The sequence below is a fragment of the Mesobacillus maritimus genome, assembly GCF_019749255.1.
In the GTDB taxonomy this organism is placed as follows: domain Bacteria; phylum Bacillota; class Bacilli; order Bacillales; family Cytobacillaceae; genus Mesobacillus_B; species Mesobacillus_B maritimus_A.
The window spans coordinates 57,672-115,342 of record NZ_JACWFH010000006.1; the positions used below are offsets into that span (position 1 = coordinate 57,672).

Annotated in this window: 58 protein-coding genes; 20 read left to right on the top strand and 38 right to left on the bottom strand. The window is 40.2% G+C overall.

What is annotated here, in order from left to right; translation table 11 throughout:
- Positions 1-122: 122 nt before the first annotated feature.
- Both H0185_RS02600 and H0185_RS02605 read right to left on the bottom strand, forming a co-directional pair.
- Positions 123-1,952 carry a sigma 54-interacting transcriptional regulator gene (locus tag H0185_RS02600; protein ID WP_425515806.1) on the bottom strand — a complete coding sequence of 610 codons (1,830 nt, stop codon included), beginning with the start codon at positions 1,950-1,952 and terminating at the stop codon, positions 123-125.
- A 271-nt stretch (positions 1,953-2,223) separates the two neighbouring features.
- The gene (locus tag H0185_RS02605; protein WP_221871149.1) at positions 2,224-2,586 is read right to left on the bottom strand and encodes a putative zinc-binding protein; all 363 of its coding nucleotides are present in this window, start codon (positions 2,584-2,586) and stop codon (positions 2,224-2,226) included.
- A gap of 267 nt (positions 2,587-2,853) precedes the next feature.
- Here H0185_RS02605 and H0185_RS02610 point away from each other — a divergent pair, with 267 nt between their 5' ends.
- Positions 2,854-3,276: a VOC family protein gene (locus H0185_RS02610; protein ID WP_221870932.1), complete on the top strand. Its 423-nt coding sequence runs from the start codon at positions 2,854-2,856 to the stop codon at positions 3,274-3,276.
- A gap of 136 nt (positions 3,277-3,412) precedes the next feature.
- Here H0185_RS02610 and H0185_RS02615 read toward each other — a convergent pair whose 3' ends face one another.
- The 4 genes from H0185_RS02615 to H0185_RS23895 all read right to left on the bottom strand — a co-directional run bounded on the left by H0185_RS02615 (position 3,413) and on the right by H0185_RS23895 (position 5,987).
- A complete protein-coding gene (locus tag H0185_RS02615; RefSeq protein ID WP_221870934.1) occupies positions 3,413-3,919 on the bottom strand; it encodes a phosphoribosylanthranilate isomerase in 507 nt (168 codons plus the stop codon).
- Positions 3,920-3,948: 29 nt separating this feature from the next.
- The gene (locus H0185_RS02620; RefSeq protein WP_221870936.1) at positions 3,949-4,509 is read right to left on the bottom strand and encodes a dihydrofolate reductase family protein; all 561 of its coding nucleotides are present in this window, start codon (positions 4,507-4,509) and stop codon (positions 3,949-3,951) included.
- Between the two features lie 135 nt (positions 4,510-4,644).
- A complete protein-coding gene (locus H0185_RS02625; protein ID WP_221870938.1) occupies positions 4,645-5,610 on the bottom strand; it encodes a quinone oxidoreductase family protein in 966 nt (321 codons plus the stop codon).
- A 143-nt stretch (positions 5,611-5,753) separates the two neighbouring features.
- Complete coding sequence (locus H0185_RS23895) at positions 5,754-5,987, bottom strand: hypothetical protein (RefSeq protein ID WP_246628972.1); 234 nt, start codon at positions 5,985-5,987, stop codon at positions 5,754-5,756.
- 156 nt (positions 5,988-6,143) lie between these two features.
- Between H0185_RS23895 and H0185_RS02635 the strand changes: the two genes are divergently transcribed.
- A complete protein-coding gene (locus H0185_RS02635; protein WP_221870940.1) occupies positions 6,144-6,539 on the top strand; it encodes a DUF3021 family protein in 396 nt (131 codons plus the stop codon).
- Positions 6,540-6,568: 29 nt separating this feature from the next.
- Positions 6,569-7,444 (top strand): alpha/beta fold hydrolase, encoded by an 876-nt coding sequence (locus tag H0185_RS02640; protein ID WP_221870942.1) that lies wholly within the window; start codon positions 6,569-6,571, stop codon positions 7,442-7,444.
- A 327-nt stretch (positions 7,445-7,771) separates the two neighbouring features.
- Here H0185_RS02640 and H0185_RS02645 read toward each other — a convergent pair whose 3' ends face one another.
- Positions 7,772-8,749, bottom strand: a complete 978-nt coding sequence (locus H0185_RS02645) for an NAD(P)-dependent alcohol dehydrogenase (RefSeq protein ID WP_221870944.1) — start codon at positions 8,747-8,749, stop codon at positions 7,772-7,774.
- 246 nt (positions 8,750-8,995) lie between these two features.
- Between H0185_RS02645 and H0185_RS02650 the strand changes: the two genes are divergently transcribed.
- From H0185_RS02650 to H0185_RS02665, 4 genes are all read left to right on the top strand, one after another.
- Entirely contained in the window at positions 8,996-9,679 is a 684-nt protein-coding gene (locus tag H0185_RS02650; RefSeq protein WP_221871152.1) for a response regulator transcription factor, read from the top strand.
- A gap of 1 nt (position 9,680) precedes the next feature.
- Positions 9,681-10,685, top strand: a complete 1,005-nt coding sequence (locus H0185_RS02655; protein WP_221870946.1) for a sensor histidine kinase — start codon at positions 9,681-9,683, stop codon at positions 10,683-10,685.
- Between the two features lie 139 nt (positions 10,686-10,824).
- Entirely contained in the window at positions 10,825-11,508 is a 684-nt protein-coding gene (locus tag H0185_RS02660) for an ABC transporter ATP-binding protein (RefSeq protein ID WP_221870949.1), read from the top strand.
- The gene (locus H0185_RS02665; protein WP_221870951.1) at positions 11,505-14,096 is read left to right on the top strand and encodes an ABC transporter permease; all 2,592 of its coding nucleotides are present in this window, start codon (positions 11,505-11,507) and stop codon (positions 14,094-14,096) included. Before H0185_RS02660 ends, H0185_RS02665 begins: the two co-directional genes overlap by 4 nt.
- Before the next feature lie 125 nt (positions 14,097-14,221).
- Here the strand turns inward: H0185_RS02665 and H0185_RS02670 are convergent, their stop codons facing one another.
- The gene (locus H0185_RS02670) at positions 14,222-14,779 is read right to left on the bottom strand and encodes a TetR/AcrR family transcriptional regulator (RefSeq protein WP_221870953.1); all 558 of its coding nucleotides are present in this window, start codon (positions 14,777-14,779) and stop codon (positions 14,222-14,224) included.
- Positions 14,780-14,923: 144 nt separating this feature from the next.
- On the opposite strand from H0185_RS02670, the gene H0185_RS02675 reads away from it, so the two are divergent.
- Positions 14,924-15,682: an SDR family oxidoreductase gene (locus H0185_RS02675; RefSeq protein ID WP_221870955.1), complete on the top strand. Its 759-nt coding sequence runs from the start codon at positions 14,924-14,926 to the stop codon at positions 15,680-15,682.
- A 79-nt stretch (positions 15,683-15,761) separates the two neighbouring features.
- Here H0185_RS02675 and H0185_RS02680 read toward each other — a convergent pair whose 3' ends face one another.
- The 3 genes from H0185_RS02680 to H0185_RS02690 form a co-directional block, all read right to left on the bottom strand.
- Positions 15,762-17,165, bottom strand: a complete 1,404-nt coding sequence (locus H0185_RS02680; protein ID WP_221870957.1) for an amidase — start codon at positions 17,163-17,165, stop codon at positions 15,762-15,764.
- Entirely contained in the window at positions 17,162-17,347 is a 186-nt protein-coding gene (locus H0185_RS02685) for a hypothetical protein (protein WP_221870959.1), read from the bottom strand. Before H0185_RS02685 ends, H0185_RS02680 begins: the two co-directional genes overlap by 4 nt.
- 182 nt (positions 17,348-17,529) lie before the next feature.
- Positions 17,530-18,696 carry an MFS transporter gene (locus H0185_RS02690; RefSeq protein WP_343223069.1) on the bottom strand — a complete coding sequence of 389 codons (1,167 nt, stop codon included), beginning with the start codon at positions 18,694-18,696 and terminating at the stop codon, positions 17,530-17,532.
- A 307-nt stretch (positions 18,697-19,003) separates the two neighbouring features.
- Between H0185_RS02690 and H0185_RS02695 the strand changes: the two genes are divergently transcribed.
- From H0185_RS02695 to H0185_RS02705, 3 genes are read left to right on the top strand one after another with little or no spacing between them, the layout of a single operon-like run.
- On the top strand, positions 19,004-20,089 hold the full coding sequence (locus H0185_RS02695; RefSeq protein ID WP_221870961.1) for an endospore germination permease: 1,086 nt from the start codon (positions 19,004-19,006) through the stop codon (positions 20,087-20,089).
- Positions 20,086-21,516: a spore germination protein gene (locus H0185_RS02700; protein ID WP_221870964.1), complete on the top strand. Its 1,431-nt coding sequence runs from the start codon at positions 20,086-20,088 to the stop codon at positions 21,514-21,516. Before H0185_RS02695 ends, H0185_RS02700 begins: the two co-directional genes overlap by 4 nt.
- Position 21,517: 1 nt before the next feature.
- Positions 21,518-22,684 (top strand): Ger(x)C family spore germination protein, encoded by a 1,167-nt coding sequence (locus tag H0185_RS02705; RefSeq protein WP_221870966.1) that lies wholly within the window; start codon positions 21,518-21,520, stop codon positions 22,682-22,684.
- Positions 22,685-22,801: 117 nt separating this feature from the next.
- Here the strand turns inward: H0185_RS02705 and H0185_RS02710 are convergent, their stop codons facing one another.
- The 11 genes from H0185_RS02710 to H0185_RS02760 all read right to left on the bottom strand — a co-directional run bounded on the left by H0185_RS02710 (position 22,802) and on the right by H0185_RS02760 (position 32,993).
- Complete coding sequence (locus tag H0185_RS02710) at positions 22,802-24,046, bottom strand: DUF418 domain-containing protein (RefSeq protein WP_221870968.1); 1,245 nt, start codon at positions 24,044-24,046, stop codon at positions 22,802-22,804.
- A gap of 106 nt (positions 24,047-24,152) precedes the next feature.
- Entirely contained in the window at positions 24,153-24,326 is a 174-nt protein-coding gene (locus H0185_RS02715) for a hypothetical protein (protein WP_221870970.1), read from the bottom strand.
- A 166-nt stretch (positions 24,327-24,492) separates the two neighbouring features.
- On the bottom strand, positions 24,493-25,530 hold the full coding sequence (locus tag H0185_RS02720; RefSeq protein WP_221870972.1) for a siderophore ABC transporter substrate-binding protein: 1,038 nt from the start codon (positions 25,528-25,530) through the stop codon (positions 24,493-24,495).
- Between the two features lie 216 nt (positions 25,531-25,746).
- Positions 25,747-26,526, bottom strand: coding sequence for an iron ABC transporter ATP-binding protein (locus H0185_RS02725; RefSeq protein WP_221870974.1), 780 nt, complete (start codon positions 26,524-26,526; stop codon positions 25,747-25,749).
- Complete coding sequence (locus H0185_RS02730) at positions 26,523-27,479, bottom strand: iron chelate uptake ABC transporter family permease subunit (protein WP_221870976.1); 957 nt, start codon at positions 27,477-27,479, stop codon at positions 26,523-26,525. Before H0185_RS02730 ends, H0185_RS02725 begins: the two co-directional genes overlap by 4 nt.
- Complete coding sequence (locus tag H0185_RS02735) at positions 27,469-28,422, bottom strand: ABC transporter permease (RefSeq protein ID WP_221870978.1); 954 nt, start codon at positions 28,420-28,422, stop codon at positions 27,469-27,471. Before H0185_RS02735 ends, H0185_RS02730 begins: the two co-directional genes overlap by 11 nt.
- 292 nt (positions 28,423-28,714) lie before the next feature.
- On the bottom strand, positions 28,715-29,143 hold the full coding sequence (locus H0185_RS02740; RefSeq protein WP_221870980.1) for an ester cyclase: 429 nt from the start codon (positions 29,141-29,143) through the stop codon (positions 28,715-28,717).
- 385 nt (positions 29,144-29,528) lie between these two features.
- Complete coding sequence (locus H0185_RS02745) at positions 29,529-29,738, bottom strand: hypothetical protein (RefSeq protein ID WP_221870982.1); 210 nt, start codon at positions 29,736-29,738, stop codon at positions 29,529-29,531.
- 33 nt (positions 29,739-29,771) lie between these two features.
- Entirely contained in the window at positions 29,772-30,599 is an 828-nt protein-coding gene (locus tag H0185_RS02750; RefSeq protein ID WP_221870984.1) for a TPM domain-containing protein, read from the bottom strand.
- Positions 30,593-31,678, bottom strand: coding sequence for a TFIIB-type zinc ribbon-containing protein (locus H0185_RS02755; RefSeq protein ID WP_246628973.1), 1,086 nt, complete (start codon positions 31,676-31,678; stop codon positions 30,593-30,595). Before H0185_RS02755 ends, H0185_RS02750 begins: the two co-directional genes overlap by 7 nt.
- A 16-nt stretch (positions 31,679-31,694) precedes the next feature.
- Positions 31,695-32,993, bottom strand: a complete 1,299-nt coding sequence (locus H0185_RS02760) for an SPFH domain-containing protein (protein ID WP_221870986.1) — start codon at positions 32,991-32,993, stop codon at positions 31,695-31,697.
- A 249-nt stretch (positions 32,994-33,242) separates the two neighbouring features.
- Here H0185_RS02760 and H0185_RS02765 point away from each other — a divergent pair, with 249 nt between their 5' ends.
- Together H0185_RS02765 and trmL are read left to right on the top strand one after the other, a co-directional pair.
- Positions 33,243-33,668: a hypothetical protein gene (locus H0185_RS02765; protein WP_221870987.1), complete on the top strand. Its 426-nt coding sequence runs from the start codon at positions 33,243-33,245 to the stop codon at positions 33,666-33,668.
- 102 nt (positions 33,669-33,770) lie between these two features.
- Positions 33,771-34,241: a tRNA (uridine(34)/cytosine(34)/5-carboxymethylaminomethyluridine(34)-2'-O)-methyltransferase TrmL gene (gene trmL, locus H0185_RS02770; protein ID WP_221870989.1), complete on the top strand. Its 471-nt coding sequence runs from the start codon at positions 33,771-33,773 to the stop codon at positions 34,239-34,241.
- 240 nt (positions 34,242-34,481) lie between these two features.
- Here trmL and H0185_RS02775 read toward each other — a convergent pair whose 3' ends face one another.
- The 3 genes from H0185_RS02775 to H0185_RS02785 form a co-directional block, all read right to left on the bottom strand.
- Positions 34,482-34,865: a VOC family protein gene (locus tag H0185_RS02775; RefSeq protein WP_221870991.1), complete on the bottom strand. Its 384-nt coding sequence runs from the start codon at positions 34,863-34,865 to the stop codon at positions 34,482-34,484.
- 164 nt (positions 34,866-35,029) lie between these two features.
- Entirely contained in the window at positions 35,030-35,518 is a 489-nt protein-coding gene (locus H0185_RS02780) for a DUF2306 domain-containing protein (RefSeq protein WP_221870993.1), read from the bottom strand.
- A gap of 258 nt (positions 35,519-35,776) precedes the next feature.
- Entirely contained in the window at positions 35,777-36,343 is a 567-nt protein-coding gene (locus H0185_RS02785; RefSeq protein ID WP_221870995.1) for a DUF7010 family protein, read from the bottom strand.
- A 179-nt stretch (positions 36,344-36,522) separates the two neighbouring features.
- Here H0185_RS02785 and H0185_RS02790 point away from each other — a divergent pair, with 179 nt between their 5' ends.
- Positions 36,523-37,980, top strand: a complete 1,458-nt coding sequence (locus H0185_RS02790) for an amidase (protein WP_221870997.1) — start codon at positions 36,523-36,525, stop codon at positions 37,978-37,980.
- A gap of 140 nt (positions 37,981-38,120) precedes the next feature.
- The gene (locus H0185_RS02795; RefSeq protein WP_221870999.1) at positions 38,121-38,492 is read left to right on the top strand and encodes a VOC family protein; all 372 of its coding nucleotides are present in this window, start codon (positions 38,121-38,123) and stop codon (positions 38,490-38,492) included.
- Between the two features lie 174 nt (positions 38,493-38,666).
- Here the strand turns inward: H0185_RS02795 and H0185_RS02800 are convergent, their stop codons facing one another.
- From H0185_RS02800 to allC, 13 genes are all read right to left on the bottom strand, one after another.
- On the bottom strand, positions 38,667-39,062 hold the full coding sequence (locus H0185_RS02800) for a VOC family protein (protein ID WP_221871001.1): 396 nt from the start codon (positions 39,060-39,062) through the stop codon (positions 38,667-38,669).
- Between the two features lie 160 nt (positions 39,063-39,222).
- On the bottom strand, positions 39,223-39,675 hold the full coding sequence (locus H0185_RS02805) for an SRPBCC family protein (RefSeq protein WP_221871004.1): 453 nt from the start codon (positions 39,673-39,675) through the stop codon (positions 39,223-39,225).
- Between the two features lie 133 nt (positions 39,676-39,808).
- On the bottom strand, positions 39,809-40,240 hold the full coding sequence (locus tag H0185_RS02810) for a flavoprotein (RefSeq protein ID WP_221871006.1): 432 nt from the start codon (positions 40,238-40,240) through the stop codon (positions 39,809-39,811).
- Between the two features lie 67 nt (positions 40,241-40,307).
- Positions 40,308-41,501 (bottom strand): DUF2812 domain-containing protein, encoded by a 1,194-nt coding sequence (locus H0185_RS02815; protein WP_221871008.1) that lies wholly within the window; start codon positions 41,499-41,501, stop codon positions 40,308-40,310.
- Positions 41,494-41,814 (bottom strand): PadR family transcriptional regulator, encoded by a 321-nt coding sequence (locus H0185_RS02820; protein WP_221871010.1) that lies wholly within the window; start codon positions 41,812-41,814, stop codon positions 41,494-41,496. Before H0185_RS02820 ends, H0185_RS02815 begins: the two co-directional genes overlap by 8 nt.
- Positions 41,815-41,965: 151 nt before the next feature.
- On the bottom strand, positions 41,966-42,463 hold the full coding sequence (locus tag H0185_RS02825) for a (2Fe-2S)-binding protein (protein ID WP_246628974.1): 498 nt from the start codon (positions 42,461-42,463) through the stop codon (positions 41,966-41,968).
- Positions 42,463-44,709: a xanthine dehydrogenase subunit D gene (gene pucD / locus H0185_RS02830; RefSeq protein ID WP_221871012.1), complete on the bottom strand. Its 2,247-nt coding sequence runs from the start codon at positions 44,707-44,709 to the stop codon at positions 42,463-42,465. Before pucD ends, H0185_RS02825 begins: the two co-directional genes overlap by 1 nt.
- Positions 44,702-45,559 (bottom strand): FAD binding domain-containing protein, encoded by an 858-nt coding sequence (locus H0185_RS02835; protein ID WP_221871014.1) that lies wholly within the window; start codon positions 45,557-45,559, stop codon positions 44,702-44,704. Before H0185_RS02835 ends, pucD begins: the two co-directional genes overlap by 8 nt.
- Positions 45,559-46,200: a nucleotidyltransferase family protein gene (locus tag H0185_RS02840; protein ID WP_221871016.1), complete on the bottom strand. Its 642-nt coding sequence runs from the start codon at positions 46,198-46,200 to the stop codon at positions 45,559-45,561. Before H0185_RS02840 ends, H0185_RS02835 begins: the two co-directional genes overlap by 1 nt.
- Complete coding sequence (locus tag H0185_RS02845) at positions 46,197-47,222, bottom strand: XdhC family protein (RefSeq protein WP_221871018.1); 1,026 nt, start codon at positions 47,220-47,222, stop codon at positions 46,197-46,199. The genes H0185_RS02840 and H0185_RS02845 overlap by 4 nt, the downstream gene beginning before the upstream one ends.
- Before the next feature lie 554 nt (positions 47,223-47,776).
- Entirely contained in the window at positions 47,777-49,156 is a 1,380-nt protein-coding gene (locus tag H0185_RS02850) for an allantoinase (RefSeq protein ID WP_221871020.1), read from the bottom strand.
- A 16-nt stretch (positions 49,157-49,172) separates the two neighbouring features.
- A complete protein-coding gene (locus H0185_RS02855) occupies positions 49,173-50,423 on the bottom strand; it encodes a pyridoxal-phosphate-dependent aminotransferase family protein (RefSeq protein ID WP_221871022.1) in 1,251 nt (416 codons plus the stop codon).
- 14 nt (positions 50,424-50,437) lie between these two features.
- A complete protein-coding gene (gene allC / locus H0185_RS02860; protein ID WP_221871024.1) occupies positions 50,438-51,685 on the bottom strand; it encodes an allantoate deiminase in 1,248 nt (415 codons plus the stop codon).
- Positions 51,686-51,871: 186 nt separating this feature from the next.
- Between allC and H0185_RS02865 the strand changes: the two genes are divergently transcribed.
- From H0185_RS02865 to uraH, 5 genes are all read left to right on the top strand, one after another.
- Positions 51,872-53,506 (top strand): PucR family transcriptional regulator, encoded by a 1,635-nt coding sequence (locus H0185_RS02865; protein ID WP_221871026.1) that lies wholly within the window; start codon positions 51,872-51,874, stop codon positions 53,504-53,506.
- 170 nt (positions 53,507-53,676) lie between these two features.
- Positions 53,677-55,002 (top strand): nucleobase:cation symporter-2 family protein, encoded by a 1,326-nt coding sequence (locus H0185_RS02870; protein ID WP_221871027.1) that lies wholly within the window; start codon positions 53,677-53,679, stop codon positions 55,000-55,002.
- 15 nt (positions 55,003-55,017) lie between these two features.
- Entirely contained in the window at positions 55,018-55,530 is a 513-nt protein-coding gene (gene uraD, locus H0185_RS02875; protein ID WP_221871029.1) for a 2-oxo-4-hydroxy-4-carboxy-5-ureidoimidazoline decarboxylase, read from the top strand.
- Positions 55,531-55,553: 23 nt separating this feature from the next.
- On the top strand, positions 55,554-57,014 hold the full coding sequence (locus H0185_RS02880; RefSeq protein ID WP_221871031.1) for a flavin-containing monooxygenase: 1,461 nt from the start codon (positions 55,554-55,556) through the stop codon (positions 57,012-57,014).
- 80 nt (positions 57,015-57,094) lie between these two features.
- A complete protein-coding gene (gene uraH / locus H0185_RS02885; RefSeq protein WP_221871032.1) occupies positions 57,095-57,454 on the top strand; it encodes a hydroxyisourate hydrolase in 360 nt (119 codons plus the stop codon).
- The last annotated feature ends 217 nt before the right edge of the window (positions 57,455-57,671 follow it).

The following is a 57,671-nucleotide window of genomic DNA, read 5'->3' on the forward strand; positions in this document are numbered from 1 at the left end:
CTTGAAAAAGGGATAAACTAGGCATTTTTTCAGTTTTGATGTGTAGTCACTACACTACAGTTGTAGGAATGTTGTAGTGTTATCACTACACAAATGGTAAAAATCTGCCTTTTTTGGAGAAATTATTGGATTCTATGTTTCTTAAGTTTCTGATAGAGCGTTGTTCGATGAATGCCCAGTATTTCTGCTGCCTTTGATTTGTTTCCACCGGCATTTTTTAACGCTTGAATAATCACTTCTTTTTCACGTTTATTGCCATTGTTACGCGCTTCTTCTAGTAAGGATTGAGATTGAACAACTGGCTCCTTTTCATTTGAAATCTGCTTCTCCCTCATCGAAGACGGCAAATGATGGATGTCAATCACGTCTCCGTCCACCAGTGTGACAAGTCTTTCAATGGAATTGACCATCTCGCGAATATTTCCTCGCCATGAATAATGACAAAACGCAGCTACTGCCTCAGACGTAAAGGTTTTTACTGGAACCTGATACTTTTCGCAAACCTCTTTCAAGTAATACGCGAGTAGGATTGGGATATCACTTTTTCGTTCGCGAAGTGGCGGGATATGGAGCTGGATAATATTTAATCGGTAAAATAAATCCTCCCGGAATTCACCTTGATTGACCATTTCTTTTAGATCGCGATTGGTCGCACAGACAATTCGAACATGAATCTGATACTTACTGATTCCTCCGACCCTCTCGACCTCTCGTTCCTGCAATACCCTAAGCAGCTTCGTTTGCATGACAAGTGGCATTTCCCCAATCTCATCAAGAAAAATGGTTCCGTTTTGGGCAAGCTCAAATTTTCCTGGCTTTCCGCCTTTTCTCGCACCTGTGAAGGCTCCTTCTTCATAACCAAACAGTTCTGACTCAAACAAGTGCTCAGGGATCGCGCCACAGTTGACACTGATAAACGGTCCGGTTGAGAACGGACTTAAATGATGGATGCTTTTGGCAAACATTTCTTTTCCGGTTCCGCTTTCTCCCGTAATCAACACGGTTGCTAGCGTTCGCGCCGATCTCCTTGCATCTCGTTTCACCTTTAAAATTTCTTCACTCTCCCCTATAATCTCGTCCATTGTAAGGCGGCTGTCCTTTTCTTTTTTTAAGGTTAGTAGCTCTTTCTTCGGCTCGTTTTTTCGATATTCTTCCTGTAGCCGTTCAAAGATTCGATAGACTTCCGTTACCCCTTCAAAGATTAGCATCCCTATGGCACCTGTTACTCGACCATTCCGCCATATAGGGATTCTGTGCACGACCATTTCTTGGCCCTGAATCTTTTGCACGACGCCTCGTTCAGGAATACCTGTTTTGACAGTTACATGAAGATTCGTATTGTCGATCACCTCCGTTACATGCCTTCCAATCGCATCTTCCCGTTTGACTCCTGTGAACCGGCTGTAGGCTTCATTAAATTCCAGCAAAACACCATTTTCATCAACAACGGCGATTCCTTCGTAAGCGCTTTCTAATATCACATGAAGAGCATCTGCAGTGTTTTGCCTTTGCTCCAATTTGTATATATATTTAAAGAACCCATCGAGTACATCTCGAATTGTAATCAAACCGACGAGTCTTCCCTGCTCATCCAAAACAGGCATCGTGTTTTCAGTGTGCGAAATAACATCCAACAAAGAATCATCTGGCTTTACAAAAGCCGGATTCGTCATCAATGCTCTTCCAACAGTTGCTTCTGGGCATTTGGTTTTCAAGAGTACCTTAATTAGTGCATTTAACGTCACCATTCCTAAAAACACATGATTCTCATCCACCACAGGTAGACCCCCAACATGAAGCTCTTCCATCTTCTCGGAAGCTTTTTGAACTGTATCATTCTCCCAAAGACAATAAGGGCTTGGCGTCATCCAATATTTCACCTGCAGAAGCTCTTGTTTTTGCTGAGCTTTTTCCAGTCTAAATCCTAGCTTATTCAAAGATCTTCCCCCCATTTGTCCGGGACAGAGGGACAGGCACCTTGTCCCACCGTTTGAAACCAATCGGACAGTGTACCTGTCCCTCTGTCTTCCTTGTCATAACTCTTTATTTAATAATTTTTATTTATTTTACCATATCCTTTTCCAGTAATGTGGTCTTAAACGTATAAGCATTAGACTGAAAAAGAATAAGGCGAACGTAGAGTTTACTAGTTCGCCAGATTTACACATACACGTTCATTTAATCATCAAAAGGTTCGATCCCATGCTTAAAATTAGTGTCCAATCATTCACCTTCAAGGCGTTCCCTAATCTGTTTGTAAGCCTTCAAGGTACGTTCTGGGTCCGGGTCTACCCCTTTCTTTTTAGGTACATCGAAGTTCGATAAGACAAAATGGTGTTTCGCTTGAAGATCATGTCTAGTTAGGATGTGTTTGCAGCATTCTAATGGACACCCATCTACCGCAATAATCTCTCGCCCAGACTTCGCTGTTACAACTAGCGGTTTTACATCCCCACCTACCCCGGCGATACACGACATTTCGGCAACCTTTTCTCTGTCCATTTTAATTGCGATTGAGTTCGCAGTCTGTGCAGCTGAGGAACAGCCTGAACAAGAATACACTAATGGCAATACGTTTTTTTTCATCATAAACCTCTCTCCCATCAACCAATTTTTTAGCAAAATTCCCTATTTCCATTTAACAAATGTTGGATTATAAATCGCATTATAGTTTGTTTATTTATAATAATCTGTAAACAATCTCACACTTGAACATTCGTAAAATAAATAAGTTCGATGGGAAACAAGAATCACACAGACTAACCTTTCCTTCCTTGAGGTACCATTCCTTATTGTTTATAAGATTTCTTTTCGCTAAAATGGATTTGTACATAAATGATGAGGAGTGAAAACATGGCTATTGATGTTTATCTTGTTTTTAATGGGAACTGCCGAGAAGCTGTCGAATATTATGCGAAAGTGTTTAAAACAGAAGTTACTCAACTGATGACGTTTGGCGAGACACCACAAAACCCAGAATACCCGCTTCCTGAGGAAGCAAAGCATCGAGTCATGCACGCACGGCTTATCATTGATGGACGCACTGTTATGTTTTCAGATACGTTCCCGGGACAGCCATTTGTTGAAGGCAACAACATCACACTTGCATTAATTAGCAAGGATATGGATGAAATTAAGTCTTGGTACGAGCAATTAAAAGAAGGCGGCACCGTGGGAATGGAACTTCAAGAAACGTTTTGGAGCAAGCTCTACGGACAAGTTACCGATAAATTTGGCATCCATTGGCAATTGAGCCATGATGGCGAAACGGCATAGTAAAAAATTTGAAAAGCATTTTACATTAAATTTGATTTCACAGGATTAACACTAAATAGGTAGCACGCAAATAAGCTCAGAGTTTCTCTGAGCTTATTTGCGTTTTATTAAAGGAAGAATCCACTGAGTAAGAAACTTAGTCCGCAATAATCATTCTTTTTAAAAAATCTATTTTTCTATCATCTTTATGATTATTTTTATCTGCACGATAGCTATCTTTAGATGAGGCCTCGTAAACACGTAGGTATTGTTTAGGAGTTAATAAATAATACTTTACGTCTCCCGTTTGTTGGTTTTCTAATTCATCCAACGGTACACCCGCGAACTCTGGTAAAGTATCCACAATTCCAAACTCAACGGATAATCCATCCTTTGAAAACTCATGTTCATGTAAGTCAACCAAATGGTAATCCATCTTTTGCATGAGTTTCATGATTTCATTCCAGTTATGTATCGATTCTTCAGCTGGAACTTCCCATCCTCGTTCATCCCCAGGCACATGGATATCCAGGTCTTGGGCATCCCAACTCTTTTCTGTCACGACCTCTAAGCCAACCGACCCCATTAATAATGGGATAATGTCAATCTCATTTAGTTTTTTGGCAATTCTAAGAAACTCAGCAAACTTATGAGTAGAATGCACTTTTATTCTCCTCCCCTTTCGTATCTGGTTTATACACGATAGATTAGTTGCACAACACCAGAGGAGAACGTCCTAGTCTGTACCAAATTTAGATTCAATCTTTCATTAAGTTCGGTAAACAAGGGTTTTCCTTCACCCAAAACAACCGGGTGAACCGATAATCTGAATTCATCCACTAGACCTAAATGGATAAAAGTTGTGATCAGGCTTGCACCACCATAAAGCCAAATATCTTTTCCAGGTTTATTCTTTAATTGCTGTACTGCTTCGAGGATATCATCATTTATAAAAATTGCGTTCCCATCCGTCCCTTTTTGCTTTCTGGAAAACACGTATTTTTCTTTACGATAAAGGAGTTCCCACATTTCTTTTTCAGTATCATTTTCCTCTATATTGGGAGTAAATTGCCCCCATAAGTCATAGCTTTTTCTGCCATAAAAAATCGTATCAATTTGATTTAAGAAAAGGGTAAAGTCCATTTCTTCATCCATGATGCACCAATCGATTTCTCCATTCTTTCCTTCAATGAAACCATCTAAAGACACTGCTAGATCTAATAGAACTCTTCTTTGCGTTTCTTTTTCGGACATCCTTTTTCCTCCCTACAGTAAAATGCTTAATAGATCTATCATGTCTCAAACCTGTATGCGATTCTTAATAATCATTCATGATTGCCCCTGAGGAAAAAGGCTTGTCACATCTTTTACAAGAACCACACTTCTTGTTTACATTTTAATCAAAATTTTCCCTTGATACTGTCTACTTTCGACTAATTGATGAGCCAATGCAGTCTCTTTTAAGGGAAAGACTTGTGCAATCGGAATTGAAACCTCGCCCGAAGCAAATCGTTCAATTACCTTTTCTGCAACAGGCTTCAATCGCTCTGGGTCACGCTCTCTTGTGGTACCCAGACTAAACCCTCTCAGGTTCCGACAACTACTATGGACATCACTTGTTCGTATGGTCCCAGCTTTCCCACTGCTGTTTCCAAATTGAACGAGCGTGCCGTAAAACGCTAAGCATTCTAAACTCTGACCGGTCACTTCACCCGCAATACTATCGAAGATAACATGTGCTCCAGCTCCATTGGTTTCTTTTAAAACTTCTTCCGAAAACGTTTCGTACGTACAAACCACATCAGCTCCTAACTTTTTCACATAGGAGGCTTTAGCGAAATTTCCAACAGTCCCGATAATTTTATTCACACCCGCGTGTTTGGCTAATTGAACTAACATGGAACCTACTCCACCACCCGCACTATGGATCACGATCGTGTCAGATGGTTTTACCTGGGCGATTTCATGAAGGAGCATATACGATAAAATTGAAACTGTAGGCATCGCTGCTGCTTGCTCAAAACCTAGACTGTCTGGAATTTTATACACCAACGATTCCTTTGCGACAACATATTCAGCATAAGAACCGTTATTAGGAAAAGCAATTACTCGGTCCCCAACTGAAAAGGGAGAGCGAGGACCAACCTCTTCAACGACGCCGGCAACATCTAGGCCAAGCATAAGTGGAAACTTCCCCTTACCCTTGTTCCCAACTCGTTTTTTGATATCTGCATAATTCACGCTCGTATAAGCTGCCTTAATTAAAACCTCCTTCTCTCCAATGGTTGGCTTATCAACCTCTGTATATGTAAGTACATTTGCATTTCCAAATTCATATTGGATTACCGCTTTCATCTTTGCGTCCCCCGCTACCCATGTTTATTTTTTGAAATATCAGAATGAAAAACTCATTAAAAAGTGCAGCTTGTTTCTATGCCTATCACCCTAGTTTTAGGAGGTTAGACTAAAATACTCAAAGAATGACTCCGTGATTCATTTTAGTTAAACACAAACCCCTGAATTGATACCAAAATTGAAAACAAAGAAGCTCCCATTAATATTCCACCAATTAATTTTTGCTTCTGTTGGAAAACACGTACCCCCATGATCAACAAAGTGAGACCTAAGAAAAGAATCATTGGGGTTTGGAAATCAACCTTTGCATTAACCATGTCTACGATTACAAAGAGCAATGTACCCACAGCGAACGTCATCTGTAAGATTTTCAGCAAAATAATTCCCCTTTACCTTCATAATGGTTCCTATTTTATCATAAGTGTTCTTTGATTTGTTTTTAAGGGAAAAAGCAAGGAATAATTTTCCTTTTATGGTATCCTATAAAATGAAGCTAAAAGTAAGAATAATAGAAATTTAGAAGGGAATTGTAAATGAAACTATTGGTAAAAGGCTTAATTAGAGGAGTCATCCCATTAAGTGTATTGCTCGTTCTTTCTCTATACAATAAATTTCAAGGGTTAGGGCCTAATGCGGAAGTTTTCTTTTTTTATGGCCTAATCGCATTTTTCTTAGGGCTAGCAAGCGTCCTATACGAAATCAAACAATGGAGTTTTGCGAAACAAATCCTTGTACATTATTTAGTCATGTTGATAACGGTTTTTCCAACTTTGCTTCTAAGTGGTTTTTATCAGCTACATTCTTTCGAAGATGTGTTAAACGTATATTTCCAGTTTAATAAAGTTGGTCTGATCTTATTTTTATCAACCTACTTGATTTTTAGATTACGTAAAAAGGTGAGTTACCATAAATCAAAGATATTATCGTGATTTCATTGTAAGCGAAGGAGGGATGGGTTTTGGGGAAAGGATCCATTTATAAAAATGACGGAAAAAGGGTACTTGCACAACATTACGCAGATTACCTAACGGAGTTTGATTTCGAGGTCGAGCGCGTTTATGTGGATACAAGTTATGGGAAAACTCATCTACTTGTAGCAGGACCACCAGAAGCTAAACCAATCTTTCTCTTTCAGGGTGGCAATTGTATCAATCCAATGACGTTTTCCTGGTTTTTGCCACTTGTCGAGAATTACAGAATTTATGCACCAGATACCATTGGGCATCCTGGATTCAGTGATGAAAATCGAATATCTGCGAAGGACGACAGTTTCGCTCAATGGACCAGCGAACTACTTGACTATTTTCAAATAGAAAGGTGTGCATTTGTTGGCCCCTCCTACGGTGCCGGGATTATTTTACGATTGGCCACCTATATGCCTGATAAAATTACCTGTGCTGTTTTAGTAGCGCCAGCAGGGATACAACTAGGTTCAAAGCTTACAATGATTAAAAAAATCTTACTTCCTTTAGTTTTCTATCATGGAACATCCTCCCCTAAATATCTTGATCAAATCGCCGATCATATGTCTGATTCTAGTATGAAAGAAAGAGATAAAACCATTATTGGCGATGTTTTTAAATATGTAAAACTAGAACAAGACATGCCCAAACTAACGACGAAAGCAGAGTTGGATAATTATCACTCACCCACATTGATCATAGCCGGAAAAAAGGATCTCTTTTTTCCTGAAGAAAGAATCATTAAAGCCGCAAGAAACATCTTCCCAAATCTTACTGACTTTAAAAGCTATGAAATGGGACATTTCCCCGCTAATGACCATCTGAGGAAAATCAACCATGATATTGAGGAGTTTTTGAAGGAATATTATTAAAGTATCCATACTCTTTTGCAGTACCTATAGTTATTTTATAACAAACTAAAATAGCAGAGTAATTGACTTGAAAATCCTTCTGCTATTTTGGACTTTATACATCATTTTTAGATGGATTAATACCTGTAATATAGGACATGTTTAAAGAGCACGGTCCTAAGAAACAATCCTTTTTAATTTAAATACGTACCCCTTATCCATCTTCCTTGCCCCAAGTTTCTTTTACTAGTAACCACCCTAGCATTTGCCTGTCCCTTTCGCTGAATAGGAAAAGCGATGCTAGTCATCAAGCATCGCTCAAGTTATGAATAAAATCGTACTAGTTTTTCAAGTAGGCTCTACCTTTATGACCACATTTCCTTTCTTATGTCCCTGATCGACATATCGATGAGCTTCCACAATCTCATCTAATTCATAGGACTTGTCAATCACTACTTTTAATTTCCCCATCTCTACGAGTTCTTTAAGGAAGTTGAGAGCCTCTGCATTTTCCGGTGAATTTCGACTCAATAACAATTTCTTGCTACTAATCAAACTCGTCCATAGCATTTGAACATTAGGTAGTGGTTCCGTACAATTTATATAAATACCACCCTTTTTTAACACTTTCATACAAGCAGTAAAAGAGCTTTTATTGACTGCCTCAAAAACAACATCATATGTTTCATCTGTCCCCGAAAAATCCTCTTCAGTATAATCAATCACCTGATCTGCACCTAACGATTTGACCCATTCCACATTTGAAGTACTGCATACCGCTGTTACGTTCGCTCCGAAATATTTGGCAAGCTGAACAGCATAACTTCCAACACTTCCTGAGGCACCGTAAACGAGAACCCTTTGTCCGCTTTGAAGATTTGCTTTCCTAAGAAAAAACAATGCTGTACGTGCACCAATTGGAATAGCAGCGGCTTCTGCATAAGTGATATTGCTTGGTTTGATCGCAACAGGACCATCTTCCTGTAGACACAAATACTCGGCATAAGCACCAAAACCTACGAGGGATGCTGCAAATACCTGGTCTCCTATCCTGAACCTTTTGACGCTTTTCCCAACCAACTCAACTTCTCCAGCTAACTCCATTCCTAAGATTGCTTTTTTGGGTTGTCTGAATCCGAGCGTCATTCGCGCAGGAAGCCAAAACAAAGGAGGTACCGTGAAACTCCGTGAACGAATATCGGCTGCGCTTACAGTGGTTGCTTTTACTTTTACTAAAATTTCATTGTCTTTCGGAATTGGCTTCTCAACCTCTTTGAGTTGAAGAACCTCCGGGGGACCGTACTTTGAATACAGTATGGCCTTCATTTATCCACCTCTATTCTGTTTTCACCTTATATAAATACGAATAGGCAGACAAAACATTCCAATTATTTCCTCCCTCTATCTGTTCACCAAACAATGAATCACAGTCGTTAATCCCCCACGCCCATGCTAATCTTTGACGATAAAGCACACTTCCAATAAGATAAAAAGATAGACGAAGCTTCTCTGCCCTCATTTTTGAGGCAAGGAACATAGTCTCTTAAATGAAAAATTGTTAGGGTGAACAAAATGAAAATTTTATTGGTCGAAGATGATCGAACCATCGCTTCGGGTTTGGAGTATTCTTTGAAACAAGAGGACTTTGAGACTCTGGTATGCCATAATGCCGCAACCGCAAAAGACGTCATACATACGAAGATCGCTGAAATTGACTTATGCCTATTTGACCTGAACTTACCTGATGGCAGCGGGTATGATTTATGTTCGCTTGTAAAAAAGCAGCACGACATCCCCGTCATTTTTTTAACAGCATATGATGATGAAGTAAATGTCGTCATGGGACTTGATATGGGGGCAGATGATTATATCACCAAACCGTTTCGGATTCGTGAACTACTCTCCAGAATTAAAACGGTCTACCGCCGCTACAATCGCCATACTCAGCCCAAAAACACCATTGAAATTGAAGATATTCAAATTAACACCTTAGAAGGAAAAGTGTATAAACAAGGCACTGAAGTCTTGTTGACTGCATTAGAATATCGCCTCTTTTTGATTTTTGCCAATCACATTGGACAAGTTCTTACAAGAGCACAGTTGCTTGATCGCATTTGGGATGTTGCTGGTGATTTTGTCAATGACAACACATTAACCGTCTATATTAAAAGATTGCGTGAAAAGTTAGAAGACGATCCGCAAAACCCAACCTTAATCAAGACGGTCCGAGGCATGGGCTATAAGGTGGGTGAGTAATTTGTTTCGTAATCGAGAAGTTCAAATTTTCCTTGCCGTTCAGCTACTCATTAGCATCATTGGCATCGCGTTGTCGGGATTTTTTATTTCCACGCTTGCGGTAGGAATGATGATTAGCGTTTCAATTTTATTGATAGCCTCTACCTTGATTTTCACAAAATGGCGCTATCAAGAACTCGACAAACTTTCAGGCTATTTACAACAGATTAGCAATGGCGACTTTCAGTTGGATGTTCGCGATAACTATGAAGGCGAGTTAAGCATCTTAAAAAGTCAAATCTTTAAAGTGACCAAAATGCTAACGGAGCAAGGAACGATGTTGCATGAAGATAAAGCAAAACTAACCAATGCCATTTCCGATATCTCTCACCAATTAAAAACGCCGCTTACCTCGATGATGGTTATGGCCGATTTGTTACGTGATAAAAACTTGGATGATGCGAAGCGCTCAGAATTCACTCGCAACCTTCAAGTTCAGCTCGAACGCATGGAATGGCTGGTTTCTTCATTATTAAAGCTTTCGAAAATTGATGCAGGCACGATTTTCTTTAAAAAAGAAAAAGTCTTGGTGAATTCTTTGGTTCAAAGTGCAGTCGAACCGCTATTGGTCCCGATGGACATTAAAATGCAAAGCCTTAATGTCGAAGGCGATGACACAGCAGCCTTTTCCGGTGACTACAACTGGACCACAGAAGCGCTCATCAATATCATAAAAAACTGTGTCGAGCATACAGCTGAAGGTGGCGAAATCTCCATACAGTTTTCAGAGAATCCTATATATACCGAAATCACGATTGCTGATAACGGAAAAGGAATCGCAAGGGAGGATCTTCCTTACATATTCAAACGGTTTTACAAAGGAAAAAACGCGAGTGACGACAGCGTCGGCATCGGCCTTGCCATGGCGCACAGCATCATCACCCGTCAACAAGGCGACATCGAAGTAACGAGTCAACCTGGGATTGGCACAAAATTTCAAATAAAACTTTACAAACAAGTGATTTAAGCGGGACGAGGCATGTACCTCGTCCTAATTTTTTTGAAACAAAGTGCCTTAAGTGAATAAATTGTCACTTTAGAGTCACTTTAAAGTCATACTAGCACCTTATACTAACCTCAAGATGAAAAATAACGGAGGTTTTCTTATGAATATATTAGAAGTAAAGAATTTATCCAAGGTATATGGCAAGGGCGAAACGGCGGTTAAAGCACTTGATGATGTTTCGTTTTCTGTAAAGAAAGGCGATTTTGTTTGCATCATCGGACCTTCTGGTTCAGGAAAGTCCACGCTGCTTCATTTACTTGGCGGTGTCGATCGACCAACGAGTGGAAAGGTGCTGATTGACCAAACTGATATTTATGACTTGAATGAAACACAATTGGCGATTTTTAGACGCAGACAAATTGGGTTGATTTATCAATTTTATAACCTGATTCCGATTTTAACAGTGCAGGAAAATATTACCTTGCCAATGCTGTTAGACGAACAAAAAGTAGATCCAGCTCACTTTAACAAGGTTGTTGACGTCTTAGGGTTGGACAAACGACTTTCCCACCTGCCGAACCAATTATCCGGCGGTCAGCAGCAACGGGTCTCTATCGGACGAGCGCTTATTAGCAATCCAGCAATTATGCTTGCCGATGAACCAACTGGAAACCTCGATAGTAAAAACAGTAAAGAAATCATGGAACTGTTGAAAATGTTTAATAAAACCTACAATCAAACGTTGATTGTCATCACTCATGATGAGCGCATTGCACTTCAGGCGGATCGCGTCATTACAATTGAAGATGGGAAGGTCGCCAAAGATGAGGTGATTCGCCCATGAATATCATCAATAAAGTCACCATCAGGCATTTAAAAGAAAACAAGCGCCGCTCTCTCGTAACGATTATCGGCGTCATTATTTCGGTTGCCATGATTACTGCCGTGGCAACCCTTGGCGTTTCTTTTTTAGACTTAATGATTCGCCAAGACATTAACACCAATGGCGAATGGCATGTGCGCTATAAAGATGTCACAGCAGACCAAGTGAAAGCCATTAAACAAGACAGTGAAACGAAAGAGCTGAGTCTTACTAGCGATGCATATGCGCTCTTAGAAGGTTCCAACAATGATAATAAACCTTATTTATATTTTAAAAACTATAATAAAACGGGTATGGAGCAATTTCCGATTGAAGTCAGCGACGGGAGGCTTCCTGAAAACGAAAATGAAATTGCCATTTCTGAAGCGATTGAAAGCAATGCGGAGGTTACCTATAAAATCGGCGATCAACTTACGGTTGACCTAGGAGAACGACTGCATAAAACAGAAGGAACCCAACTAACGCAGACACATTCCCTAGAAAGGCTCGATGAAACCGTCAACGAAGAATTAACCATCACAGAAACAAAAAAAGTCACTGTTGTAGGAACAATTGAACGCCCCGAATGGGAGCCAACTTGGTCCCCCGGTTACACGGTCATCGGTTATGTAGATGAAACGTCATTAAGCGAAAGTGACACCATTGATGCGCTTGTGGTGTTACAAAAAGTGAAAGGTTCCCTCTTTGAGCACTCCAAAAATCTCGCCGACTCACTAGGAATCGAAACCGTACAATATAATTCTGATTTACTACGCTACTATGGGGTAACAAAAAATGATCAATTGCGTGCTACCCTCTTTTCTTTAACTGGGATTATCATGGGCATCATCATCATTGGTTCTATTGCTTTGATTTATAATGCGTTCGGAATTAGTGTATCAGAAAGAGCGAGGCATCTAGGGATGCTTTCAAGTGTGGGTGCGACGAAAAAGCAAAAACGAAATTCCGTCTTTTTTGAAGGTGCGGTGATTGGGATAATCAGTATTCCGATTGGGATTCTTGCTGGCCTTGCGGGAATTGGGGTCACCTTTTTGTTTATTAATAAGTACTTACAAGGTGCAATAGGAGTTTCTGAAAATCTAGAATTGGTTGTCACCCCTTCTTCCCTGCTGGTCGCGTGTGGAGTTTCAATCTTAACGATTTTTATTTCCACTTATATCCCTGCAAAAAAAGCATCAAAAATTACTGCCATTGATGCCATCCGCCAAACACATGATATAAAATTGTCTAGGAAAAGTGTGAAAACTAGCAAATTTGTTCGTAAACTATTTGGCATGGAAGCAGAAATTGGATTAAAGAATGTTAAAAGAAATAAAAAGCGATATTTGGCTACTGTGTTTTCCCTCGTCATTAGCATTGTCCTGTTTTTAACAGTCAACTTTTTTACCGATAACCTGAAAAAATCACTGGAAATGTCGCAAGATGACCTTCAATATGATATTCGAATAAACAGTAGTTCATTAAGCCGAGAAGAGTTAGAAAGTTATACCAAGCTCGATCATGTCACAAATAGTTCTATTATTGAAGCAACACAATTTGAAGCGCTCATTAGCATGGATGAAATCCCAGCTCAATTAAAAGAGGATATCGAAACAAACGGATATGCTCTTGAAGATGGAAAACTAGCTTACTATATTGAATTACATGCACTCGATCAAGAGAGTTTTAATGCATATGCCAAACAAGTCGGTGTGGAAGCTAATGATTTTAACCAACAAGACACTCCAACAGGTATTGTCATTGACCAAACCACTTACGAAAACTACGCAACTGGAAAATTGATTGAATCCAAAACGATTGAAACAAAAGTTGGGAATAAGATCGACCTATTGACCAGTGAAACAGGGGAAATGGAGGAAAATGAACAGCCTGAACGTGAACTAGTAGGCAGTGTGCAAATTGGCGCCCTAACCGATATCGTTCCTATGGGCATCTACCCTGGTTCCCTAGGTAGTTTGAACATCATCGTCCCTGAATCAACCTTGGATCAATTGGGGGTTTCCCAAATGGAAGTGTTCACCTCTGTCTATCTAAATAGTACCGACCCGATGGCCACACAAACAGCCATTGAAGACAGAAAAGAGACGAACATTTCTACCTACAATATCTATCAACGACGGCAACAGGAAGAGCAAATGATCTTGCTTATGTCCGTTTTTACCTACGGGTTTATCACGCTGATTTCATTAATCTCTGTGGCCAATATCTTTAATACCATCTCAACAAGCATTTCATTGCGCAAACGCGAATTTGCGATGCTGCGATCCGTTGGGATGACACCGAAAGGCTTTAATAAAATGATCAATTATGAAAGTATCTTTTATGGAGTCAAAGCTCTTGCTTACGGACTGCCAATCAGCGTCCTCGTGATGATTGCCATCCACGTCTCAATTGGTAACACCTTTGAATATGGATTCCAGCTTCCATGGATGAGCATTCTATTCGTAGTTGTCATGATTTTCTTAATCGTCGGATCCGCCATGCTCTATTCCATTTCAAAAATTAAAAAGGAAAACATCATCGACAGCTTGAAGCAAGAGAATATCTAATGTAAAAAACCTGGATGGTGCCTGTCCCCATCCAGGTTTTTACTTATCCTTTTGTTGCCGCTTTCTGTTTCCATATTCTGTATGGTGCCTGGCACCCTAGCACTCGTCACCCTAGTCACCCGACACTATATTTTACGGTTTAAGATATTAACCAAATGGACATTCATTTCGTCAGCGGATTCTTGGAAATCGTGACGATACCATTCGATGATTAACCCGAGAATGGCATTGGCTGAATAGGAATACAAATATTCATTAGGTTTTCCAGTAGGGACTGCGTTTTTATCTTCTATGCAAATCTTCCGTATTTCATCGAATAGCATATAGTAATACTCTGTTGATACCTCATGGGATAAGATAATGTTATAAAAATCCTCATATTTTTTAATATGATGAAAAATACGAACGGTTTTTGGATCTAAATGTTCGACATCAAGGATATCAGTATGTCGGTAAGGTTCATCATAGGATTCTTTTAAATCCACCATAATTTCTTCAAAAAACTCCTTAAAGACATCCCCCACTTCTTGATAATGGAAATAAAATGTACCTCTATTGATCTTTGCCTTTAAACAAAGTTCCGTTACCTTAATTTGAGATAAAGGTTTTATTTTCAGTAACTTGGTTAAGGCTACATGTAGGTTTTGTTTGGTTTTTACAACACGTAAATCATTTTTATTCAATTGCTCTTCTCCTCTATCGTACACTTTCGGTTTTTCTGTTCAATATTGTACAAATCGATAATTTTTTGATTATTGAATGGGGTTACATTTAATATTATTATTTTATTGAACAATTGTACAATAAAATCAAGGGGGCTGTTTTCTATGAGATTAAAAGATAAAGTAGCCATTGTAACCGGCGCTGCTTCAGGTATGGGCAAAGCCATTGCTGAACTTTACGCAAAAGAAGGAGCAAAGGTGGTAGTTTCTGACTATAATTTTGAAGGTGCTCAAGCAGTAGCTGAGGCTATTAACGGCAATGGTGGTGTTGCGATTGCTAACCGTGCAAACGTGGCAGAATTAGCAGACCTAGAACAATTATTTGCAGATACCAAAGACGCATTTGGTACGTTAGACATCTTAGTGAACAACGCTGGTATTATGGATGGAATGGAACCAGTAGGTGAAATTTCCGATGAAAAATGGGACCGTGTTTTCGCTATTAACACAACTGGTGTCATGCGTGCCATGCGAATCTCTACAAACATTTTCTTAGAACAAGGTCATGGCGTCATCGTCAATAATATTTCAGCAGGTGGTTTGCGTGGGTCACGTGCAGGGGCAGCCTATACAGCATCCAAACACGCAGTAACTGGTCTAACAAAGAACACAGCTTATATGTATGCTCAATCTGGTATTCGTTGTAATGGAATTGCACCTGGTGGTGTAGAAACAAACATCGGCTCTTCAATGACTGGCATTTCCGAATTTGGATATGGTCGCCAAATGACAGGAAGCGGCACCATGCCACGTATTGGCCAACCGGTTGAAGTGGCTCATCTCGCTGTTTTCTTAGGCTCTGATGAATCCAGCTTCATAAATGGACAAGTCATCGCTGCTGATGCAGGATGGACTGCATACTAATTTTCCGATTTTGTTGGGGCTATCCAATGGATAGCCCCTCTTTATGTGTTTTGGGTTTCCATAATTTGGATGGTGCCTGTCACCCGATTTCTTCTCTTTTCAAACTCACACCTAATGGGTTTGTTGTCTGCCAAGCATTTCCGAGTTGCAATAATTGTTTTTCAGAAAGATGTTGTCCCATGAATTGCATTCCTACTGGAAGTCCTTTTGAACTTAATCCCATTGGTACGGTTAAACTTGGGATTCCTGTTAAGTTGGCTGGGACTGTAAATGGCAATCCACGCCGAACCACATCTAAATTTTGAGTAACCCAATCTTCCCTTATTTCTGGGGTGGTCATCGGAATCGTTGGACCTAGCAACACATCAACCTCTTTAAACTCTATTTGAAAGGCGTTTGTCAGCTTTCTGCGGACTTGTTGCGCTTTGATATATTGAGGAGCGCTTGTTAAAGAGCCAGATAAAAGAATTGCTCGAGCGTCCGGGGCATAATCTTGCAAAGAGGTTTGTAACCACTTTGAATGAAAAGCAGCTCCCTCCCCCGCTACAATCACAAAGCCAGCAAACGTGGACATACTCAGTTCAGGAATGTTGAGTTCCTGAATTTCTGCTCCTAAGCTTCTTAGTGTGGCAATCGCTTTAGTGAAAAGTGTTTCAACATCTGCATCTAATCCTTCTAAATAATAGGTAGGAATGCCGATTTTAATACCACTTATGTTTTTATGAAGATCTGCTCGGTAATCTTGCACATTTGTTTTTAGACTTGCCGGGTCTTTAGGATCGAAGCCAGCCATGCAATTGAGCATGAGTGCCAAATCTGAAACGGAACGAGCCATCGGACCAATGGTATCCAATGACCATGCGGCTGGAATCACCCCGTAGGAACTAACGAGTCCATAGGTCGGCTTCAACCCATAAACACCACTCATCGCCGCTGGTACGCGAATGGAGCCAAACGTGTCGGTGCCGGTCGAAAGTGTGGCGAGCCCAGAGGCTAAGGCTGCACCACTTCCGCTACTGGATCCACCTGGCATGTAATTTAAGTTCCATGGATTCCGTGTTGCCCCAAAGAACGGATTAGTACCCGTTAACCCAGCGCCTAGTTGATGCATCGTTAATTTTCCCACCATGATTCCACCAGAACTCAACAATTTATTTACAACCGTCGCACTTTTAGTTGGAACATAATTGGCAAAAAGCTTTGAACCAGCTGTAGTCCGGATCCCCTTTGTTTTCTTATTATCTTTAATACCAATTGGAATCCCGTGGAGTGGCCCTTTGTATTGCCCTGCCATGATTTCCTCTTCTGCCTTTCTTGCCTGGTCGAGGGCTAGTTGTGGAAGTGGAGTATTGTATGCATTTATTTGCGGGTTCAATTTTTCCATGCGCTTTAATGTATGTTCCGTCAGTTCAACCGGCGAAAGCTGCCTCGTTTCAATTAAGGGTGCGAGTTCCGCAGCAGTTAAAAAAGATAAATCAATCATTTTTTAAGCATCCCCTTATCCACAACTGTTATCGGAACTTCTTTGTTTAAAGGAAATGCTTGAAGTGGTACCTGGGCCTGATTCATCGTAAACAGCAAATTATGAATATAAGGAAGATCTGATTCATAAACATCGATCCCCTGCAAAGCCAAACTATACCTAATATACTCTTGAACCTCCATTCACCTAACCTCCTTATTCATGATCATATCTATCACTATATGCTGCCTAGGATGTCACAGTTCGCACAAGTCAGATTGTAACCCTCCTCAAACTTGCAACAAGAAAAAAACGCAATTAGTCTTTTCAACTAATCGCGTTTTAGGATTCTAACCATATAACTCATTTATTTTTCTTTCACATTTTATGCGTTTGTTGCGGTTCTCCCCTTGTCAATCACCAGCGTTGCTCCAAGTAAAATGAAGGCAAAAACAAGGAGGAAGACTGGGAATAGGCTCATAGTGAAACGTTGAAAAATCACTCCAATGAACGGAGGTAACACCATGATTCCCACCGAACCTAAAGCGACTTGAAAGCCAATAATGCTACTTGAATTCCTTTCCCCAAACCTTCGCGGGGTTTCATTCATCATTGTCGGGTAAATAGCCGCACATCCAAGCCCCATGAGGACAAACCCAGCGAATAAAACACTCCCTGCTCCAAACGCTACGATAAAAATCCCTAAGAGAAGAGCGATTTCACTATAGAGCAACAACTTTTGATTGGATAGCCAAAAGGTTATAAAGCCAGATATCATTCTTCCTATCGTTAAGCTTGCAAAAAAGAGCGAGACGATAAAACTAGCGGTTCCTACAGATAATGATTTCACTTCAATTAAGTAGCTACTTCCCCATAAAAAAATGATCCCTTCTAACCCTACATAAAAAAAGAAGGATAATAGAGCATAGAAAACTCCTTTTTGTTTTATTACTGTTCCAAAGGAAGTCGTCCTGTCGTCAGATTCTTTGGATGCTTTTTGTTTATTCTGCTTCCAAAGAGGGAGTGAAAAGAAGAGAATGATCACGAGCATCAATTGAATGCCGCCAATAATCATATACCCGTTTCTCCAGGAATAATGATTATTTAAAACCACTCCCATAATCATCGGTCCCATTGTTGCTCCTACTCCCCAAAAGGCATGCAACCAGTTCATGTGATGGGGCTTCAAATTGACAGCCACGTAATCATTTAAGGAAGTATCAATGGCCCCAGCTCCTAAACCTAAAGGCAATGCCGCTAGGATCAAAAGATAAAAATTTTGAGTGAACGCAAATCCAATCAACCCTATTGCCGTAAGCAAGACACTCCCTAAAACGAGCTTGCCCGTCCCCATTGTTCTTGTAATTCTCGCAGTTTGCAAACTAGCAATGACCGTACAAATTGAAATGGTCATTGAAATAATTCCAGCGGCACTATAGGCCACATGATACTCTCCTACCATCTCCGGCCAAGCTACCCCTAAAAGCGAATCAGGTAACCCTAAACTGATAAAGGCCGCATAAATGATAAAAATAAAAGCGAACTTACGCACTAAACGATCCTCCGTATATCTTTTTTTGTATTAATTTCATATATGATCTCAACTTTCAAACTAGTATTCTAGTATCAGTACAGTATAACACTTTCTTTCTTCTATTTAAAAAGGCTAGTTTCCGTGTAGCCTATTATTAAATTCCACATTCAACTCCCATCCATGATTGCTTACCCTCTCCCTTTCTTCCATTTTTTAGTTTTTATCCTTCATCAACCAAAAACGGTTTATTACTTTTGGCTTTATGAATAATTTGGAAATACTAACAAAACCTAACACTATTGGGTATGGATTTGGTGGTGTTTACATGTATTTTTCTCGGGCTCAGCTATTTTTTGTTCTCATTCTTTTTATTGGAATATCCAATCATGTGCTTATCCTGCCTCATTTGCTTACTACAGGAAGACGTGATGCATGGATCTGCGTATTGATTGCTTACGGATTTTTACTAATTTGGGGCTATATCCTTTATTTAATTATGAAAAAAAATAAGCAGCGACTTTGTCTTGCTGACTGGATCGAAACACGAGCAGGGAGTCTCATTTCCCGTCTTTTAATCAGCGTACTTATGGCCTTTGTTTTCGCCATTAGTGCGATTTCTTTTTATGATTTAATTCAATCTGTACAAATTTACTTTTTGCCGCGAACCCCAGCTTTTGTTGTGATGGTACCCTTTCTGTTGATTAGTGCTTGGTCCGCGTATAATGGCTTAAAATCGATTGTTTATGTTTCAGCCGTTTTATTGCCGATTGTCTGGCTACTCGGGATGTTTGTGGCATTGTTTACCTTTCCTGAAAAAGATTATTCTTATCTTTTCCCTGTTCTTGTGAACGGGTATCACCCAATACTAAAAGGAACCATCATCATTCTTGGGGGGAGCGCGGATTTGCTTGTTCTTTTGCTTCTGCAGCACCACTTAAAGAAATCATTTACGCTGCTACAACTGTTTGTTCTGATTACCATTTTAGTTGGCCTAATTATGGGACCCACAATGGGGACATTGTCTTCATTCGGTCCAGCAGTTGCTTCTGATATGCGTTTCCCTGCCTTTGAGCAATGGCGCCTCATTACCTTAGGAGAATATATTTCCCATGTTGATTTCTTAGCGGTCTTTCAATTACTAAGTGGTGAGATCATTCGGGTTGCCTTAGGCCTCTATCTGCTTGGGAATATGATAAAAAATAAGACGCAACCCTCTAAACGAAAGCACGTGTTTGTTGTCTCTACGCTTCTATTAGGGTTTTTGTCTTTACTTCCTCTAAGTGACATCTGGGTGCAAACGATGGTCGGGAAATATTTTTATCCACTTGCCTTTTTATTTGCGGTATTCATTTCATTGGTTTTATTCATTATCAGTTATCTGCCAATGAAGAAAGGAACCCAAAATCTATGAACCTGAACCTTTACAATCATTTTTTAGCAAAGGGAACACTGACCCGTGATGAAGTAAAAAGCTTTTTTCGTCATTATGCGGATATTGAATTTATTCCAATTGAAGAGGATAAGAATGTACAAGCCTTTTACTGCAAAGGGATGCTGGATTCAACCCAACTAAATGAGTATTACAACCGAATCCTTCTCAGCCTTAGTCAGAAGGAACCACGTAATCATTCCGAAGTACTTCCACCCGTTCAGCATATAAAAAATATGAAGGAAATCGTGAACCAAGTGTTTTCAGGTTCACTGATTGTGTTTCGGGAAGGTACTCCTTTTTTCTATGTGTTTGATATTAGCAAGGTACCACAACGAAACCCACAAGAATCAACAACAGAAGTTTCGATAAAAGGACCGAAAGATAGTTTCACCGAAGAGATGTATGTAAACATTTCCTTGATTCGAAAACGAATGAAGACGGAACAGCTTTATTGCGAGTCTTTTACCTTAGGTTCACTAAGTCAAACCAAGGTCTCTCTTCTGTATTTACATGATAAAGCCAACAAGGAAATCATTGATGAAGTAAGGAAACGCCTTGATGATTTTCAAGGCGAAAATATTGTTAGCAGTGGGCAATTAGAACAATGGCTTTCAGACCGCTCCTTTTCCTTGTTTCCGTTATTCGATTATGTGACGCGATCTGATTATGTCATCGAATCAATGTTGCGCGGAAGATTTATTTTAATTGTGAATGGCTCTCCCTCTGTGTTAATTGGGCCAATCAATGTGTTTGAGTTAATTAAATCACCTGAGGATGTTCATTTCCCTTACTACTTTGTTCTGTTTGGACGGTCCATTCGAATTGTTGGCTTAGTGGTGGCCATTTTCCTTCCGGGGTTTTGGGTATCACTCGCATCTGTGAATATCGATCAACTCCCATTCGCCTTACTCGCCACTGTCGTTGTTTCGCGCGAAGGACTGCCGTTACCAATTGGACTAGAAGCGATTTTTATTCTTGGGTTATTTGAGTTGCTACGGGAAGCAGGCGTTCGAATGCCGACCGTGGTAGGCCAAACTGTGTCCATCGTCGGAGGTATCATTATTGGGGATGCGGCAATCAGAGCTGGACTTGCTTCCCCCACGATGATTGTCGTCATTGCGTTAACGGCGGTTGCAAGCTATACGCTTGTCAATCAATCCTTGGTTGGAACGGTCAGCATCCTACGCCTTTTCACCTTAATCCTGTCGATTTTTTTAGGTGTATACGGACTTTTTGTATGCTTCTTTAGCATTCTCATTTATCTTTCAAATTTACAGTCCTTTAAAGTGGCCTATCTTGAACCTATTGCTTCATTAACATTCAAGGAATATTTAGCGGCCTTATTTGTAAACCCCTTTGATCGAAAAAAATTCGGGATTTCATTCATTCAGAAGCGGAGAAAATAGCATGAAACGAACAAAGATTATAGGTTTGATCACCTTTTTTCTTATAACTGCTACGGCTTGCAACCATGACATCGGCGAAATTGAAAACCAAAATTTTGCTACTGCCATTGGAGTCGATTATCGAGATGGGGAATATTTTGTTTATATTCAATTGCTTGGTTTAAGTTCTGTGGCCAAAAGTGAAGGTGGGGATAAAGCGCCACCAGTTGTTTATATTTCCGAGACAAGCGGGAAAACATTTATTGATGCGTTTTTCAAAGCGTATCAAAGCGCACAAGAACGCATCCTTTGGGCACATGTTACCGCAATTGTGTTAAATGAATCTGTGCTAGAAAAAGGAATGGGGAGTGTCTTTGATGGCTTGACTCGGTATTATGAGTTTCGGCCAACTCCATGGATATTCGCAACGAAAAGTCCGATGGTCGATATTTTATCTACCGAAGGATTTTTCAATCAAAGCTCGTTGGATACGATTCTACATAGTCCCGAAAGTTCCTATGAGCAAAGCTCGACCCTTAAACCGATAAAATTAAACCAGTTTGCTCGGGAGTTCTTTGACCCAGGACGCACCACTTATATCCCTTCGCTCTCGATAAATGATACACAATGGAAGAAGAATACCAAGAATGAAGGAACATTAACGATTGATGGAGCCTATTTTTTAGCGAATCAAAAATACAAAGGTTATTTTCCGTATGATCAATTAAAAGGGATGCGTTGGATTACGCCAGAAACCATTCGTGCGTCTATCCTCCTGCCAACCGAGAAAGACCCTGAATTTATCACGGTGCTTGAAGACCAAATCGTAAAGATTTCACCTGAGAAACAGAACGGAAATTTTCGTTTTAACCTCCTCTACCTTGCCAATGGGATTGTAAGTAATCGAATGAAAAACAACACCATTCAGGTGGATGCTATGGAGGAGTACGTTCAAAAAGGGATTATCTCTGAAGTGAGGCAATTATATCAATTAGGGGTAGAACATCAAATTGATTTTCTAAACCTAGAACACCAGCTTTACAGGAAACACCACCATGATTGGAAGAAACTCAAAAATAGCGATTCCCTTCTTCGCGAAGACAGTATTAAATCCATTGAAGCGCATATCACACTCGAACATTCGGGTTCTTTTAAAAACCGAAAAATCCAGATAAAAGAAGAAGGATGATTACCTAATATGTAGGAACCGAAAAAAACTCACCGTAAGATTGGTGAGTTTACTTCATCCTTTAAACCTCATTCACTTCTGGTCTGCACTTGTTCGAACTTACGGCAGCCTGGTAATTTACATCGGCGTATGATGGTTCTGATGAATGGTCACTTTGTTTGCTTTTTTTAAAGGTTGAAACTTCAAATAAGTAAACGATCGCCAGAGCCATTCAAACGGACCGAAACGGTAATATTCTAGCCAGAAAGTGCTAAATCCCATTTGCAAAGCAAAAATAATGAAACAGAGAATCGTTCCTGTTAATAAACTAGTTTCCCCATAAAAACCAAAGCCAACAAAGATAATCGTTGAAACAATGGTTTGCATTAAGTAATTGGTTAACGCCATCTGCCCAGCAGAACCAAGCGGGCGTAACCTTTTTTGCCAAGTTTCTTTTCGTAGCATTAATGTCAATGTACTGATATACAAGAAACATAGTGAGGTACCTGTTAAACTCTTAAACAATTGAATCGCATAGAGTTGTTTAACACCGAGATCAAGAATATCCAATTTCAATAACGCGAGAATCACCACTAGCGGCAGGCTAATCAAAAACGTAATCCATCTAAACTTTTTAAAGAAAGCCAGATGGTTGCTTACGTGATGAAACAGCCCTGCTTTTCCAGCTGCTAACCCAAAGAGAAACATTGCAAATACTGGGATGGACGCTGGGATTAGATTCGCCGCAACGAACCCTACCTCCGTTCCTAAACGATAGGAGACCCATTCAACATATCCCGCTTGAGTATAAATCCCCATATACTCCGCTAAATCTCTTGCGAATCCTTGCGCATTTGCTGCTTCCATCTCAAGTAAAATCTCACTAGGAATCAATACATTGAGCAAAAACAACAAATTCAGTACAACCAACAAACTAACCGCCCAGATCAGCATGGTTTTGATCTTTCGTTTATAAAAGAATAATAGAAACACCCCAGCTACCGCGTAAGTGTGCAAGATATCACCGAACCAAAGTGCGACAACGTGCACCGCACCAAACAAAAACAAAGCAAGGATCCTTCGAAGGTAAAGTGCTTTTACACCGTGGCCTTTTTCTTCCGCACGACTCATAAAAATAAAAAAGCCAAGTCCAAATAAAAATGAAAAAATCGTAAAAAACTTCATCTCAACAAACAATGAAAAAAACACATCAATCCAGTAATCAACCCCTGTATATTCCACTTCCTGCCCATAAAAAGAACTCATAAATACCGGAGAATGGAACGCAGGCATATTCACCAAGAAAATTCCGAACAAGGCGAAACCACGAATGATGTCAATGGTTAGGATTCGATTTTTCCCTGTAATTGGCGAATTGTTCATAACACCTCTCCCTTCACATCTATATGGGAAATATTAGCACCTTCTATTATACACATGTGCGTAAAAGGTATCTCTACTTTTTTTCAATCCATAAAAAATAAGCTTCCTACTTTAGGAAGCCTATCTGTGCCTGGTTCTCAGTCTCAACCAACCTTCCATACTTATAGCCTTCAATCAGCACATGTTGTTCATGCTCAGTCAGAGGGCGATTCCATTTTTGTTCCAAATAATAAATCACTTCATTATAAAAAATCTGGTTATAATCAAACGGTCTCTTCATGACAATCTCCTTTAATAATCGTATTATTCCTATTCTTTCCAGACTTTTTCATGAATAACGCCTTTTTAATAGAAAAAGTTGGCTCCTCCACCATAGGAACCAACTTTTTTATTTATGATTATAATAGGGAAACCAAGGGGGTAAGATTTCTCTACTCAATCACCCATTATTTTAATTCTGCTAAAATTTCTTCTATCTTAGCAAGTTCGGATTGCAATCCGCCGCCTCCAAGGTACCAAAGTGGACCATCCAAGTAGACGATGCGGTTATTTTTATAAGCAGTTGTTTTCTTAATGATGTCGTTTTCCATGTCTTTTTCGATATTAGACTCTCCACCAATAGCAGCAGTACGGTCAATCACCAACAATACTTCTGGATCGAATTCTAAGATGGCTTCAAACCCGAAATTGGATCCATGGGAAGAGGCTTCGATATTATCCGTCACTGGTTTAAAGCCATAGATATCATAGATATAACCAAAGCGAGAGTTTTCTGCGAAACCAGATAGGTTTCCTTCGTTATACATTGTCACTAGTGAATTCTCAAAACCACCGGTGAGCTGATTGATTTCTTCTAGTGCTGTATCATAGTTTGCTAAGTATTCTTCTGCCTCTTTTTCTTTGCCAAACATTTTCGCCGCTGTATTGACTGAAGCTTCGAATGTACTCCAGTAATCGTCTTGTTGTGTTCCGACGAACAAGACAGGAGCGATTTCGTTTAACTCATCATAGAAGGCAGATTGACGACCAGAGATGAAAATAACATCTGGATCTAATTCAGCGATATCTTCAAGCAATGGACCTTTCAATGTTCCAACGCTAGCATATTCATCGCTATTAAAGCTTTCAAGATGTGCTGGTAAACTTGAGTCTTTGGCAACTCCTACTACGCCTTCAACACCTAGTGCATCTAATGTATCTAAAAATCCATAATCGAACACGACAAGTTTTTCTGGCATCGAGTCGAATGTAACATCCTCAAATTGAATCGTCGTCCCCTTTTCTTGATTCTCAGTTGAAGCAACTGTTGGCGAAATGGTCATTGGATAAGCCGGTGCTTCACTCGCTTTTTCCGTTTCAGCTTCTGCTGATTTCGTTTCAGTTGCATTGGTTTCCTCTTTTGTGGAAGCTTCCTCGTCTGTTCCACAACCTGCTAGCATCAATGATAAAGCTAAGAATGCACTTGCGACTTTCCATTTTTTCATGTGTTTCCCTCTCCTTTAAACCCTACTGTTTTATTTTTCTTTCTGCACCTTTAATGGGAATGATAATCATTATCACTGATAACCATTCTCATTATAGGGTAAGAAAATTTTTCCGTCAACACCTTTTATAAAATAATTTGTAATCTTCAAAAAAATAGCCTAGAGAATACAAAGTGTTCTACTTCGTTTCCTCTAGGCTAAGACTTTCGGTATGGATCAGTTCGCTACGTCTGAACGAGAATTAAAATATACACAGAGGCGGCAACCATCTTGGTCCTGTACGTTTATATCCATTTCATAGATTTCTCGTAAGGAATCCGAGCGGATGACTTCATGTGTCGGTCCGTTTTTCACCAGTTTTCCATCTTTCAATGCGACAATTCGGTCGGAATAGAAGGATGCAAAATTAATATCATGCAATACAATTACAACCGTTTTGCCTAATTCGTCGACAAGCTGACGCAAAATTTTCATGATTTGCACGGAATGCTTCATATCTAAATTGTTTAATGGCTCATCTAACAAAATGTATTCTGTATCTTGCGCAATCACCATCGCAATAAACGCCCGCTGTTTTTGCCCACCAGAAAGCTCATCTAAAAATTTATCCTGCATTTGTGTTAGATTCATATACTCTAGTGCCTGATTGACAAATTGAAAATCTTCTTGGGTAAGGCGTCCCTTTGAGTAAGGATAGCGGCCAAAGGAAACGAGTTCACGCACTGTTAACCGAACATTCAAGTGATTAGACTGTTTTAAAATCGAAACACGTTTCGCAAACTCATTCGATTTCCACTTTTTCACATCATTTCTGTCCAGTAACACTTCCCCAGTGTCTGCCTCTAACAACCGACTCACCATTGAAAGAAGCGTAGACTTTCCGGCTCCATTCGGCCCGATAAACGACGTAATCGTTTTCGGTTCAATTGTAACCGATACATCTTCCACAACAGGCTTACTCCCAAATCGTTTCGTTAATCCTTTGATTTCAATCATCCTGCTGCCCTACTTTCTTTTAGTAATAAGTAAATAAAGTACAAGCCCCCGATGAAGTTAATGATAACACTTAGTGTTGTCCGTAACTCAAAGATATGCTCAACAAGAAACTGGCCTCCGACTAAAGCAATGATGCTAATCAAACTACTACAGAGAATTAACAATGAGTGCTTATGGGTATTAAGATACTGATAAGCAAGATTGGCGACAATTAAACCTAGGAACGTTATTGGCCCCACGAGAGCAGTTGAAGTCGCAATCAAAACAGATGATAAAATCAAAATATTCATAACCATTCGGTCATAATTGATGCCTAGATTCATCGCATTTTCCCGACCGAGTGACATAACATCTAACTGATTGATGATGAAATACCCATAAACAAACGCAATCAGCAAAATGGCCATCGCAATATACAGCAAATCTGCTTTTACATTAATGAAGCTCGCAAATAAGAGAGTTTGCAAACTCAAATATTCGGTAGGACTGATTAAGACTTGTAAAAACGTAACAAAACTTCCTAGGAGCGTGCCTAATATCAGTCCAACGATTAACAAAAAGTAAATCGGGTGCTTATCGGCGCGGAATAACAACCGATATAAGAGAAGCGCAAAGAGAATCATCGCCCCAATTGCTAACCCAAAATTTAAATATTTATTGAGAACCCAAACAGACATCGAACCTGCAAAAAAGAAGATGAACGTTTGGACCACTTCATACATCGAGTCAATCCCCATGACCGAAGGCGTTAAAATTCGGTTATGAGTAATGGTCTGAAATACTACAGTTGAATAGGCAATTGCAGTCCCAGTAACGACCATTGCACCAATTCGGACCAACCGTTTTGGAAATGCGTAGTCAAATCCACCTTTTATATCATAGAACGCATAGAATAGAATACTAATTACGGCCAGCACCACTAACAAAATCAACTTTGTTCGGTTACTTCGCATATGCTTTCCCCCTAAATAACAAAATTAAGAAGATAGCACTACCAATCACCGCGACCGTAATGTTGACTGGAATTTCATAAGGGTGAATCAAAATGCGTCCAATAATATCGCAGATTAATAGAAACACCACACCTAAAAGCGCAGTATGCGGGATGATTTTACGTAAATTGTCACCCAAATAGATGGAAACAATATTCGGAACAATCAACCCTAGAAACGGAATAATCCCGACTGTTAAAACAACGGTTGTTGAAATAATTGATACGAGAACAAGACCGATGTTGAGGACAAGTTTATAACTTAATCCTAAGTTTTTTGTGAAATCCTCCCCCATGCCAGCGACGGTAAATTTATTGGCATACAAATAAGCGAGAATCACGACTGGAATACTTATGTACAAGAGTTCATATCGACCAGACATAATCAAGGTGAAGCTTCCCATTAACCAAGCAGAAATATTTTGAATCAAATCGGCTTCATACGCAAAAAACGTCGTAATCGAAGATAAAATATTTCCGTACATGATTCCAATTAACGGAACGAAAATCACATCTCGAAACTTAATCCGGTCAAGGATTTGCATAAATACGAAAGTCCCTAGTAACGCAAATGCGAAGCTGAAAACAATTTGCTGCATATAGGTGACGTTTGTAAAAAACAACATCGAAATTAAGATTCCTAGTTTCGCAGCATCCAGCGTCCCCGTCGTCGTCGGTGAAGCAAATTTGTTTCGACTTAAAGATTGCATAATTAAACCGGCAATACTCATTCCGGCCCCAGCCAAAATAATCGCCAATAAGCGCGGCAAGCGGCTGATCAAGAAAATTTGTGTCTTATCCGACTCCCAATCGAACAAGTCTGTTATTCCAATATCAATCGCACCGATAAATAAAGATACAAAAGATAGGACGATAGCAGCAACAGTTAGCATCCAAAGTTTCATACTCATCCTCTTAACATCTGTTAGTTTCTCGGTTAACTGATAATGATTATCATTCTAAGTGCAATTTCATTATATAAAACCAATTCTGAAAAAAGCAAGCACTATTTTTAAATTTTCCCTCAATGAGTCTAAAAATTCCGATTATGACTTATGTAAATGCACTAGTTTCGTTTCATGTTTTTAGGTTATTTACCCTAAATTTGTTTATGAAAAGAATGTTGATGATTACAATAAGACGCTTGGATTCATTTCAATCCAAGCGTCTTTCCCTAAGTCTTTCAATCTATGTAATTTAAAACGTTTGATGGCTATTTTTCGGTAAAGCCCCTAGTTCAAACAAAATTGCGGCATCGCTATTCTCACACCAAAGTTCCCTCACCTTTCCGTTCTCAATGGTAAAAATCATGATGCCTGTTTCCTTTACTCGTTGGTCTTCAGCCTGAATATTGAACCAGCCACCTTTATACGTCATCCACCCGGTATAACGAACCACTAACTTCGTATCCTGTTCAATCAAGTCGTCCAGAACCCATTCATCGTTGTGGAATACACGACGAAACCACTGCATAAATGCTTTCATCTGTTCCCTGGAACTGTCTCCATTTCTTCCATGATAAACAAAGTCATCCGAAGTTAGCTCATCTAAAATGTCTAGATTGCCTTTAGTAAAATATTCGTTAAACCATTTCTCCGCAATCATCCTTTTTTCTTTACTGATCACTATCATAGGCCCCCTTTTGCTTGAACTCTACAAACGATGAATCTACCTCTATGATAGCCAGTTTTATACTAAAGTCCCAGTATTTTCTTACACTCTTCTAACCTTTTCTATAAAAATTGCGAGTGATGCTCTTTGAATCTACTTTTTTTTCCGTAAATAGGTACTGACAACACAATCCTGACATTTTCAGCGGTGCTCTACTCATAACAATCATCCTATTTTGAATCTTCCTGTTTCATCGACTCAAACAAACCAGAACCATCCACTCCATCGTAAGTACCGTGATCTATCCATGAAAACGAAGGTTAGGCTCATCCTTAATAAGATGAGCCTGCGTGTTTTTTATATTGGGGGAAGTGAATCCCTTAGTGTGCCAACGATGTCTCTACGAATCTTTTGTTTCTAAAGCGTAAACCAAAGCACCAATGATGATGCCGATTGATAATCCTATTCCAGGTCCAGCAATTTGAAGAAAGGAAAAGTCCATCATCATAGCTACTGCACTCAAAAGTGCCCCAGCTAATGCTCCAAAAGTCATTCCATATGCAAGATAGTTTCCTAAGTTCGGCTTCTTTTCTTCTTTTTTTTCAGACACAACTTCCCCCTTACTACACCTTAGATTGAAATCCTAAAACTTCCGTCCACCGCCGCCGATTCCGCCACCACCGCCGGAAATACTACTTCCACCGCTGTTGTTGTTTTGTTGAATTTTCTGTTGAGTGACGATGGTATTGTAGTGCTGATCACGTTTTTTCGTAACGGCGAAGGAATTGTCTTGCAGATAGGTTCGGGCGTTGACAGTTGAACGTCCTCTATTGCCCATCATCATAATGCCAATGACAATCCCCCCAAGCGCAAGCGAAATGAGCAAATAGATTCCTAGTTTTTCAACCATGCTTAAGCTGGACTCATCCGAAATTCCGTCCTCAGTATAAGCATATCCTGCATCAGAACGATCTCCTGTTTCATACACTGGAGGACCTGACGCCATCATGCTCTCGACTTCATCAAGAAAAAATTGCACACTTTCGCGGTAATTTTCATCCCCTAACGGAGGGTAAACGACATCGAGCAATTCTTCGACCCGACCTGCATCAATATAATCTGTTCCTTTATCTCTTGTAAAAATATAAACTTCCCGTTCTTCCATGTTTAAGAGATACATAACCCCATCGAGCGAGTCTTCATAGCCAAACCCATGCTCATCATAAAAATCGAGAGCATAATCGCTTGATGGTTTCCCTTGACTATCATTCGTTGTGACAATTACGATATCCATTTCCGTTTGCTCGCTTAAAGCAATTGCTTGTGTATTGATGTCCGCTCGTTCTTCTTCTGAAAATAACCCAGCCTCATCATAGACTTTCTCATAAGAAGCGAACACAGGACCGTTAACCGAAACCAATAGCATGAGCAACAACGGCAGCAGGAGGAAAGATTTTTTCATTTTCACCATAGAAATTGCCCTCCAATCGCCAACGCCACAAATGTGGCCGCTGACACGCCACTAAACCATGAAGCCGCTCGCCCTGGGCTAATCGGCAATTTACCGGCAATTTTCCCTGTCTGCCCGTTCATCGCAAACATATAGGTTTTCCCTTTAAATTGATACGTGAACATCCATACCGGTAACAGCACATAAGTTGCGCCAACATTCTTCATTTTTATACCAGAGTCCTCGATATTCACGGTACTATAGCCTCTTACACTTTCCCGCAACAACGAACTCATGTTGTCGCGAATCAACCCAGACACTCTGCCATACACATTGTTTTGGTCCATATCGTATTTCTCCGCTAAATACCCCGACAAATACGACATCGAAAAGTCCGTCAGGTCCTTGTAATCATACGGCTCAAGAATACTCATTAGGTCATCATCCATTTTTTTCGAGCCATCGGCAGGAACATCCCGGAAGATCGCGTTTCCTTCACGAAGTACACGATAATACTTTGTTTCTGTATAGCGTGTATCGCCGCTCGTATACGTCCGAACCTTTGTTGCAGTCCCACTGATTTTGCCGTCAGAATGACAATCAAATAACCAAAATGGGACATATATACCTGATAATTTCTCAAGCTCTGAGGTTGAGGTAAACTGTTTCGACAGCAATGGTTTTTTCTTGCACCATTCTACAAACAGTTCCGTCGCTTTTTCACGATTGAATTTAAACGGAATCACTTTTTCCGGACGATATTCTCCTTCCAATCTTCGCGGAATAATCGTTGGATTATGACAGTAATAACAAAACGTCGCCGCTGTCGTGTCATCTGTCACAATCTCCGCCCCGCAACTTTGACACGTATACCCCATTGCTTTCTCTTGGAACTCCTGATCTTTCAAGTGATGCTCTTCTAGCACCGCAGAACTTGTTTCTGCCTCTGCTTGTGCTTTTTCATTTACGATAAAATCAGAAACTTCTTGCTCACTAAATTCACTTAGACAATAATCACAAGTCCAGTTTTGCGATTCCGCCTTAAATGCCAGTGGACCACCACAATTGATACACTTGTAAACAATCACACCCATGTCCATTCACCTCTTAATCCTCCTAAAATTTGCTTCCGCATTCAGGACAGAACTTCATGTTTACACCGGCAGGAGGGGTGAACCCGCACTGGCCACAAGAAAGTGCCTCAGGCTTTTTATTTCCGCACTCGGAGCAGAACTTACCGCTGTTTTCATTGCCACATTCACAAGTCCAGCTGTCATTTTGTGGCTTAGCACCCCCGCATTCTGAGCAGAACTTGCCTTCATTGGTATGGCCACAAGAACATTGCCAAGCATCAGCATTGTTTTTAACTGTCTGGGCTGGTTGATTTTGCTGAGTTTGTTGTGCTTGTTGATTTTGCTGCATTTGATAGCGATTCGTTTCCGAAGCACTTTGAGCAAAACCACCCGCTCCCTGCATGCCCATTCCCATGCCAACAAACCCATTCATCGCGCCACCTTCATTTGAACCAGCAGCTTCTAGACCGCGCGCAATTGAACCTTGAACATAGCCTTCTCGCACAGTTGGGTCCTGTAGCATCGCCCCTTGGTTTCGCATATTGATTAGCTTTTGCGATTGTTCATCATAGGTAATGCTGTTGATGCCGACCGATTCTACCTGCATGCCGCGCATTCGTGTCCAATCTTCATCTAATACATTCGCCATGTATTTTGCGAGTTCCATCCCGCGTGAAGCAACAAACGAAATGCGAATGCCATCACCGGACATTTGGTTGATTGCCGTTTGCAATGCATTCATGAACTCAGACAAATATTGAGCATTGATTTCCTGAATTTCTACGATACTCTTATTTCTTGGAATCGCTTCTTCAAAAAACTTCAATGGGTCAACAATCTTAATCGAATACGATCCATGCGCTCGTAAAAACAACTCCGCATTATAAAAGTTATCAAAATAATTAATCGGATTCCGAGTCCCAAATTTGATTCCCTTAATTTCTTGTAAATTAATAAAATACGCTTTTTGAGAAGAAGATGGCACACCGCCAAATTTAATTCGATTAAACGTCTCTTTAACCGCTTCATCTAATTGCCCATTAAAAAGCGAAGGCATCGACGAATTGACCACTTGGTAGTACCCTTCTTCAGCGGTATAATCAATAATTTTCCCGCCATCGACTAACAACATAAATTGGTTTGGGTGGACATGGATAATCGAACCGTTTGAAATCGTTGTATCCGTTCCCTTTTTATTACCATTTCGTTTATCCTTAGCGCGAACCTTCACCCCAACAGACATTACCGTACTATCACTCATGTTTTGCGGTTCGATAACTTCCAACCATTGATCCGCAAAACCTCCACGAACAGCATCTACCGCAGCTTTAATAATTCCCATTACAATCTCCCCCTCATATCTTTTCTTTTATATGTTCTACTGTTTAAATGAAGAAAAGGTTTCAATCTCCTTCAGTATAACATGATGGTTTAGAAAATAATGGCAATGTAACAAAAGCAAATCGTCAAGCAAAATTCTCTGTACAGGAAGGATTTTATGAAAATAAAATATATTTGATGGCCTTTAAATTTAATCAACGCGAGGTGTATGTTAGAATAATAAGAATAGTAAAAATTACTGGGGGAGAGAATGAGAACTTTTTTAAAAGTTAATATGATAAGTATTATGTACGCGCTTATGCTTTTGATCCCTATTGAACTAGTAATAAATGTTTCGCGGATTGGTCGAATAACGGGATGGAATTTGAATGTTGTTTGGAAGTTGGTAGGTATGAGTGCTTTCGTTTCTTTTATCCTTCTTTCTTCTATCAATTTCTATTTAACAAAAAAGTGGCTAAACAAACGTAAATCATCTTTTTGGTCGTTACTACTGTGGCTACCTTATCACATTCTTTTTATTTTTATTATTGCCTCTTTATTTCCTGTAACGAATCCAGCGGATGAAGGCGGTCCTGGCGACGGGCTCATCATTTTAGGCCTTTTATTCATTTATCCTTTCTTCGTTTTCGTGCTCAATGCTTTTAGCTTCTATTCAAGTGCTCCAGATAATAAATAGCAATTTCATTCCGATAACATCGTGCACTTAAAACACAGTGCTTCTCTTCACAATCTTTATGCTATAATTTGGATGGTAAAATAAAGATAGAGGTGACCATTCTTGGCAATACATGTTGTTCTATATCAACCAGATATCCCATCTAATACTGGAAATATTGCACTGACTTGTGCCGCAACGGATACGGCCTTGCATTTAATTCGACCACTTGGCTTCTCAACCGATGAAGAAATGTTAAAAAAAGCAGGGATTGATTTCTGGGATTCCGTCAACATTACCTATTATGATTCATTAGATGATTTCTTCGAAAAGAATCAAGGTGAGTTTTACTATATTGAGACGTTTGGTGAAAAAACACATTCATCCTTTGATTTCAGCGATGTATCTAAGGACCATTATTTTATGTTTGGCAAAGAAACAACCGGTTTACCAATGGATTTACTTGAAGAAAATAAAGACCATTTTTTGCGAATTCCAATGAGTGAACATGTTCGTTCTCTCAACCTGTCAAGTACAGCTGCAATTTTGGTGTACGAAGCGTTGCGCCAGCAAGGATTTCCGAATTTAAAATAAAGTGTTAGTTGCTTGAATCCTATATTAAACAGCTATTCATTGGGTTCTAACCTTCCTTTGCTTGCTCTTTTCTCATTATTATTGTTTTGAATGAGCTCACATGCTTTTTAAGAGCAACCATTTCAGAAAAAACCTAATAAAAAAAATCTTCCGCCTTGGAAGATTTTTTTGCTTCTATAAAGTTTGGTCTATCCGAGAACCGCCTTTCTTCAAACGTCATGGCTATGGTCCTTCATGAAACTACTTCTGAATGATTTGAATAAGGTTTCCACAAGTATCATCAAAGACAGCTATCGAAAAATGGCCCATATTTGTTGGTTTCATCGTAAACCTCACGCCTTTTTCCACCAATCGGTTATACTCCTTATCGATATCTTCCACCCCAAACATGGTTGCAGGGATACCGTCAGAAAAGATTTTCTTTTGATATTCTTTTGCAGCAGGATGTACGTTGGGTTCTAGTAATAACTCAGTACCGTCTTGAGCATTAGGAGAAACCAGCGTAATCCACCGATATTCACCAGCAGGGACATCCTCCTTTTTTATAAATCCTAATGTTTCAGTATAAAATGCCAATGCCTTTTCTTGATCTTCTACAAACAAACTGGTAACAATGATATTCAACTTATTTCCTCCTATGAACTATGAATAAGGCTCGGTGCAAGGTTGGCTGTATTTAATCCAATTTTCACCTCGTATTAGTTTTAACACAAAGAAAGTTCACCAAACCTACTCTATATTCTACACTTTTTAAAAAATCTAGGACAGGAACCTGTCCCTCTGTCTCACTAGATATGAAGATTAGCGTTCTTCTTTGTTTTTTTCCTTATATCATATTTATCTCCGACTTTTTTGATGATGGGTGTCCCAATAATCGTTGGTAATAACCAAAAAACGAGGGACGGGATGTCTTTAAAAGCAGGCACATTTTGTTGATTGACAACAATAAACGCTGTTACCATGGCGATATAAGACCCACCCATTCCGGCAATATGTTTGACCATCCAGTTTTTCCGTTTTCTTTTATAAGCGATATAGCCCATTAAAGCAAAGAGAAAGCTAAAAATAGCAATATAAAAGAGATAACTGCTAACCTCCCAATTGAGGATGGCCATCACAATCGCCGAAATACAAACTGCTGTGACGAGCCAAAAATAAATTTTCCCTGTGGTTGTATGGCGGCCTCGTTTTTTCGGAGCGAACATCGCGACTAATCCAATGCCAAGGGCAAGATAGCCTGCAACGATATGCACAATGAGCATGGTTGTATCTAACATTCATCTTCACACTCTCTTTACAATTTATCCTTCAATTAAACCAGGGCATTTCCCTTAAAGATACACTCTTTTTTATGTCTTTTTTCCAATACCTCAGACTAAATGGCACTCAAGATAGATCTATTGTCTTATCCTTCTCCCCTATTTACACAAATAAGCTGTGACATATTTAAAATGGACATATATTTCTAGACTACGAATAAAAAAGGGGGGTTCCCCTACCCCATTTACACTACCACTCTTTCGATTTCCTTTCACTTATGTCGACAAAGTATTTTGTATTGGTGTATCTTTTTTTAGTTCCTTCAATATGAAGAAAACTGCCATACCGTAAATAAGAAAGATTGCTAGTGGTACCAGTGTAAACGCTTGATCCACAACCCAACCGCCTATGAACAAAGAGGCAAGACAAGTCGCAAATGTAACAAATAAATAGGCTTTGCTTTTATAGATCCACATATACGGAAGAAAATGAGATCCTCCGAGTAATCCAATGGTAAATGGAAGATATTGCGGGATATTTTGATAAACAAGAATAAAGACCGGAATAAAGAAAGCCTGCGGAAAGGCAACCACTCCACCTAAAGTACCTAATGGATTATTCGTACTTAATAGATTTACCCCGAGGAGTTTACCGAGTAATAACCCGAATGGAAAGATGACCGCTAGCCCAAAAATCCATACTAAATAAACGATGTCCATAGGCAACAAAAACGGAAGAAACGTAAAGATAAGAAACACCATTGATCCCGAAAGTAAAATCGGATAGCCTTTTTTTGATTCTGATATGATCTCAGATTGTAAGTCTCCAAGAGTTTTCGTCATGGCTACACCCCCTGGTTTGCAACGTTTTCAAACTACTCTTACTATAGCAAGTTCTTTCACTAATTTCCATTATTTTCTATATAAACAAAAAAATAGGGATACTAAGAAGCATAGGTTGCATCCCATGTTATAATAATTATTAAAATATTCTGTATACAAAAAATAACAAGGGGGAAACAATGACTACCCAGCAAAGTCAAATTTGTCAGATGTCTGGCTCAGAACAAGCTCATTTCATTAAAAAGAAGCAACTTTCTCCAGTTGAGGTGATGGACGCTGTTTTTGATCGGATTCATTCTTTAAACCCTACCTTAAATGCATTTTGCGTTCTTGATGAAGAAAACGCCAGAAAATCAGCGAAACAGGCTGAAAAAGCTGTAATGTCAGGTGATGAGCTACCACCGCTCCACGGTGTTCCAATTGGGATTAAGGATTTGGTGCCAACGAAAGGGATTCGGACAACATTTGGTTCAAAAATCTATGAACATTACATACCTGATGAGGACGATGTATGCGTTGCAAGATTGAAGGACGCAGGAGGAATTATCATCGGAAAAACAAATATCCCTGAGTTAGGCTATCAATGTATAACGGATAATCCTCTATTCGGATTAACGAGAAACCCTTGGGATTTAGGAAAGACTCCTGGTGGTTCAAGCGGCGGCTCTGCAGTGGCGGTTGCTACTGGAATGACTTCGCTCACAATCGGGAATGATGGTGGAGGATCACTCAGAATCCCTACTAGTTTCTGCGGTCTTTATGGAATAAAGCCATCATTTGGTCGAGTACCATTGTATCCTGGCTGTCGGAATCCAAAATATCCAGGCGCAAGCAGCTGGGAAACACTAGAAAGTAACGGGCCCATTACAAAAACGGTGGAAGACAGTGCTTTAATGTTATCCATCATCAAAGGTCCTTATCACATGGATCGACATAGTTTACCGAATGATGGAATGAACTATATGGAACAAATAAAAAATACTGATTTAAAGGGATTAAAAATCGCTTACAGTCCGGACTGGGGGTATGTTACGGTTGATCCTGCTGTCCGTAAAATCACTGAAAAAGCCGTAAAAGTCTTTGAACAGCTTGGGTGCGAGATTGAAATCGCCCATCCTGGTTTCACTGATCCCCTCCCCGCGTTTGGCGCAATTATCGCACGCGATAGTGATTTGACAGGGTTAAGAAAACTTGCGGAACAATATGGTGAAGAAATGGATCCTAGTTTACTAGCATTTATCCAGAAGAAATGGAGTGCCGAGGAACTTACGGATGCTGCCTTTGTAAGGCAAGAAGTCAATATAAAAATGAGAACCTTTATGGAGAAGTATGATTTGGTCATTACTCCAACCTCAGCGGTACCACCTTTTGAAGTTGGCATAAATGGACCAAATCGAATAAACGGACAAAAGGTCTCTCGTTCTCACTGGTTATCCTTTACTGCTCCTTTCAATATGACGGGACAACCTGCTGCAAACGTACCAGCTGGTTGGACGGATGATGGACTTCCTGTCGGTCTACAAATCATCGGCCGCCATTTAGATGATTCATTAGTTTTACGGGCCTCAACTGCCTTTGAAGAAGCCAACCCATGGAGAAACCACCTGCCTAAATTGGTTGCGGAAGTGGGATTCTAGCACCTATTTACGAAGTGGGACTCAGTAAATGATCAACAATGATTGCGTTAGTACGTACAGTCTCTAGCATGTTCACTAGAATTAAACTAAGTGTTTGTATATTTGTAAATATTAAACAAGAATGAAGAGGAGGCAAAAAAATGAAGTTAGGTGCGTTTTCAGTTAGTTTAAATGTAAAAGATATTAACGTTTCGAAATCTTTTTACGAAAACTTAGGTTTTCAACAATTGGGTGGTGACATTACTCAAAATTGGCTGATTATGAAGAATGAAGATTGCATTATTGGATTGTTCCAAGGAATGTTTGAAAAGAACATCCTGACTTTTAATCCTGGATGGAACCAAAATGCCGAAAACGTGGAACCATTTACTGATGTTCGTGACCTTCAAAAACAGCTGAAAGAAAAAGGAATCAATCTATTGACTGAGGCAGATCAATCAACTGAGGGACCAGCATACATAACCATTGAAGACCCAGATGGAAATCAGATTTTAATTGATCAACATCGATAATGATTAGGTTTTTTCTGATGATTCTTCTTACAACTTAAGATTTCGTACATAAAAAAGGTACCTAACTCCAGATGAGTATCTCATCTAGGGTCAGGTACGAAAAATTCTTTAGGTCATTGCTTTCAGTATAAGCAATGACCTTTTACTCTTTTACTATTCCATTTGGAACATATTTTACTTAGCGTTCGCATCTGGTTGATGTATACCAAATATATTTCCTTCAGGATCGATATAGTATCCTTGCCACGCCATCCCAGGAAGAGCATATTTTGGCAAAGCCACCTGTCCACCGTTAGCTAGGATTTTTGCTTCAGTTGAATCGTAATCTTCTACGCCCATTGTACATGCATAGCCATTCAATGCTTGTCCTGGTTGTGGCCGAGGACCTTGACGTTTCATCAATGCACCGTTAATTCCAGGCTCTTTATCGTCGCCAGTCACTGCGCCAAAATAAGGCATGCCTGCAAACTCGCTATAATCTTCATACTTCCATCCAAACACTTCTCCATAAAATGTTTTAGCTCGGTCCATGTCATCTACATGGATTTCAAAATGCAGTAATCTACCCATTTTCTACCTCCTAAGTTTTAAGAAACTAATGACGCTCCTACGTATTCAAAATATAGAAATTCCTCTCCATTATCGTAATAAAGGTCGAAGTTTATTCAATGAATTTGGAACGATTGTCCGTTTAATAATCACAAAACGTTTTTGTTAGTAAAAGAAACATTCATTTCTGCATATGTTGAATCAATGCATCCAAATCTTTCTCACAAGCCTTCTTAAAGGTTCCAGACATCATTTTACCGAAGAATTTCGTTAAACCTGTAAGTCCACTGATCTCTCCATTTAAGGTAATCTCAGTAACGCCCTCCGCGGAATTAAGTTTATAGGTATACACATATTCCCCTTTCCCTGTTGTCCCTTTTGTACCATCACAACGAAGTACAATTTTTTGGGGTGCATTTAATTCAACGACTTCAAAATGTTCGGTAGCCTTTGTTCCAAACATCTTTCTCGTTTCCTTCCACTCACTTCCCACTTTCAAAGGCCCCTCATCCAACCGTTGAATCCCGACAAACCCCTGCATCCAGTTTTTCGCTTCATCAAGGTCAAGCAACCCCTCGTACACTTTTTGTATAGGCTGTTTGGCTGTTTTTTTCACTTGGAATCTTATGCTCAAATTTCCACCCCCTTAACTCCTTGTTTTGCCAAATTTTCTCGTGTATTAGGTAATTCTACTTAGGAACAACAAAACCCTCCATTTTAAAATTAGAGGGTTTTGTTGACATATATTTTTTGATAACATATGCTTATTAATCTTTTTTACTATTAAACTGTATATCTTTTAAATTTGCATCTGGGACTCCGGCTTCAATGTAACTTCTTATTAATTTCCAATCATTGTTTTCTTGTTTCTTAAATGTTTGAAAAAATAAGCTAACAGTCTCTAGCTTCTTCCCCCCAATCACTAATGTAGCAGAGAGTATGGCCATTCCTTCATCCTTTCGTAATGGGATGATGGCAACTTCTTGTAAATCCCAACGGTTTCCTTTTTCTCTTGCAAACTCAAATCCTTGTTCCCAACCGGTTATCGCTTCTTCATACCCAAAGTCTATTCCCTCTCCACCTGAAATCTCTCTTGCTTTATAATCCTTGGAAAGGATCTTTTTTATGTCTGATAAAGATGAATTCCTCCAACTATCTAAATATGAATCAAGAAAAGTGCGAAATGACTCATCTCCCATATAAAAACGCCTCCTTAAACGAATACCATCTCATAGCCAAACTTTCATACTATGAAGTTGGTTATCTTTAAAAGTATTCAACCTTCTCTTCAACGTTTTCGATGACTGAATGAAGATCTGCATAGCCATGATACCGAACATAGATCACAACTTTTCCTTTGGAAGCAAAAACTTCCTTCGTCTCCTCTTTTTCATGTACCCTAATAAGGTCAAAGCCTGGATGATTCGTTGTCACTACATCTTCAGCACGATAATCATACGCATGTCTTTTAATTAAATCTTCTATAAGATTATCTGCCATTCCGGCTAGACTGAGATGATAAACCCTTGTATGGATACTTGGAGCATATTCACCACTTTCGTCCGCCCACACTTTACCTGGAACTACCCCAACTTCATCTGTTTCATATTGTACAGGTGCCAAGAGACTCCACTGATATGTATAGCGGTTGCCCCAATCAACATTGTCACTCATATAGGATGATTCATCGCGGACAAGAGCGGGATTCTTCTCAACATCAGCTAGTCTGACAATTGGTAAATGTGAACTTTCTTCTGGCAAGGTTTTCGTATCCATTTTCACAAGCTGATAGAATGGGATGATTGCGCTCAACCCCATAGCAAAGGTAAAAAGAAAGGCAATCATAGAATGCAATCGGTAGTGCTTCTTCCAAGGAGCATGGTGGTTAATCGGTTTCCCTTCCTTAAGGTCTTTTCGCAAAGTACGAATTGAAATAGCTGCTTGGAGCGAGGTATAAGCTAAATATCCAAGAAAGATGGATAAAATCGATTGTTGCATAACCCCGCCTTCAACCATAACAAAAGTCGGTGTCCCATCAAGAAACCAGATTGCAAACATCATCCCGATTAGTAAAATCATACCAAGAGTAGCTATGCTAGCATTCATCGTTAACTTTTTATCTAGTTCCTTTAAGGTAAAGGATTGCTCCGCTGGATCTGTATGTAGCTCTGGTGCATCAGAGTCTGAAGGGGATGAAAACACGTGAAAAGACTGATAACTAGTGACATACTCCCAGCCACTTTCTTCATATATATCTATTTGCTCGGACGCAATTCTCTTTTTTAAAGATACTTCAATTCTGTATCTCATGTTCTTTGGTTGCCCTTTTTCAAACCGCGCAAAATGAATTCCCATCTTTTTTAGATGTAGTCCCTTAGCGGCCAACTCTGAAAACCAGCTTTCATGCTCCCCGATTCGCCAATAGTCACTAGGACGAAGTTTGCGAACTGTTTTACTCAAACCCATCACCTTCCTCTAAAATCCTACTGTCTGCAATCAACGCTTTTAAGCGACCGTATTCCGTCCTCAGCGCTTGTTCTCCTTGTGTTGTAATTTGATAGGTTTTTCTTCGCCCATCATTTTCTGCTAAGGAGATGAGCCCGTCCTTTTGCATCCGTGAGAGAACGCCATAAAGTGTCCCTGGTCCCATGTTTACTCTGCCATTTGAAACTTCTGTAATAGCGTGCATCAGTTGATATCCATGGTTGGGGCGCATCAACGCCAGCAATACATAATACATGGCTTCCGTCATTGGCCCTCCATTGTATGCCATTCTATAAAGCCCTCCTCTCATTCTGCCTAATACTATGTACCTCGATATTATGTTATACGATATATCGTATAACATAATATATTTCCATGCAAGATTAAAAGGCTTTCTTACCTAGAAGCATAAGAAAAGCATGGGTGCCTCCTCCCATGCTTCATTTCATCTTCAGAATACTCCTGATAATTCCACTATATCCTGTGCATCGGCACAGATTTCCGGATAAAGCTTGAAGAATTTGCTCTTCATCTGGTGCTGGATGTTCATCAAGCAATGCTTTTACCGCCATAACCATCCCTGGGGTACAATACCCACATTGGAATCCGCCTTCTTCAAGAAAAGCATTTTGAATCGGGTGCAACCCATTTTGACTTAATGCTTCGATCGTCATAATCTCCTTTCCATTTACTTGATAGGCCCGGATTAGGCAGGCGTTCACTAGTTTTTTATCCATCATCACGGAGCAGGCACCACAACGACCGATTTCACATGAAATTTTCGTTCCTGTTAGCTGAAGATCCTCTCGTAAAATATCGACAAGACGTTTGGTAGCTTCTACTTCTATCGTTTGTTCCTGTCCATTTACACAAAGGGAAATGTTAATGAGCTGCTGTTCAAAAACATGTTCTTGCTGAATGGTCTGTTTTTTCATCATTAAATTCTCTCCCTTGATTGTAGAATTTCATCACGAGAAACCGGCAGTTTCGTCACCCAATGACCGGTTGCCTCATAGATAGCTCTTGCAATCGCAGGGGCCAGTGCGATTGTCCCAATTTCTCCAACCCCTCTTGGTCCGTATGAATCTCCCTCCCATAAGTCTTCAATCGCCCTTACATGCATGCTTGCTGGGATGTCTTGAATTCCAGGAATCAAATAACTATCAAAATTGTTCGTTACATACCTGCCTTCTTCCATCTGTGCTTCTTCTAATAACGTGTAGCCCAAAGCCATGATGGTTCCTCCTTCGATTTGCCCCAAATAACCGATTGGATTCACAACCGGACCAGCCGCTACCGCTTGATCGATATCGATTACCTTTACATGACCAGTCACAAGATTTACTTCTACCTTTACCGCCACCGCAGCAAACGAATATAAAAAATGTCCACCTGGGATTGCATTTGGTGTAGTCGGAAAATCAAATTGAGTCTCAACACTCACTGTCTTTTCTTCAGCAAGCTGTTTATAAGTAACCACCAGTTTTTCTTCGCTATTTTCACACAACCAAACGCCGTTTTCACCAAGAACCAACTGCTCTTTCGGATAATCTGAAATCGCCGAAGCTTGCGTAACCAGTTTTTCGATAAACGGGCCTTTCAAACGCTCAAGGCTGTGCCACACCATACTCGTCCCGCGAGAGGCGGTTGACGAACCGGAATGTGGGGCTTTATCTGTATCGCCAATGACAATTTCCAAGTCCGCTGTAGAACAACCAATTGCCTTCGTCGTCAATGTCTCGATGACTGCTAACAACCCTTGCCCCACTTCCTCAAAGCCAAACATGATTTGGATTTTTCCGTCCTGATTTAAAGCGATTTTTCCTCCAGCTGGATCTAGCCTTCCGAACCCGAGTCCCCCGCCATGCATGGTCAAGGCAACCCCAGTCCCGACTTTTTTCCAGCTGTCTTGTTTGTGTGCTTTTTCTGTTTTCAGCAGAGGAGAATGTGCAATTTCCTTTAAAACGAGTTCATCTCCATTTGTTGGCGCAATCTCCTGACCAACCGGACCACAATCCGTTGGTTTCCGGAGATTGCGTTTTCTCATCTCGAGCGGACAAATCCCAAGCTGATCCGCAAGGCGGTCGATTTGTCCTTCTAAGGCAAAGGTAATCTGATTGCCACCAAACCCCCGGAACTCCCCAGCTACCCCATTATTGGTAAAAAGACAAAACCCATGCGTTTCTACATTTGGAATCACATAAGGCCCAACGGCATGTTCGACAGCAAAATCAAGTACTGCCGGTCCAAGGGTCGCATACGCTCCAGTATCGGCAAGGATTCGTACCTGGTGTGCAAGCAGTTTTCCTTCTTTCGTCGCCCCTGTTTTTACGGTTATCTTCATCGGGTGTTTTTTTATCCCAGCACACACCGACTCTCTTCTCGATTGGTGAATTTTAACCGGACAGCCCGTTTTTAACGCTAATAAAGCTCCGTATGGCTGGATATTCAACTCATCTTTTCCGCCAAACGACCCACCCATTGGACTAGAAACAACGCGAATCTCTGTTTCCGGAAGATCCAAAATTCGCGAAAGTTGAAAGCGATCTTTGTATCCATGTTGCGTTCCCGCATAAACGCTTAGGCCATCTTCCTCAGGAATAAACAAACCGCCTTCTGTTTCCATATAAGCATGCATTTGTCGTGGAAGCTGATAGGTTTCTTCCACAACCACGTCACAATGGGGGAACGATTCATGGACATTTCCATTCACATATGAGGCTTGGTGAAGGAGATTTCCGTTTGGATGAAGGGGGATGCTAGAGGGGTCTAGTGCTTTTTCAGGATCGTCAATCACCGGAAGTGGCTCATAGTCTACTTCAATCAAGTGTAGAGCTTTCTCTGCGATTTCCGGCGTTATCGCCGCAACCGCCGCAATCGCATCGCCTACATATCGCACAACAGAATCGCAGAAAACAGGCTGATCTGGAAAAATCAAGCCAAATCCATTAAGACCAGGAACATCCTTGCTTGTGATTACGGCTTTTACACCTGGAAGTTGTTCTGCTTTTTCAACAGAAATATTCAAGATTTTCGCGTGAGGATACTGACTACGCAATACCTTGCCGTATAGCATTCCCTGAATCTGTAAATCTGTTAAATAGGATAGTTTTCCTGTCACTTTTTCGATGCCATCTGGACGGATACGAGATGTTTTTAGAATACTTGACGTATAATTACCCATGCTTTTCCCTCCATTTTTCCCATTCAACCATAAACAGGTTGGCCGCAACTTTTCGGCGATAGTCTTCTGCAAAAAACGCATCTGCAATCGGGTTGTACTCTTTTATTAGTTCTCCAGTGATTTGTTGAAGTGGGATGGTTTCGATATCTTGATGGTTTACTAGGTTCTCCGTTCTTCTTAACCTTCTAGGGATTGTCTCCCCGCCGCCAGCTGCAAGTATCAACGACACTCCATTTTCTTCTATTGAAAACCTGCCTGCGATCGTCACAACAGAAGCCGTAAATGCTTCTCTTCGTCCGACCTTATTGGCAAACTGGTGAGATTGAACAGATGCTTTTTGTTCCGTGATGATGATTTCCAATAGAAGAGAATCCTCTTTCTGCTTCAACCAATTTTCTAGTGAATCTCTCTTGATTTCATTTCCATCAAAGTAAAGGACTTCCGCATCCAATACCAATAAAGCTGGGATACTATCTCCTATCCTATTCGCGATGTTTCCGCCAATTGTTCCAAGATTCCGTACAGCTGGTGCAGCGATCGTCCCAATGCTATCCGCTAATAACGAACAATCATTTTGGATCAACGGATGTTTATGGCATTCTGCCAAAGAAACAAACGCACCGATATGGATGGTCTTCACCTGATGCTCCTGTAGAGAATAAATTTGCTTATATTCTTTTATTTCTCCAAGATGGATTAAGTGATCTGGATACTGGACTCCATTTTCCCATTTTGTCTGTAGAAATGTTCCTCCCATTATAAAAACAGAAGAATCCTTTACCGAAGCCTTAATTTCCCAAGCTTCATAAATATCTTTAGCTGACCATACTTTTGTTTCGAGCGTTCTCATTAAAGGATCTTCCTCCCCTCTATCAGCGCTTTTTGATAATCTTCTTGTGTATCGATATCAAAAAATGCAAGCTGATTCGTACTTGGAATCGTAATACCAGTATTTTGGTGATTTCGTATTAACTGACGAGCACCTTCATCGCCGGTTAATTTTACTAGTTCCGTAAAAACAAAGTTTGCAAATAAAACAGGCGGTTGTCTCAATCCACCATTTTCGAATGCAATAAACCCCGGACACTCTTCAAGTCCTATTGCCCTCCTATACGTATAAATCAACTCATTCACTACATCGGTTGACATAAAAGGTTGATCACCCAATAACAGGACCAGAGCATCTGCTTCTTGTTCTATCGCTTCTAATACCCCCGCTTTTAATGAATAAGCCTGCCCGAGTTGAGCATTTTCACTAGTACATACTGTCCAACGTCTTTTCCAATCACCTTTCTTTAAAATAGGATCAATCCAGGTTAACGAATCTTCCGGTTTTTTCACAACAAGTACATAATCGAGCATGGATTGAACGGCTGAAGTTAAACATAGACTGCCAATGTTTGAGGACCCAAGAGGGAGAGCAAGTTTATGATCGCCCATACGACTACTATTTCCGGCAGCAAGCAAGATGCCTACTATTTTAAGGCTCATATCACAGCCTCTACTTTCGTTTTAACGGAAATGCGATTTAACTGAATCAGTTCAGCCAAAATGCTTATCGCGATTTCCTCAGGACCTTCTGCCCCAATTTTCAACCCAACCGGTGTATAGAGGTTCGGCGGCAGCTGATTTGTTCCCAATAATCTCCGTGCTCTTTCCTTCGTTCCGACCATGCCAATGTATCGTAGATTCTTTTCCAGCAAATAGTGAAGAAATTCTCGATCACGTTCAAAATGATGGGTCATTAAAACAGCAAAATCATGAGCTTGAAACTGATAATCTAGGAATATTTCACTTGGAAACCCTGTTACTACCTCATCTGCATCCGGAAATTTTTCTTTGTTGCACAGGGCCGGACGCCAATCTATCACTGTCACACCAAATCCCGTTCTGCTCGCAAACTGGCTAAGCGGAATCGCGTCTGGACCTGCCCCTACAATTATTAGACGCGGTTTCGGATGAAACCATTGGAAATAGTAGTGGGTAGATAGTTCTTCTATATAGCGAAGCCCATTGTAAGGGTGATGGGTATCCATCCCTATCAAGCTATTGAAAAAATCTTTTTCCCCTTTTCCCCAGAACATGTGTTTATCGCCGATAAATGCATAGTCAGTTACCTGATAAACAGAGGTAAGCTTTTTTATTAACCTAATAGATTGACCTTGTATAAGCTGTTTTTGCAATTTTTTAAGGTTCAGGTAATAAGTGAAATCAATTTTTTCCAACAACACTGTGATGGATCCGTTGCACCCCGCTCCCTGCCCCCAATCAAGGTCGTCTTCACTTTTTAAGTTATAGGTAATAGAGACTGATTCTCCTGGTTTTAATTCTTCGGCACGCAACCGAACATCTTCTTCTAAACACCCACCACTTAAAATTCCCACCGTAGTGTCATGTTTGATTAACATTGTTGTGCCTTCTTTTCGATAAGCAGAGCCATCCACATCGATGATCGTCGCCAACACATCGCCTTCAGATGGTGCCGCATTTAAAATCTGGTGAATATTATCCATATCAGCACTACACCCCTTCGTTTCGGGATTGTTTCTTCCAACACAAGTCCGTAATGGTTAAGTTTTATATCCCATATTATCTCTAATTTCCCTATTTCCTTCTACATTCGTGTTATATTTTCTAACATAATCATTCTTTTTAAATGTCAAGTCACCTAGATTTTAAAAGAAAGGCCATCCTATCTTCCTTTACAATAAAAAAAGCAAGGCGATTATCAGTAGCTATCACCATGCTTTTTTATGTGAATTAGAGTTGTTTTTTATAATAATCATTGATTTAATGCACCATGAAGAGGATTTTTTTCTGATATGGAGCGTTTTATCCATCATCAAACGATCTCATAGACATTTGGTGCATCCTGACGAAGAGTTTTGTCCTTGATATGCTCTCTCATGAACACTTGGCACTTCCTCAAATATGATTTTGTCCTTGATATGCTCTCTCATGAACATTCGGTGCATCCTCAAATAGGGTTTTGTCTTTAACGATAAGTGCCACACTAGGTGTACCCATCAAATACCTCGACCGCCGATTCATTCAGCTTTTTTACTAATCAATGTGCCGTTTTCATTTGTTTCTTTCCCGGCTTCAACCAATCCCCAGTTCTATACTGTTCGATCACTTTGCCATTTTCATAGACAATTTCCCCTCTGTTGATTGTCAACTGTACACTGCACGGAAAGGTGTGCCCCATATAAAGGCTTTGTTTATGCCTAGCAAGAAAATTTTCTTCTGAAACGGTAAAAGACTCTGCCAATGATACCACCGCAAAATCAGCATCCATCCCTACTTCACTTCTTCCTTTTGAACTAAGATTAAATCTCTTCGCAGGAGCTTCTGCTACTAAACTAGCCACTTTCGTAAAGGGAATCTGATGTTCTAGAGCTAATTCTATTAAAGCTAATAAAGTAAATTGACCTCCACTGATGCCCCCCCAAGCTTCAAATAGGTTATGGAGGGTAGGATCCTTCAACCTATAAGGGGACGGGGAGTGATCCGATGCAATCATATCGAAATCTCCATTGATCAAGCATTGAATCAATTTTTCTTGTTCCCTTTTCTCTCGTAAGGGCGGAGCACATTTCGCAACAGCACCTTTTTCAACTAGATCAGTATGATTGAATAACAAATAGTGCGGACAAGTTTCGACCGTAACATCGAGTCCCTCAGCTTTTGCCTCGTTAATTTTTTCAACAGCTGCCGCCGAGCTAATATGAACAAAATGCAACGAACAGTCTGTTACCATCGCATAGGAGATTGCACGTTCCACTGCGACTACTTCCGCTACAATCGGGCGAGAAGCTAAATAATCATCTGCTGTAATCCTGCCTTGCTCCTGCTTTTCTTTCGTTAACATCTCGGTGATAGCTGCACTCTCGGCATGCAAAGCAAGGGTTTTCTCTAATGAAGCGATCTCTTTCATGCCCTCTATCAAACTATGATCATCCACTCGCTGAAACTCATCATTCCCACTATGCGATAAAAAAGCTTTAAACCCTATGACCCCCTCCTCAGCAAGTCCTTTTAGTTCAGCCAGATTCCCAGGAACAAGCCCACCCCATAACCCAAAATCAACGACGGATTTTACTTTTCCTTGCTTCGCTTTTTCAAACAAAGCTGGCTGATTAACGGTTGAAGGTATCCCATTCAAGGGCATATCAAAGAAAGTTGTACCACCACCTGCTGCCAACATCTTTGAACCTGTATCGAAGCCTTCCCAATCATCGCGACCAGGATCATTAAAATGAACATGAACATCAATCATCCCTGGAAAAATATACATTCCTTCTGCATCTCGTTCTTCTTTTCCTGTCCCTGAGAGCTGAGGTCTGATTTCTGCAATAACCCCGTCTTTAATGCCTATATCCAATTTCTTTACTTCATTCGGTAAAACAACCCGCCCATTTCGAATGATGAGATCATATTGCATCAAACTGTTCACCCTCTCTTTAAAGTATTCCAGTCTTTTTCCCTTCTGTTGCATACACATCAAGTGCTGCCTGTAAAGCTTCCCCACGATTCACGGCAACGGTATGACGGATAAGGACAGCTTCTAATGCTCCGAGAACCGCAAGAACATTTTCTTTCCGACAGCTATACCCCATCGTCCCAATTCTCCATATCTTCCCGTGCAATGGACCAAACGATGGAGCAATCTCAATACTAAAGTCCTCAAGCAGCATATTCCGAACACTTTCCCCATCTACTCCACCGGGAATTTCAATACAAGTCACACAAGGAAGCTTATGACGAGCATCTCCAAACAAACTCAATCCCATTGCCTCAATACCGGCAACCAAGGCTTTTTCATGAAGTTTATGCCGAGCAAACCGATTGTCTAAGCCTTCTCCCAAAACAAGACGCAATCCTTCATGCAAGGCGTAAATCATCGAAGTCGCTTCCGTATGGTGATTCAAACGGCGTGGACTCCAGTAGTCCATTAACATGCTTAGATCAAAATAATTGCTGGCAATCGCTAAGCGACTACGTTTGTACCGCTGGTCTGCTTCGGTCGCGATACCCGCTTCCACCTTTTTCCGCTCTAAAATCAATTTCTCAATTCGCTCATTGAAGGTAATCGGCGCCATCCCAGAAGGAACTGACAAACATTTTTGTGTCCCACCAATGATTCCATCAATCTGCCACTCATCGGTTTTCACCTCTACCCCGCCGATTGAAGCCACAGCATCGACGACTAACAGTACATCCTGTTCCCTGCAGGCTTTCCCAATTTCTGCTAAAGGCTGCATCCTTCCGGTCGAAGTTTCTCCATGTACGATAGCCACAATTTTAGGTGAAACCTTTGTAAGTTCTTCAATCAGGACTTGAGGATCAAAAACCTCACCCCATGGACATTGAATTGTATGAACTTCAGCTCCATATCGCTCACAGATTTCAACTAGCAGATGCCCAAATCGGCCATAAATCGGAACAAAAACTTTATCACCTGGTTCAATAATGCTCGCTAACAGCGCTTCATTCCCAGCACGCGAAGTACCATCAATCGGAAAAGCCCAATGGTTGTTTGTTTGAAACACCGCACGTTGCATAGCCATCACTTCATTCATCAATTTTGTAAAAGCTGGATCGAACTGACCTAAAATCGGGGTGCTCATCGCTCGTAATACCCGGGGATCCACCTCAACCGGACCTGGTGTCATGATCGTTCGATGTGGTGTATTTAATGGCTCATAGCCCATTTCTTATCACTCCTTTAGTAAGCTAATTTATATAAAACTTGTGTTAAAAGATCGATTCCCATCTCTAACTCTTTGACACTCGTAAACTCTTTTGGATTATGACTGATGCCACCCTGACTTGGAACGAAGATTAAATTGGTTGGGATTTTACTAGCAAAAATTTGGGCGTCATGCCCAGCACCACTGATGATTTCTTGAAAAGGGAGATTGTTTTTTTCGGCAACCATACTTATGTCTTTTACTAATTCTCTGTCCATCGACACAGGCTTAACGTCCATCCACTGCGAAACTTCGATTGTTGTCTCTAGTTCCTCAGCTTTATTTTTAAACTCCTTAAATAAGGTTTCCGTAAATTGATTTAACACTTCTTCTTTGTGATGACGGATATCAAGGCTAAATTCGACATCACCTGCTACTACATTCGGAACATTCGGCGCTACATCAACGCGACCGACAGTAGCGACTAAATCCGGATCCATTTCCTTCGCTTTCACCGTTAACAAGGCAATCAGCTGTGAAGCGGTCACCATAGCATCTTTTCGATATAACATTGGGGTGGTCCCGGCATGATTGCTTTCTCCTTTGATTTCAACTTGATATCGCCGCTGCCCAACAATATCGGTCACAACCCCAATGCTTTTTTTATTTTTTTCCAATACCATCCCCTGTTCAATATGAATCTCTAAAAACCGTTCAATATCGTTTCGGCAGGGTGATTGATAGTTGGCAGGGTCAAACCCATTTTGCTTCATAGCCTGAAAAAAAGAAATTCCATCTGCATCCTTTAACTCTTTCACATCATCAAGACTGTAAGCACCAATAGTATTTCTCGAACCCCAGAAAGCAAGCGGAAATCGACTCCCTTCTTCTTCACAAAAAGAAACTACTTCAATCGACTTCTTAGGAGATCCATAAGTTTCGGCTAATCTTGATACCGCAATCATACTGGCAATGATTCCATAAGCTCCGTCATATTTTCCACCTTCCACAACGGAATCCACGTGGGAACCCGTTAAAATCACGGGGCTTTCAGTGTCAGTGCCTTGCAATTTTCCATATAAGTTCCCAACACAATCAAAATAAGTGTTTAGTCCAAATTGTTCCATTTTCTCTTTTAGGGCCTGCTGCGCATGACCCCAGGCTTTTGAATACAACAATCGAGTGACGCCTTCATTTTTTGTTTTCCCAAATGATGCAAGCCACTCAATCAAATCCTGCACATTGTCATTTCCATATTGAAGTTCATTTGGATGAATAGTCATTCTCCCCTTCCTCTTACGTTATGTTTTATAACATATTAATGTAATATCATTTTACTCACTTTTCACTAAAACTTCATTGGCAGATTTATATGAATTTTCATATTTTTTTGTGCACATTCACTAAATTATGCTATTCTAGTTAAAAATGATCGAAGTTCAGTCTTATAAGGAAAGAAGGTTATTAGATTGAAGATTACTGAACTGTTCTCTGTACAGTCATTAAAAGAAATGAAGTTAATTGCGGGTGAAACAGGAAAAGAACGCGAAATAACAACCATTAACATGATGGATGCACCAGATATTATCCCTTTTTTAAACCCGAACGAATTTTTAGTCACAACCGCCTACCATATAAAAGACCAACCAGATAGACTACTAGATTTAATTCAAGCGATGGCGAACCGAGGCTGCGCAGCACTAGGAATCAAAACCAAACGATTTTTACACGAAGTTCCCAAAGAAGCATTAACCCTCGCCAACAAATTAGCTTTACCAATTATTGAATTACCTTATGAGCTATCACTTGGCGAAATTGTCAATCAGACATTACGAGCCATCCTAGATCACCGCGCTGGTGAATTAGCATCCGCCCTCGAAATCCATAAACATTTCACGAGCATCATCATGCAAGGGAAAGGAATTCATTCTTTACTAGAAAAATTGTCACAGTTGACCCAGCGCTCCGTTCACTTAGTAGACCATCATTTGATGCCGATTGCTGAACCCTGCACCCAACTAGAAATCTTCTCTAGTCTAAAAAGCGACCTCGATCAAGACATAAGACATTTAGCGTTAGCAACCAATAGAAACCTATCATTCTCGGTTATTAGCACAAAAGAAACGCACACCCTATTCCCAGTCAATATGAGCGAGAAAAAATCCGCCTTCCTGATTCTCACAGGATCTGTATCACAAGAAAATCACCTAGCCGTTTTAACAATTGAACAGGCCATTAACGTCCTCTCTTTCGCTCTAATGAAAGAACATGCCTTGAGGCAACACGAAAGAAGAATTCGCAACGATTTTTTCCTTCAATATTTGGACGGCGCCTTTACCAGCAACAACGAAATCATTAATCGAGCAAAAGAATATTCCCTCCCAAACGATACTGATTACCTTTGCGTCGCAGGAAAATTAGACAACGAAAATAACGATCATATGTATACACAACGAAAACAAACATCAGAAACACCATTCGAATTTATCGAGGACATGATACATCGGAACATCACAAACGTCCATTTTTTCACAAAGAACAACACCTGCATTTTATTATTTGAAATGCCCACCCAACAGCACGAACTCGTCTTGCAGACTATCCAAGAAAAAGTCGCGAAGACATTTGAACAAACCATTTCTTTTGGGGTAAGCAATCTTTGCTACTCATTTATTAAAGTTCAAACAGCATACCAAGAGGCAGTCGAGGCTCTTTCACAAGGGGAACGATCGAAGAAAATAAGTTTCATCCAGCACTTTCAAACAAAAGACCTCACAGAATTGTTGCGACTAATTCCCGAGAAGGAAATGAGCCATTTTTACAACTATACGTTCAAAGACTTCTCGACCTGCAAACCAGAGGAAAAAGAATCGTTACTTCAAACCCTTTTTGTTTACCTAGAAACCCATTGCCAGATCTCAGAAACCGCAAAAAGATTGTTCATCCACCGAAACACCGTCGTCTATCGAATAGATAAATGCGAAGAACTCCTCGGGAGAAGTTTAAAAGACCCAGAGGCCACTTTACAATTACGAGTCGCCTTCCAGATACAGAAACTTCTAGCCCCTCGTTTACACATTCATAATCATGAACCAAAAACCTAAGGGTATCCTTAGGTTTTGTTATTTTCAACCCCTCTTGTGCACTTTGCACATTAACAGAACTGAATTTCAGCAAAATAAACCATGACAATATCCAGAAAATTCTTTAACATGTAATTTATATTAACACTATATGTTATGTTTCCTAACATGAGTTAAAAGGAGGAGTTAACATGGGCAAAAAAAACAAGCCATCTAAAATTTTCTCATTAGGTTTACAACATGTCCTTGCAATGTATGCCGGCGCTATCTTAGTCCCTATTATTGTAGGAGGTGCATTAGGTTTTTCTCCTGAACAGCAAGCATTCCTTATTTCGATTGACTTATTAACCTGCGGTATCGCTACCTTATTGCAATCTGTGAAACATAAGTATTTCGGAACTGGTCTTCCTATTATCATGGGAACTTCTTTTGTGGCCGTATCTCCGATGATAACCATTGGAAGCAATTACGGGATCACTGCAATCTACGGGGCGATTATTGCGACAGGCTTATTCATTCTCCTTTTCTCAAACGTGTACGGAAAATTAGTGAAACTTTTCCCGCCGATTGTGACCGGTACGGTTGTCATCATCATTGGATTGTCACTGATTCCTACCGGCATCAAAAATATGGGTGGAGGCGCAAACAGTGCTGACTTTGGCTCTGCCGAAAACTTATTACTCTCTTTTGGAGTTCTAGCATTCATTTTATTGATGAATCGCTTCTTTAAAGGTTTTCTTCGTTCCATTTCTGTCTTATTGGGGATCATTCTTGGAACCATAATGGCTACTTTTATGGGAAAAGTCCAGCTGCAACCTGTTATGGATGCTGCTTGGTTCCATCTTCCTGCCCCCTTCCATTTTGGTGTTCCAACTTTTGAAATCGTTCCAATTTTAACCATGATATTAGTGGGTACGGTTATCCTTGTTGAATCAACTGGTGCGTTTCTTGCTTTAGGGAAAATGAAACAGCAAGAATTAGGTGAAGAAGACATCACAAGAGGGTATCGAGCGGAAGGAATGGCTTTTATGCTTGGAGGTATTTTTAATGCTTTTCCTTATAGCACTTTTGCCCAGAACGTTGGGCTTGTTCAATTGTCAAAAGTAAAAACAAGTAAAGTCACGATTGCAGCAGGCTTCATATTAATCGCACTCGGGTTGGTTCCAAAAATTGCCGCGCTTGCAACCTTAATCCCTACAGCCGTTTTTGGTGGAGCTACGGTTGTCATGTTTGGAATGGTCGTCTCCTCCGGTATTCGTATGCTCAATGGTGTTGATTTTACCAATAATAGCAACCAACTCATTATTGCCTGCTCAATATCATTAGGCTTAGGAGCGACTGTTGTACCTGAATTATTCGCTGTTCTACCAGAAACCCTTCGAATTGTTGTCGGCGACGGGATTATCACTGGAAGCCTTGCCGCCATCCTTCTCAATCTGTTCTTAACAAAAAGAAAAGCAAAACAAGTCAAAGTTATCCAAGACTCAAGTTTAAAACCAAACTTAAAAAGCTCATAAAAAGGAGTGTTGAAGTTGCGAACGATTGATGAACTAAATGCATTAGACAGAGTATCATTTATTGAAAGGTTAGGAGGTATTTTTGAACATTCACCCTGGGTAGCTGAAAAAGCTTGGGATTCAAAACCCTTTACATCCGTCATGCATCTCCATAAGGAAATGGTTCAGGTTGTTGAAACTTCCTCAACAACACAAAAACTAGCATTGATTCAAAGTCATCCAAATTTGGGGGATACTGTTCAAATGAGTGAGGATTCAGTGAACGAACAAAAAGGTGCTGGGTTAACAGACCTTACTCCTGAAGAATATGCAAAATTTATTAATATGAATCAACAGTACTTGGATACCTTCGGCTTCCCGTTTATCTTAGCTGTCCGCGGGAAAAACAAACACGATATTTACAAAGCTATGGAAGAAAGAGTTCATATCGATAAAGAAAGTGAATTTGAGACGGCTCTACATGAAATCTATAAAATTGCCTTGCTTCGATTAGAAGAAAAATTCATGACCAATGTTCAAAAAACCTGATGAATGTGAAAGGAATGGTAGCTATGAGTTTAGAAGAGTTAAAGGAACGCGTGAAAAATGATCTTTCTTATTTAAATTTTAGAACCGCCGAAGATTGGCTTCAACCATTAAAACATTCAGAAGGACATGTGTATGATGTCGTAATTGTTGGTGGCGGACAAAGCGGCTTAGCTGCTGCTTTCGCGCTTTTACGGGAAAGAATTTCGAATATCCTAATTCTTGATGAAAATCCTGAAGGGTATGAAGGGCCATGGGAAACGTACGCCAGAATGGTTACCTTACGAACACCCAAACATCTCACATCCATTGACCTTGGAGTCCCCTCCCTAACCTTCCGATCTTGGTGGGAAGCACAAGTTGGCCCAGAAGGATGGGAGAAAGTCGATAAAATTCCCCGCAGCGATTGGATGGCGTATCTTCGCTGGTACCGTCAAATCCTTCAATTACCTGTCATCAATGAAGTAAAATTAACATTAATTCGCCCCCTAGAAGATAATATTCATCGCTTACACATTGATGGTCCAGGAGCCCCTGCTGATCAAATATTAGCTCGCAAGGTGATTTTAGCTACTGGGATTCAAGGTGGTGGCGAATGGCATGTTCCACTGATGATTTCTGAAAATTTGCCAAAGAACCTTTACGCACATCCTTCCGAAACCATTGATTTTAACAGATTAATAGGAACGAAGATTGCGATTTTAGGTGGCGGCGCATCTGCTTTTGATAATGCAAATTTCGCGCTATCAATAGGTGTTTCAGAGGCCCATGTGTTTATTCGCCGAAAAGAAATACCGCGGATCAATCCTATTCGTCAAATGGAAATGTCAGGGATGATTGAGCGGTACCATTCTTTAAATGACGCCGAAAAGTACGCCGTTATGGCTCATTTCTTTAAAAACAATCAACCACCAACCAATGACACATTTAATCGTGCTGCTTCTTGGCCGGGGTTTAAACTCCATTTAGGTGCACCATGGCTTGATGTCAAAGAGACCGCAGAAGGCGCGAAAGTAAAAACTCCGCACGGGACCTTTACGTTTGACTTTCTACTCATTAGTACCGGTTTGCTGACAGATCCCGCTTTACGCCCAGAGTTAAAATTGATTGAACCACATATATTACGTTGGCGAGATGTATATCTAGCTCCAGATGAACTTGTCAACCCTGTACTTGATGCTCATCCCTACCTAAGCCCAGGTTATTCGTTCATGAGTCGAGAAGAAGCAGGCAAAAAACATGTACATGGAATATACGCTTATAACTATTCCGCCTTAATTAGCAATGGAATCACTGCTTCTGCTCTATCAGGAATGAGATTCGGAATCCCTCGAATGGTAAGTGCTATTGCGGATGAACTTTTTCAAGATAATCGCGAACATATTCTAAAAAACTATTTTAAATATCAAGAAAAGGAATTTATAGGGGACTGGGCAACAACACAACACACCAAACAGGACAGCGCTGTTTCTGTTGCAAAAGAATGAAGGAAGGAAAGCAAATCTACCTTGTGTTCGAAGCAAGGTAGATTTGCTCTGAGTCACTTTATTATGAGAGGAGAAAAAAGATGACTGGATTAACCACACATTTATTAGATTTAACACATGGCACACCAGCAAACGATGTCACCATTGAACTATTCTATCAAGCAGACCCGAGCTCCGAGTGGAAACTAGTTAAAACTGCTGTAAGTAATTCAGATGGACGCCTTGATGAACCCTTTCTCACTGGTGAAGAAATAAGCATCGGAAATTATGAAATGATTTTCCATATAGGAGCCTATTTTCGAAAAAAAGAAGTCAAACTTCCAGATCCTCCTTTTTTAGAACTCGTCCCTATCCGTTTTGGAATTTCAGATACAAATAGACACTACCATGTCCCCTTGCTAGTATCACCTTGGGGCTATCAGGTGTATCGCGGGAGCTGAGGCAGATTGCGTTTCATTGTATCCAGTGCGGAGGGAGGATTAGGGAGGTTTTTGACTCCCCATTTCTCATTCGTGAATTAATTCTTCCAATAGCACGTTTTTTAAAAGTTTCCCTTTCACAAAACCTAAAACTCATACATTTGATTTTTAAGAAGTTTTCCTCAAAAAAGTGATACTTTTATGTATTGAGTGCACTTCTTTTTTTACTATGTTCACC

Bases quoted from the DNA above. Each gene is read 5' to 3' on its own strand.
- H0185_RS02600 (WP_425515806.1), bottom strand. From the start codon at position 1,952: ATGGGGGGAAGATCTTTGAATAAGCTAGGATTTAGACTGGAAAAAGCT.
- H0185_RS02605 (WP_221871149.1), bottom strand. From the start codon at position 2,586: ATGAAAAAAAACGTATTGCCATTAGTGTATTCTTGTTCAGGCTGTTCC.
- H0185_RS02610 (WP_221870932.1), top strand. From the start codon at position 2,854: ATGGCTATTGATGTTTATCTTGTTTTTAATGGGAACTGCCGAGAAGCT.
- H0185_RS02620 (WP_221870936.1), bottom strand. From the start codon at position 4,509: ATGTCCGAAAAAGAAACGCAAAGAAGAGTTCTATTAGATCTAGCAGTG.
- H0185_RS02625 (WP_221870938.1), bottom strand. From the start codon at position 5,610: ATGAAAGCGGTAATCCAATATGAATTTGGAAATGCAAATGTACTTACA.
- H0185_RS02635 (WP_221870940.1), top strand. From the start codon at position 6,144: ATGAAACTATTGGTAAAAGGCTTAATTAGAGGAGTCATCCCATTAAGT.
- H0185_RS02645 (WP_221870944.1), bottom strand. From the start codon at position 8,749: ATGAAGGCCATACTGTATTCAAAGTACGGTCCCCCGGAGGTTCTTCAA.
- H0185_RS02650 (WP_221871152.1), top strand. From the start codon at position 8,996: ATGAAAATTTTATTGGTCGAAGATGATCGAACCATCGCTTCGGGTTTG.
- H0185_RS02660 (WP_221870949.1), top strand. From the start codon at position 10,825: ATGAATATATTAGAAGTAAAGAATTTATCCAAGGTATATGGCAAGGGC.
- H0185_RS02665 (WP_221870951.1), top strand. From the start codon at position 11,505: ATGAATATCATCAATAAAGTCACCATCAGGCATTTAAAAGAAAACAAG.
- H0185_RS02675 (WP_221870955.1), top strand. From the start codon at position 14,924: ATGAGATTAAAAGATAAAGTAGCCATTGTAACCGGCGCTGCTTCAGGT.
- H0185_RS02680 (WP_221870957.1), bottom strand. From the start codon at position 17,165: ATGATTGATTTATCTTTTTTAACTGCTGCGGAACTCGCACCCTTAATT.
- H0185_RS02685 (WP_221870959.1), bottom strand. From the start codon at position 17,347: ATGGAGGTTCAAGAGTATATTAGGTATAGTTTGGCTTTGCAGGGGATC.
- H0185_RS02695 (WP_221870961.1), top strand. From the start codon at position 19,004: ATGTATTTTTCTCGGGCTCAGCTATTTTTTGTTCTCATTCTTTTTATT.
- H0185_RS02700 (WP_221870964.1), top strand. From the start codon at position 20,086: ATGAACCTGAACCTTTACAATCATTTTTTAGCAAAGGGAACACTGACC.
- H0185_RS02705 (WP_221870966.1), top strand. From the start codon at position 21,518: ATGAAACGAACAAAGATTATAGGTTTGATCACCTTTTTTCTTATAACT.
- H0185_RS02710 (WP_221870968.1), bottom strand. From the start codon at position 24,046: ATGAACAATTCGCCAATTACAGGGAAAAATCGAATCCTAACCATTGAC.
- H0185_RS02715 (WP_221870970.1), bottom strand. From the start codon at position 24,326: ATGAAGAGACCGTTTGATTATAACCAGATTTTTTATAATGAAGTGATT.
- H0185_RS02720 (WP_221870972.1), bottom strand. From the start codon at position 25,530: ATGAAAAAATGGAAAGTCGCAAGTGCATTCTTAGCTTTATCATTGATG.
- H0185_RS02725 (WP_221870974.1), bottom strand. From the start codon at position 26,526: ATGATTGAAATCAAAGGATTAACGAAACGATTTGGGAGTAAGCCTGTT.
- H0185_RS02730 (WP_221870976.1), bottom strand. From the start codon at position 27,479: ATGCGAAGTAACCGAACAAAGTTGATTTTGTTAGTGGTGCTGGCCGTA.
- H0185_RS02735 (WP_221870978.1), bottom strand. From the start codon at position 28,422: ATGAAACTTTGGATGCTAACTGTTGCTGCTATCGTCCTATCTTTTGTA.
- H0185_RS02750 (WP_221870984.1), bottom strand. From the start codon at position 30,599: ATGGTGAAAATGAAAAAATCTTTCCTCCTGCTGCCGTTGTTGCTCATG.
- H0185_RS02755 (WP_246628973.1), bottom strand. From the start codon at position 31,678: ATGGACATGGGTGTGATTGTTTACAAGTGTATCAATTGTGGTGGTCCA.
- H0185_RS02760 (WP_221870986.1), bottom strand. From the start codon at position 32,993: ATGGGAATTATTAAAGCTGCGGTAGATGCTGTTCGTGGAGGTTTTGCG.
- H0185_RS02765 (WP_221870987.1), top strand. From the start codon at position 33,243: ATGAGAACTTTTTTAAAAGTTAATATGATAAGTATTATGTACGCGCTT.
- H0185_RS02780 (WP_221870993.1), bottom strand. From the start codon at position 35,518: ATGTTAGATACAACCATGCTCATTGTGCATATCGTTGCAGGCTATCTT.
- H0185_RS02785 (WP_221870995.1), bottom strand. From the start codon at position 36,343: ATGACGAAAACTCTTGGAGACTTACAATCTGAGATCATATCAGAATCA.
- H0185_RS02790 (WP_221870997.1), top strand. From the start codon at position 36,523: ATGACTACCCAGCAAAGTCAAATTTGTCAGATGTCTGGCTCAGAACAA.
- H0185_RS02795 (WP_221870999.1), top strand. From the start codon at position 38,121: ATGAAGTTAGGTGCGTTTTCAGTTAGTTTAAATGTAAAAGATATTAAC.
- H0185_RS02800 (WP_221871001.1), bottom strand. From the start codon at position 39,062: ATGGGTAGATTACTGCATTTTGAAATCCATGTAGATGACATGGACCGA.
- H0185_RS02810 (WP_221871006.1), bottom strand. From the start codon at position 40,240: ATGGGAGATGAGTCATTTCGCACTTTTCTTGATTCATATTTAGATAGT.
- H0185_RS02820 (WP_221871010.1), bottom strand. From the start codon at position 41,814: ATGGCATACAATGGAGGGCCAATGACGGAAGCCATGTATTATGTATTG.
- H0185_RS02825 (WP_246628974.1), bottom strand. From the start codon at position 42,463: ATGATGAAAAAACAGACCATTCAGCAAGAACATGTTTTTGAACAGCAG.
- pucD (WP_221871012.1), bottom strand. From the start codon at position 44,709: ATGGGTAATTATACGTCAAGTATTCTAAAAACATCTCGTATCCGTCCA.
- H0185_RS02835 (WP_221871014.1), bottom strand. From the start codon at position 45,559: ATGAGAACGCTCGAAACAAAAGTATGGTCAGCTAAAGATATTTATGAA.
- H0185_RS02840 (WP_221871016.1), bottom strand. From the start codon at position 46,200: ATGAGCCTTAAAATAGTAGGCATCTTGCTTGCTGCCGGAAATAGTAGT.
- H0185_RS02845 (WP_221871018.1), bottom strand. From the start codon at position 47,222: ATGGATAATATTCACCAGATTTTAAATGCGGCACCATCTGAAGGCGAT.
- H0185_RS02855 (WP_221871022.1), bottom strand. From the start codon at position 50,423: ATGGGCTATGAGCCATTAAATACACCACATCGAACGATCATGACACCA.
- allC (WP_221871024.1), bottom strand. From the start codon at position 51,685: ATGACTATTCATCCAAATGAACTTCAATATGGAAATGACAATGTGCAG.
- H0185_RS02870 (WP_221871027.1), top strand. From the start codon at position 53,677: ATGGGCAAAAAAAACAAGCCATCTAAAATTTTCTCATTAGGTTTACAA.
- H0185_RS02880 (WP_221871031.1), top strand. From the start codon at position 55,554: ATGAGTTTAGAAGAGTTAAAGGAACGCGTGAAAAATGATCTTTCTTAT.
- uraH (WP_221871032.1), top strand. From the start codon at position 57,095: ATGACTGGATTAACCACACATTTATTAGATTTAACACATGGCACACCA.